The sequence below is a fragment of the Stenotrophomonas sp. LMG 10879 genome (genome assembly GCF_002750935.1).
GTDB lineage: Bacteria > Pseudomonadota > Gammaproteobacteria > Xanthomonadales > Xanthomonadaceae > Stenotrophomonas > Stenotrophomonas lactitubi_B.
In genome coordinates this window covers 1-57213 of record NZ_PEJT01000014.1, presented here as the reverse complement: position 1 = coordinate 57213, position 57213 = coordinate 1, and the positions used below count along the sequence as shown (strand labels likewise).

Here is a 57213-nt window from a genome sequence, read left to right as displayed (position 1 = left end):
ACCATCGGCGCTGCCGGCAGCCGGCGCCATCCACGCGACAAGCGCCAGCAACGGCACGATCAGCAGGTCTTCGAACAACAGGATCGAGACGATCTTCTGCCCCGACGGCAGCGCGATGTCGCCACGCTCGGCGAGCAGCTGCATCACCACCGCGGTGGAGGTCAGCACGAAACCGGTGGCGCCAATGAAGGCGATCTGCCACGGCAGCCCGAACAGCTTGGCGATGCTGGTCAGCACCAGCGCGCAGGTGACGATCTGCAGCGTGCCCAGCCCGAAGATTTCCTTGCGCAGGCTCCACAGGTGCGAGGGCCGCATTTCCAGGCCGATGACGAACAGGAACATGACCACGCCGAGTTCGGCGGTATGCAGGATCGCCTGCGGGTCGGAGAACCAGCCCAGCCCGAACGGACCGATCGCCAGGCCGGCGGCGAAGTAGCCCAGCACCGAGCCCAGGCCGAGCCGACGGAACAGCGGCACCATCACCACCGCTGCGCCCAACAGGGCGACGACCTTGACCAGCTCGCTGGTCGCTGCTTCTACCGCCATGCGGTGGGTTCCCCGGAAATCGAAATCGGCCTCAACGATAGAGCAACACTGATGACGGCAATAGCACGTGTGTTGCGTTTTATTGTCTTGGAGATGGAACGATCACGGGATTGGCCCCGTACATCATCCTGAAACCGTGCGCGCGCTTCGGTAGGTGCCAACCTTGGTTGGCACAATCCCGAAGCCATGACCTGTAGAGCCGAGCCCACGCTCGGCTGATTCTGGCCTCAGCGCGAAGAGCAGCCGAGCGCAGGCTCGGCTCTACAGTAGATCCACGCCATGCGTGGATGCGCCCCAACCGGGTTCGCCCCAGTAGATCCACGCCATGCGTGGATGGCGCCCAACCGGGTTCGCCCACCCCAGTAGATCCACGCCATGCGTGGATGGCGCCCCGACGCGGCTCACCCCCCCCTACAAAACGCGGCGTAATCGATGTACCCGGAGAACGGCACACCCGGCGCACACACCGGGCACTGCGGGTCCGGTCCGATGCCGGTCTCACGGAAACGCATGCCCAGCGCATCAAAGCGCAACAGGCGCCCCACCAGTGGCTCGCCGATGCCCAGCAGCAGCTTCAGCACCTCGGTGGCCTGCAACACCCCGGCCAGGCCCGGCAACACGCCCAGCACGCCCGCCTCGGAGCAGTTGGGCGCGAACTCCGGCGGCGGCGGCTCCGGGAACAGGCAGCGGTAGCACGGCGCCACGCCACGCTGGCGGCCGGCATCGAACACGCTCACCTGGCCATCGAAGCGCTCGATGGCGGCATAAACCATGGGCTTTGCGTGCTTGATGCAGGCGTCGTTGAGCAGGTAGCGCAGCGGGAAGTTGTCCGAGCCGTCCAGCACCACGTCGACGTCCTGCAACAGGCGGTCCACGTTCTCCGAGGTCACCCGCTCGGGCACGGCCTCGACCTCAATGGACGGGTTCAATGCCAGCAGCCGCTCGCGTGCCGAATCGACCTTCAGCTGGCCGACGCTGGCCTCGGTATGCACGATCTGCCGATGCAGGTTGCTGCGCTCGACACGATCGTCGTCGGCGAAACGCAGGTGCCCTACCCCGGCCGCCGCCAGATAGAAGCCAGCCGGCGCGCCCAGGCCGCCCGCGCCCAGCACCAGCACCCGCGACTGCTGCAGCCGGCGCTGGCCGGCCTCGCCCACCTGCGGCAGCAACAGGTGGCGCGAGTAGCGGTCGTAGAAATCGCGGTCGGCGACGCTGGTCAACGGCTGCACCAACGGCAGCGACAACTCACGCCAGGCGACGGTGCCGCCAGCGACGGAGCTCACGTTCGTGTAGCCCGCATCCAGCAGCGCCTGCGCCGCATCGGCCGAGCGCTTGCCGCTCTGGCAGATCAGCAGGATTTCCTGGTCCGGCCGCGGCAGGTGCGCGGTCGCGTCAGCCAGCAGCTCGCCCTTGGCGACACCACGCGCGCCTTCGGCCATGCCGCCGGCCCGCTCATGCGCCTCGCGCACGTCGATCAGCACCGCGCCATGGGCCACGCGCACTCGCGCCTGTTCGGGGGAAAGCTCTGGAATGCTCATGGCCGCATTATCGCGCACGTGGCATCGGCCCGCCTTGACCAGGATCTGTAAAGCCGAGCCTATGCTCGGCTGGCGCGCGGCAATGCGCGAAAAGCAGCCGAGCATGGGCTCGGCTCTACAGGTGCACCACAAGCGTAGCCCGGCGCTATGCCGGCTGCCTGCTTCCAACCTGCTGCTGAAGAAGACCGATGAGCGCTTTCAGCCCGGGAGGAACATGCCGATGGCCCGGGTAGTACAGCGAAAGACCGGGGAACTCGGGACACCAGTCCTCAAGCAACCGAAGCAGGCGACCATCGGCCAACGGCTCCAGCGCCAGATGCTCGGGAACGAACGCGATACCGATGCCGTCAACGGCGGCGTCGACCATCAACGGCTGGTCCGTCAGCGTGATCGGCCCGGAGACGTTCACCCGCTCGGTGACGCCCTGGCGCTCGAACTCCCAACGATAGATCGCCCCGCTCTCGAACCGGAAGCGGATGCAGTCGTGCTGATGCAGATCCAGCGGCCGCAGTGGCCGTCCACGCGCGTGCAGGTACGCCGGTGAGGCAACCGCCGCGAACCGCATGGGTGGCGTCACCGCTACGGCCACCATGTCCCGCGGCACGGCTTCGGCAAGGCGGATACCTGCATCAAAACCATCCGAAACGATATCGCCCAACCTGCCGTCACTGACGATGTCCAGATGCACCTGCGGGTACTGGCGCAGGAACCGTGCAAGCACCGGTTTCAACACGAGCCGTATGGCGCCTTCGCTGGCATTGATGCGGACGGTGCCACGCGGCGTGCCCGCTTCGGTATCCACCGACTGCAGCGCCTCCTCGATGGACGCCATTGCCGGCCGCAGCTTTTCCGCCAGGCGCTCGCCGGCGTCGGTCAGCGAGACGCTGCGCGTGGTGCGATTGAACAGGCGTGCGCCCAACCGCTGCTCCAGCGTCTTGATGGCATGGCTGATCGCCGACGGCGTGATGTTCAACTCCGCGGCCGCACTGCGGAAGCTGCGATGCGCTGCCACTGCGAGGAACGTGGTGAAGGCGGCCAGATCACCCCCACCCGATTGCTGAATTAGATTCACCATTTCGTCAGATATTGAAGCGATTGTCTTGATAGTCAGCGGATTCTACGCTCAGCGCTGTCGCGGGCGCAGGCCCTCGGCGCTCATCCACCGAGACAGGATCAAGACGATGAAGATGATGAAGGCGGTTGTGATGACCGGGCCGAACAAGCCGTGGCAGGTACAGGACGTCCCGGTACCCGCGATCGAACCGGGCCAGGTACTGGTCAAGGTTCACGCGTCCGGCATGTGCTACACCGATGTATGGGCAACCCAGGGTTACGGTGGCGACATCTATCCCCAGACGCCCGGGCACGAAGTAGTCGGAGAAGTGGTGGAGGTGGGCGCCGGCGTGCACTCGCGCCGGGTGGGCGATCGCGTGGGCACCACGTGGGTCCAGTCCTCCTGCGGGCGTTGCCCCTACTGCCGCGAGAACCGTCCCTTGTCCGGACAGACGGCGATGAACTGCGATGCACCTCGCACCACCGGCTTCGCCGCGCAGGGCGGCCATGCACAGTACATCGCGATCTCCGCCGAAGGCACGGTGCTGCTGCCTGACGGACTCTCCTACGTGGACGCGGCGCCGATGATGTGTGCCGGCTACACGACCTGGAGCGGGTTGCGCGATGCGGCACCCCAGCCACGGGAAAAGATCGCGGTACTTGGCATCGGCGGGCTTGGCCACGTCGCCCTGCAGCTGTCCAGAGCCTGTGGCTTCGAGACCATCGCAATCACGCATTCCGCGGACAAGCATGCACTTGCCCTGCAGTTGGGCGCCGACCAGGTCGTTGCCAGTGGCAAGGAACTGAAGGCGATCGGCGGCGCCGACGTGCTGCTGGTGACCACCAACGAATTCAGCTCGGCCGAAGAAGCCATGACCGGCCTGCGTGTCGATGGACGCGTGGTGCTGTGCGGGCTGGACTTCAGCCAGCCCTTCTCGATCTCGTCCGACGGCGTACCGTTCCACATGATGCGCCAGCGCGTGATCGGCGCCACCCATGGCGGCCAGCACTACCTTGGCGAAGTGCTGGCGCTTGCCGCCACCGGCAAGGTCAAGCCGATGGTCGAGACCTTTGACCTGGACCACGCAACCGAGGCCTATGACCGTCTGGCATCGGGCAGGATGAGGTTCCGCGGGGTGCTGCTGCCGTGGGGCAGCGCCTGAGAAAGCGCGCCGTAACGCGCCACAACGAAAAAGGCGGCCCTGCGGCCGCCTTCTCGTGGATCACTTGCCCTTGACGTGCTTCATCAAGCGCCGCTTGGCCTTGACCTGCCGTTCGGTCAGCACGTTCTTCTTGCCTTCGTACGGGTTGGCACCCTCGCGGAAGATGAACTGCACCGGCGTACCGATCAGCTTGAAGCGCTTGCGGAAGAAGTTCTCCAGGTAGCGCTTGTACGACTCCTGCAGTTCCTTCAGGCGGGTGCCGTGCACGATGAAGGTCGGCGGGTTGGCGCCGGCCGGGTGCACGTAACGCAGCTTGGAGACGTGGCCGCGGATGGTCGGCGGCGGGTTGGTCTCGTAGGCCACTTCCAGCGCCTTGTTCACTTCGCTGGTGGTGAAGGTCTTGTTCGCCGATTCGTGCGCACGGTGCACCGCCCGGAACAGCTCGCGCAGGCCCGAACCATGCTTGGCCGAGATGCGCACCGATTCGGCCCACGGCACGAAGCCCAGGCGCAGCGACAGCATCGTTTCCGCCTGCTCACGCTGGTAGTCGGTCAGGCCGTCCCACTTGTTGATCGCGATCACCAGCGCGCGGCCGGCATCCAGCACGGCACCGAGCACGGTGGCGTCCTGGTCGGTCACGCCTTCGGTGGCGTCGAGCATCAGCACGGCCACCTGGCACTGCTCGATCGACTGCATGGTCTTGACCACCGAGAACTTCTCGACGACCTCGTCCACGCGCGAACGGCGACGCAGGCCGGCGGTGTCGATCAGGCGGTACTCGCGGCCGTCACGCTCCAGGTCCACCGAAATCGAATCGCGGGTGGTGCCCGGCACGTCCGAGGCGATCATCCGCTCTTCGCCGAGGATGCGGTTGACCAGGGTCGACTTGCCCACGTTCGGGCGGCCGACGAAGGCGATGCGCACGCGGTTCGGATCGTTGTCCAGCTCTTCGCCGCTGCCCTCTTCCGGCAGGCGCTGGATGACTTCGTCCAGCAGGTCGTCCAGGCCCTGGCGGTGGGCGGCCGACACGGTCAGCATCTCGCTGAAACCGTAGCGGGCGAACTCCGAACGCACGGTGTCCTCGTCGGTGCCGTCGATCTTGTTGATCAGCAGCAGCGTCGGCCGCGACAGCTTGCGCAGCCAGGCCAGGATCTCATCGTCCATCGCCGAGGTGCCCTCGCGGGCATCCACGACAAACAGGATCAGGTCAGCTTCGCCAGCGGCAGCGCGGGCCTGGCGCGTGGTAGCGCCAGCCAGGCCTTCTTCTTCCTCTGCGATGCCGCCGGTATCGACGACGAGGAAATGGTTGTCCTCGTCAAGCCGGCAGACGCCATAGTTGCGGTCCCGGGTGACGCCGGGCTGGTCATGGACCAGGGCGTCACGTGTACGGGTCAGTGCATTGAATATGGTCGACTTGCCGACATTCGGCCGTCCAACCAGGGCGACCAAAGGCAGCATCGCGATTACTCCGTATTAATTTGCCAACCGGAATGCGGTCAGCTTGCCATCAACGTTCTGCACCAGCAGCACTCCATCGACGACGATTGGTTGGGCCAGAAGCGCATCACCGCCGCTTTTCGCCCGCGCCGCCATCGCGCCATCGGAGGCCTGCAGCCAATGCAGGTATCCCTTGTAGTCACCGACCACCACGTAGTCGCCGTGCAGCGCCGGACCGGTCAGCGAGCGCCGGGCCAGTGCGGTCTGCGACCACATCGCCGCGCCGCTGGCCTTGTCCAGGCCGAACACGCCGCCCTTGTTGTCGGTAACGAAAACATTGCCCGAAGACACCGCCACACCGCCGGCACCGCCGTGGTCACGCGCCCACATCGGGCGACCGGTCGGGCCTTCGATGGCCATGGTCTGGTTCTTGAAGCTGCTCACGAACAGCGTATTGCCGTCGAGCACCGGGGCGCCATCGACGTCGGCCATGCGGTCCAGCTCGGTACGGCCTTCGCCGGTGCCGACATTCTGGTCCCACAGCGTGCGGCCGTCCTGCATGGCCAGCGCAGCAACGCTGCCCTCGTCCTTGCCGATGAACAGCACGCCCGGACCGGCCACCACCGCCGCGTTGCCACGCACGGTCAGCGCCGGCAGCTCGCTCGGGTTGAACCACTTCTGGGTGCCGTTGCCGGCATCGAACGCGGTGACGCGGCCATCATTGCTGCGCACGAAGACCATGCCCTGGGCAATGGCCGGCGCGGCGATGACTTCGTTCGGCACGCGTGCGCGCCACTTCTCGCTGCCATCGTTGATGTCCAGCGCGATCACCTGGCCATCGAGGGTGCCGATGACCACCAGGTTCTCGCCGACGCCCGGACCACCGGACAGCCGCAGCTTGGCCTTCTTCTTTTCCTTCTTCGGCTCCCAGGTCCAGACCTTCTTGCCGGTCTGCAGGTCGATGGCGTGCACGCCACCGGTGATCGCCGCGGCGAACACGTGGCCATTGGCCACTGCCGGGCCCTGGCGTACGCCGATGCGGCGCTCGCCCTTGCCCAGGTTGACCGACCAGGCCTTGTTGACCTTCAGGGTCGGCTCGAACTTCACCAGTTCCGCCGGCTCCTGTGCCTTTTTCGCTGCTGCGTCCTTGCCGGCGAACCAGCCCTTCATGGTGCTGCAACCGGACAGCGCCATACCGAGCAGGAGTACGGTGGCGACGCGCGTGATCATGACCTTCTGACTCATCAAACCGACTCCGCAGGGGCGGCGACGGTGCCGCCGGCGTCCATAACCTTGGTTTCCAGCAGTCGCCGCTGCGGCGCTGCCACGTCCAGCGTCTTCAGCGCCTTCTCATACTGTTCGCGGGCCGCGTCACGCTTGCCCTGCGCCATCAGCGCATCGCCATGGATTTCCAGGCTGCTGCTGTCGGTGGCGCTGCCCAGCAGCTTGATCGCTTCATCGCCCTTGCCGGTAGCCACCAGCAGGCGTGCCACGCGCTGGTCGACCACGCGCTGCAGGTCGCCTTCGACCTTCACCGCGCGCAGGGTAGCCAGCGCTTCTTCATTCTTGCCCGCATCGACCTGGGCCTTGGCCAGCTGCAGCGCCGCCAGGTCGCCGTAGATGCTGGACGGGCCAGCCTCCAGCGCCTTGACCGCCTTTGCCGCGTCGTCGAGCTTGTTCTGCTGCAGGCCCACCAGGGCCTTCTGGTACTCGACATTGGCCGAGGCCAGCTTGCCGCCCTGATCCTTCTGGTACCACTGCCAGCCGGCAATGGCACCGATGGCGATGACTACGCCACCGAGGATGCTGGCGCCATTCTTCCGCAGCCAGCTGCGGACGCGTTCACTTTGTTCGTGCTCGTCGAGCAGGTCGTCGATCGCCATGCGTACTCTCGCCCCGCCCATCGGGAGGGACCATTGGGATTAATCGAAGGTGGTGAAACCGCGCCTCAGTGCGAAACCGGGACTACGGAGCCTTCAGAGGATACCTGAAAGCGTGCCACGTTGGCTCGCTGGTAGGGGGTCAGATCGACGATAGCGCCGTTCTGCTGAACCTGGACCGCCGAAGCATTGCCCAAGGTGACGCGGGCAACCTGGCCCGGCGTGAAGCTGCGGCTCTCACCGGACTTGATGAGCGCCTTCTCCACGGTGGCGCCATCGGGGCCACCGATATCGACCCAGCTGTCGCCGCTGAACTGCATGTCCAGGTTGGCGGCAGGCGCCGGCGCGGCGCGCGGCACCGGGGCCAGCGAGGCAACGTAAGGGGTAGCGGTCGGCTTGGCGACGGGCGCGGCGGCCACTTCGGCGGGCGCTGCAGCGGCGGACCCGGGACCGGCCGGGGTAACCGGTACGGCGGCCGGGATCACGTCCAGCGAGGCAGTGCTCGGCGAGGGCGCGGTGCCATCGAAGTGGCCACGCGTGGCGAACCAGACCGGCACCGCCAGCACCGCGGTAATACCGACATACAGCACGCGACGGCCGAGATTCTCGGCGATGCGGCGCGCACGCGGGGTATGGGTGTGGCTGACCAGGGTCGGCGGAACCACCGGGCCGACCTGGGCCTGCTCCAGCAGTTCGCTGACATCGACCCCGAGCAGGCGGGCATAGCTGCGCAGCTGGCCGCGCACGAACACCGGCGCCCCCAGCTTCTGCCACTGCTCCTGCTCGAGCGACTTCACCACTTGAACCGGCATGCGCAGGCGCTGGCCGACGTCTTCGAGGGTCAGTCCGGCGGCCTCGCGGGCCTGGCGCAGGCGGGTGCCGCAGCCGGCCACAGTCTCGAGATCGCTCACAGTCTGGTCATCAATCACAATGCATCAACCCTGGAGTTAGGAGCCCGCGTCCTGCGGAAATTCCTGTCGAATCCGCTGAAGATAGCGATCAGATGCTGCCTGATCACCCAGCCGCGCCTCGATTTCAGACGCAAGTTGTAACACGGAACGCGTGGCCGGTGCAGCCGCAATCCTACGTTCGGCGAAGGCGCGGGCCTCCATGAACTGGCCGCGACGGAAGCTCAGCTGGGCCATTGCCTCCAGCGCGACCGGGTTGCCAGGCACCTGGGACAGGGCGGCACGCAGGTTGCGTTCGGCGCGATCAAGCTGGCCAGCATCCAATGCACAGCTGCCGCCGTTGGCCTGCGCCTGGGCCGGCGTGGTGTAGCTGGGCGCCTGCAGCGCACGGTCGAACCAGGCCAGCGACTCGGCAGCCTGCCCGTTCTGGCACAGCCAGGCACCATAATTGTTGAGTACGTCACCCCGCTGCGGCGCCAGCTCGGCGGCCCTGCGGAAGCCTTCCCCGGCCTGCCGGGTGCGGCCGCGCTGATCATCGATGCCGGCCAGCAGCACCAGTGCATCGGGGTCGGCAGGCGACAGCTTGATCGCGTCGCGCGCCTTGCGCTCGGCGGCATCGAGGTTGCCGCTCTGCATGTCGCGGACGGCCAGAGCGAGCAGATCCGCGGCGCGGACCTGGCGGCGAACGCCTTCGGGATCGCGGACCGAATAGACCGTCGCCTGGCTGGGGCCCAGCTTGGCTTTGGGTTGCGATTTGCACGCGGTGACCGAGAGGGCCAGCACGCCTGCAAGCAGCGCCAGCCAGAAGCGGTCAGGCAGCAGCATCGCTCCCCTTCCCTGCCTGCAGTGTCTTGTTGAACTCGGCCTGGCGGCGGGTACGATCCATCACCTGGCCCTTGAGCTGGCCACAGGCGGCATCGATATCGTCGCCACGGGTGCGGCGCACCATGGTCAGCACGTTGCTGTCGAGCAGGATCTTCTGGAAGGCGCGGATATGCGCTTCTTCGGAACGCTCGTAGCGGGTGCCCGGGAACGGGTTGAACGGGATCAGGTTGACCTTGCCCGAGTCCCTGGCCTGCACCGCGTTGTCGAACTGGTGCATCAGCCGCGCCAGCTGGCGGGCGTGCTCGGGCTGGTCGTTGATGCCCTTCATCAGGGTGTATTCGAAGGTGACCGATTCGCGGCGCTTGTTGGCGCGCAGGTAGCGTGCGCAGGAGGCCATCAGCTCGGCGATCGGGTACTTCTTGTTGAGCGGCACGAGGGTCTCGCGCAGTTCGTCGTTCGGCGCATGCAGCGACACCGCCAGCGACACGTCGCTTTCGGTGGACAGGCGGTCGATCTGCGGCACCAGGCCGGAGGTCGACAGGGTCACGCGCTTGTTGGCCAGGCCGTAGCCCAGGTCGTCGCGCATCACGCTCATGGCGCGCACGACGTTGTCGAAATTCATCAACGGCTCGCCCATGCCCATCATCACCACGTTGGTGAGGCGGCGCATCTGGTGCGGCACGTTGCCCAGGTGGCGCGCCGCGATCCACACCTGGCCGATGATCTCGGCGGTGGTCAGGTTGCGGTTGAAGCCCTGGGTGGCAGTGGAGCAGAACGTGCAGTTCAGGCCGCAACCGACCTGCGAGGACACGCACAGCGTGCCGCGGGTCTTGTCGGGGATGTACACGGTCTCGATGGCGTTCTTGCCATCCACGCCCATCGCCAGCAGCCACTTGTGGGTGCCGTCGGCGGAAGGCTTGTCGAAGATGATGTTCGGGACGAGGACCTCGGCATGCTCCTGCAGCTTGGCGCGCAGGACCTTGCCGAGGTCGGTCATCTCATCGAACTCGGTGACGTAGCGATGGTGGATCCACTTCATCACCTGATGGGCGCGGAATTTCTTCTCGCCGAGAACCTCGACGAAAAACTTCTCCAGGCCCGCGCGATCGAGGTCGAGCAGGTTCTGCTTGCCAGCCGTGGGTGCCGACTTCGGCAGCGGCTGGATGGCGATTTTCTGTACGACCTCGTTCACGGCATTACTCTCAGCGCGAGACGACTTCGGTGGCGGCGAAGAAGTAGGCGATTTCAATCGCTGCATTCTCGACCGAGTCCGAGCCGTGGGCGGCATTGGCATCGATGGATTCGGCGAAGTCGGCGCGGATGGTGCCCGCAGCGGCTTCCTTCGGGTTGGTGGCGCCCAGCAGGTCGCGGTGGGCCAGGACGGCGTTCTCGCCTTCCAGGGCCTGGATCATCACCGGACCGGAGATCATGAACTCGACCAGTGCGTTGAAGAACGGACGCTCGCGGTGCACGGCGTAGAAGCCTTCGGCTTCACGGCGCGACAGCTGCTTGTACTTGGCGGCCACGACCTTCAGGCCAGCCTTTTCAAAGCGGGCGTAGATTTCGCCGATGACGTTCTTGGCAACGGCGTCCGGCTTGATGATCGAAAGGGTGCGCTCCAGCGCCATGGGATGTCTCCAATGGAATCGGGCCGCTGATGGCCCGAAGGGTAACAAAAAAAAAGCCGCGTCGAAACGCGGGCTTAGCCTGATAAACGTGCGCGGATTGTAAAAGATAAAGTCCGTGCGTGGTAGAGGGCCGTGCGGCCCTCCTGTAGAGCCGAGCCCATGCTCGGCTGGCCTTTGGGCCGAAGAGCAGCCGAGCATCGGCTCGGCTCTACAGGTTCAGGTCCGCCCATTCACCCACCTGAGCGGATTCTGACCGGCCCGGCCGTTTTTGCTGCACTGCAAAATGCCATACGCTACCGTCTGGTTCTAGTATCAAACAATCGTTTGATTAAGGTCCGCCCGCCCGATGGCCAAGCCCGCCCACTTCTCGACCAAGGACCGGATTCTCGGCGCCGCCGAGGAGCTGTTCGCCCAGCACGGCTTTGCCGGCACCTCGCTGCGCCAGGTCACCAGCCAGGCCGACGTCAACATCGCTGCGGTGAACTACCACTTCGGCTCCAAGGAAAACCTGGTCAACGAGGTGTTCCGTCGCCGCATGGACGAGATGACCGGCGCCCGCCTGACCCAGCTCGAGCGCGCCCGCAACGAACACCCCGGTGAACTGCGACCGGTGCTGGCCGCCTTCGTCGAGCCGGCCCTGGCGCTGGCCCAGGACCGCCAGAACGGCGGCGCCTTCGTCCGCGTGATCGCCCGCGCCTACGCCGAAAAGAACGACAACCTGCGCAAGTTCCTGTCCGACCACTACGGCCACGTGCTGCGTGAGTTCGGCAAGGCGATCGCCACCTGCGTGCCGGGCCTGAGCAAGGAGGAGCTCTATTGGCGCCTGGATTTCCTGGCCGGCTCGCTGACCTATGCCATGGCCGATTTCGGGCTGATCAAGCGACCCGCCGGTGTCACCGAAACGGCGCATCGTGCCCATGCCGCGCATGAACTGATCCATTTCGCCGAGGCCGGATTCCGCGCCGCCGCCCGCAGCGGCAGCGCCCTGCCCGCCTCCATTGATTCCACCCAGTAACTGCTGACCAACAAAGGCCCTACACCATGTCCAATTCCCTGCTAGTCCGCCGCGCCGCCGTGCTGGGTGCCGGCGTCATGGGTGCCCAGATCGCCGCCCACCTCACCAATGCCGGCGTCGACACCGTGCTGTTCGACCTGCCTGCCAAGGAAGGTCCGGCCGATGGCATCGTGCTGAAGTCGATCGCCAACCTCGGCAAGCTGAGCCCGGCGCCGCTGGCCAGCAAGTCGCTGGCCGACGCCATCACCCCGGCCAACTACGAGACCGGGCTTGAGCAGCTGAAGGACTGTGACCTGATCATCGAGGCCATCGCCGAGCGCATGGACTGGAAGCAGGACCTGTACAAGAAGATCGCCCCGTTCGTGGCTGACCACGCGGTGCTGGCCTCCAACACCTCGGGCCTGGGCATCAACAAGCTGGCCGACGTGCTGCCGGAACAGCTGCGCCACCGCTTCTGCGGCGTGCACTTCTTCAACCCGCCGCGCTACATGCACCTGGCCGAGCTGATTCCGGCCACCACCACCGACGCCAGCGTGCTGGAAGGCCTGGAAGCATTCCTGGTCACCACCCTGGGCAAGGGCGTGGTGTATGCAAAGGACACCCCGAACTTCATCGGCAACCGCATCGGCGTGTTCTCGATCCTGTCCACCATCCACCACACCCAGCAGTTCGGCCTGGGCTTCGATGAAGTGGACGGCCTGACCGGCCCGCTGGTCGGCCGCCCGAAGTCGGCCACCTACCGCACCTCCGACGTGGTCGGCCTGGACACCATGGCCCACGTCATCAAGACCATGGGCGATACCCTGCCGAACGACCCGTGGCATGAGTTCTTCAAGTCGCCGAAGTGGCTGGATGCGCTGATTTCCAAGGGCGCCCTGGGCCAGAAGACCGGCGCCGGCATCTTCCGCAAGGTCGGCAAGGACATCGTCGTGCTGGACCTGGAAAAGCAGGACTACCGTCCGGCTGACCGCGCCGCTGCACCGGAAGTGGTCGAGATCCTGAAGATCAAGAACCCGGCCGAGAAGTTCGCCAAGCTGCGCGAGAGCCAGCACCCGCAGGCGCAGTTCCTGTGGGCGACCTTCCGCGACCTGTTCCACTACAGCGCCTACCACCTGGCCGACATTGCCGAGACCGCGCGCGACGTCGACCTGGCCATCCGCTGGGGCTACGGCTGGTCGCTGGGCCCGTTCGAAACCTGGCAGGCCGCCGGCTGGAAGCAGGTCGCGCAGTGGATCGCCGATGACATCGTCGCCGGCAAGAGCATGAGCAACGCCCCGCTGCCGGATTGGGTATTCGATGGCCGCGACGGCGTGCACGCCGCCGAGGGCAGCTACAGCCCGTCGCGCAACGCCAAGCTGCCGCGTTCGTCGCTGCCGGTGTACCAGCGCCAGCGCTTCCCCGATCCGCTGCTGGGCGAAAAGTTCGCCCCGGGCGAGACCGTGTTCGAGAACGACGGCCTGCGCATGTGGCACGACGGTGATGGCATCGCCGTGGTCAGCTTCAAGACCAAGATGAACACCGTGTCCGACCACGTGCTGGACGGCCTGCAGGAGTGCGTCACGCGCGCCGAGAAGGACTTCCAGGGCCTGGTGATCTGGCAGCAGAAGGAGCCCTTCTCCGCCGGTGCCGACCTGGCCGGCGCGCTCGGCCTGCTGCAGGCCGGCAAGGTCGACCAGTTCGAGGAAATGGTGCACAACTTCCAGCGCACCAGCCAGCGCATCAAGTACTCGCTGGTGCCGGTGGTTGCTGCGGTGCGTGGCCTGGCCCTGGGTGGCGGTTGCGAGTTCCAGATGCACAGCGCCAAGACGGTGGCCTTCCTGGAAAGCTACATCGGCCTGGTCGAGGCCGGCGTCGGCCTGCTGCCGGCCGGTGGTGGCCTGAAGGAACTGGCCGTGCGCGCCTCGCAGGCCGCAGGCCCGGGCGGTGACGTGTTCGCCGAGCTGAAGAAGACCTTCGAGACCGTGGCAATGGCCAAGGTGTCCAACTCGGCGGTCAACGCCCAGGAACTGGGCCTGCTGCGCAGCACCGACAAGGTGGTGTTCAACAGCTACGAGGCGCTGTACATCGCCAAGGCCGAAGCGCGTGCGCTGGCCGAAGCGGGCTACCGTCCGCCGCTGCCGGCACGCCGCATCCAGGTGGCCGGTGACGTCGGCATCGCCACCTTCAAGATGATGCTGGTCAACATGCTGGAAGGCCGCTTCATCAGCCCGTACGACTACGAGATCGCCGAGCGCATCGCCACCGTGCTGTGCGGCGGCAAGGTCGACCGCGGCACCCTGGTCGACGAAGAGTGGCTGCTGACCCTGGAGCGCAAGCACTTCGTCGAACTGGCCCAGCAGGAAAAGACCCAGGCCCGCATCGCGCACATGCTCAAGACCGGCAAGCCGCTGCGTAATTGATTGCCCCTCCCTGCTTTTGGTGGGTGCCGACCGTTGGTCGGCACTCCGGCTAAAAAATTCAAGAGATCACAGCAATGACCAAGCAAATCCAGGACGCCTACATCGTCGCCGCCACCCGCACCCCGGTTGGCAAGGCGCCCAAGGGCATGTTCCGCAACACCCGTCCCGACGACATGCTCGCCCACGTGCTGCGCAGCGTCGTGGCGCAGGCGCCGGGCGTGGACGTCAACCGCATCGATGACGCGATCATCGGCTGCGCGATGCCGGAAGCCGAGCAGGGCATGAACGTCGCCCGCATCGGCGTGCTGCTGGCCGGCCTGCCGAACACCATCGCCGCACAGACCGTGAACCGCTTCTGCTCCTCCGGCCTGCAGGCTGTGGCGCAGGCGGCCGACGCGATCCGCCTTGGCAACGCCGACCTGATGCTGGCCGGCGGCACCGAATCGATGTCGATGGTGCCGATGATGGGCAACAAGATCGCGATGGCCCCGAGCGTGTTCGACAACGACCACGTCGCCATCGCCTACGGCATGGGCATCACCGCCGAGAAGGTCGCTGAAGAGTGGAAGGTCTCGCGCGAAGAACAGGACGCCTTCGCCCTCGCCTCGCACCAGAAGGCCATGGCCGCCATCCAGAACGGCGACTTCAAGGACGAGATCAGCCCGTACGAGATCGTCTCGCACCAGCCCGACCTGGCCGACGGCAAGCGCATCATCACCCGCAACAAGATCCCCGACACCGACGAAGGCCCGCGCCCGGACTCCTCCGCTGAAGGCCTGGCCAAGCTGCGCCCGGTGTTCCGCAACGGCCAGTTCGGCGGCACCGTCACCGCCGGCAACTCTTCGCAGATGAGCGATGGCGCCGGTGCGGTGCTGCTGGCCTCCGAACAGGCGATCAAGGACTACGGCCTGACCCCGCTGGCCCGCTTCGTCAGCTTCTCCGTCGCCGGTGTGCGCCCGGAAGTGATGGGCATCGGCCCGATCGCGGCGATTCCGAAAGCACTGAAGCAGGCCGGCCTGACCCAGGACCAGCTGGACTGGATCGAACTCAACGAAGCCTTCGCCGCGCAGTCGCTGGCGGTGATCCGCGATTGCGGCCTGGACCCGAGCAAGGTCAACCCGCTGGGCGGCGCGATCGCCCTGGGCCACCCGCTGGGTGCCACCGGCGCGATCCGTACCGCGACCCTGCTGCACGGCCTGCGTCGTCGCCAGCAGAAGTACGGCATGGTGACGATGTGCATCGGCACCGGCATGGGCGCGGCGGGCATTTTCGAGGCGCTGTAAGGTTCAGAGCGTTGCCTCGTTGGGCTTCATGGCGTGGGCCGGGTTGGCAGGGCTGCCCGGAACACGCCGTGAACCCATCCATGGGGGCTCGATGGCGCCATCCATGGCGCCAACGGTCCCGGGCAGCCCTGCCAACCCGTCCCTTCCAACCTCCCCGCGGCGGAAGGATGAGCAAAGTAGATCCACGCCATGCGTGGATGCTTTCGGCCTTGGGGTCAGAGCCCTTTGCTGCGCAAAGGGATCTGACCCCAACTCACGAAAAAGGCAGCCAATGGCTGCCTTTTTTTGCTTTTGCCCTTGCCCTTGATTCCGCCCTTCCCGTCCGCGCCCGCAGGAAACCTGACAGGCGGGACGGGTGGGCCTTTGCAGGACCGTTGGCGCCATGGATGGCGCCATCGAGCCCCCATGGACGGGTTTGCGGCGTGTCCTGCAAAGGCCCACCCGTCCCGCCCATCACGTATCAATCAAAGCGCAAACGGAACGCTCGAAAAACCTTATTCCGCCAGCATCGCCGCCAGCTTCTCCCGCGCCGGGCCAGCCAGCTTCGGGTTGTCCAGCGCAAAGCGGATCGTCGCCTCGACCAGCCCCAGATGGGTGCCGCAGTCGAAACGGGTGCCCTCGAAACGATAGGCATCGACCTCGTCGGTCTTCAGCAGCTCGGCGATCGCATCGGTCAGCTGGATCTCGCCACCGGCACCGGTCCGGGTCTGCTCAAGCAGCTCGAAGATCTTCGGGCTCAGCACGTAGCGCCCCACCACCGCCAGGTCACTCGGCGCGTCCTCCGGCTTCGGCTTCTCCACGATCTGCGAAATGCGCCCCTTGCGGCCATCGAACGCCTCGGTAGCGACGATGCCGTAGCTGGCCGTCTTGTCGTGTGGCACGTCTTCCACGGCAATGACGCTGGCGCCGCTGGCCTCGTTGAGGTCGGCCATCTGCTTCAGCGCACCCGCGCCGCGGTTCCAGATCAGATCATCCGGCAGCAGCACAGCGAACGGCTCGTCACCGATGACCGCCTTGGCGCACAGCACCGCGTGGCCCAGGCCCAGAGCCTCGGTCTGGGTAACGAAGATCGCGCGCACACCTTCCGGCAGCACATGGCGGATCAATTCGAGCTGTTCGTGCTTGCCCGCGCGCTCCAGCTTCTGCTCCAACTCGTAGGCCTTGTCGAAATAGTCGGCGACCGCGTGCTTGTAACGGTTGGTGATGAACACCAGGGTGTCACAGCCCGCCTCGATCGCCTCATCCACGGCGTACTGGATCAGCGGCCGATCGATGATCGGCAGCATTTCCTTCGGCACCGTCTTGGTTGCCGGAAGAAAACGCGTGCCCAGGCCTGCTACTGGAAATACCGCCTTGCGAATGCGCTTGCTCATTGGTGCCTGCTGGCCTCACGTGCCGGAAAGGGCACAACCTTAGCGGATGAAATGTAAGCATCCTGTTCGATTGGCGAGAATTCCGGCATGGTCGCGAACAGGATTTCCTGGATCGTATCGATGTCGTACCGGGCAATCGCCTCGCGCAGCTTCGGCACGTTGCCCAGCACGATGTCACGCGAGAACGCACGTACGCCGGCTTCCAGGATCTTCGGGTGCGCGGTCGGCCGGTAGTCCTCGTCGGAATAGAACAGCGTCTCGTGCAGCTTCTCGCCCGGGCGCATGCCGGTGTAGATGATCGGGATGTCCTTGTACGGCTGCTTGCCGGCCAGGCGGATCATCTGTTCGGCCAGCACCCGGATCGGCACGGGCTCGCCCATGTCCAAGGTGTAGATCGCGCCGTGCGACGCCGACGCGGCCGCCTGCAGGATCAGCTGGCACGCCTCGGGAATGGTCATGAAATAGCGGCTGACCTCCGGGTCGGTCACCGTGACCGGCCCACCCTTGAGGATCTGCTCGCGGAACAACGGCACCACGCTGCCGGCCGATGCCAGCACGTTGCCGAAGCGGACGGTCACGAAACGGGTGTGCGTGGACTTCTGGTCCAGGCTCTGGCAGATCATCTCCGCATAGCGCTTGCTGGCGCCCAGCGCATTGACCGGGTCCACCGCCTTGTCGGTCGAAATGAACACAAAGTGCTCGACACGGGCTTCCAGGCAGGCGCGGGCCACGTTTTCGGTGGCCAGGATGTTGTTGCGCACGGCTTCGCGCAACTGACGCTCCAGCACCGGCACATGCTTGTACGCCGCCGCATGGAAGGCGGTGTCGACCGGGTGCAGCGACAGCGCATGACGGATCACTGCGGGGTCGCCACAGTCACCGAGCACGGCTTCGATCTCGACATCGGGGAAGCTGCGGCGCAGCTCGCCCTCGATGGTCAACAGCAGCAGCTCACTGATCTCCAGCAGCACGATACGACCGGCACCATGGCGCGCACACTGGCGACACAGCTCGGAGCCGATCGAGCCACCGGCACCGGTGACCATCACCGTGCGCCCGCCCAACCAGCCGCGGATGAGGTTCCAGTCCGGCATGATCGGCTTGCGCCCGAGCAGGTCTTCGATCGCCACTTCCTTCAACTGGCCCGGCAGCGACTGTCCCTGCAGGATGTCGCTGAGCTTGGGCACGGTGCGGAACGGAATGCCGGTGCTCTCGCAGATGGCCACCACGCGCTGCATGCCGACGGCATCCAGCGAGGGCATGGCGATCACCAGCAGCTTGGCCGCGGTCTCACGGGCCACCGCCGGTGCGTCGTCCAGCGTGCCCAGGATCGGCAGGCTCTGCAGCTTTGCGCCACGCAGGTGCGGTGCATCATCGAGCAGGCCGACCGGCTCGAAATTGCCGGATCGGCGCAGGTCGCGCACCAGCGTTTCAGCGGCCTGGCCGGCGCCGAGAATCAGCACGCGGCGCGCGGTCGAATCGGACTGCAGCGACTGGTAGTCCTTCCACGCCCGGTACAGCAGGCGCGGTGCGCCCAGCAGTGCCGACAACGCGAACGGATAGATCACCAGCACCGACATCGGCACGCCGTTGAAGCGCTTCCAGGCCAGCACCAGAACGATGGCGATCAGGCCGATGAAGCTGGCCTTGAAGATGTTCAGCAGGTCGCTGACGCTGGCGAAGCGCCACAGCCCGCGATAGAGGCCGATACGCCAGAACACCAGGCCCTGCAGCGCCAGCACCAGCGTGGTGTCCACGTTCCACAGCGGCAGTGCGGGAGCGTCGGCGAGGATCGAGTAACGACCCGCATGCAGCAGCTGCCAACAGGCCCACACCATGAACAAGTCGTGGCAGACGATGGCCGTACGCGGCATCAGGCCGAGGATTCTGTCCCGCCAGGGTGAAGACATAGATCGAGTAATTCCTTATCGGTGGCGCAATCCATTGCGCAGGAGGAGCCACAGCAGGGTCAGCGCGGCAAACCACGCGACCGCTACGGCAGCCTCCCACCTCGGCTGCAAATTGGTGCAGATATTGAACACTGTAATACTGAACAGGCCCAAAACAAAGTACATCCCTGTCACCTGCGCATGGCTGGCTCCTGCCTGCACCGCGCGCTGGTAGACATGCTGGGTGTGGGGTTCCATCCAGCGTTGCCCGGAAAGCATGCGCGCCAACAGCGTGAAGCCCGCGTCCACAAGGAATGCAGACAACGGCAGCAGCAGCAGGATCCAGTTGATGTCGGTGTGCACTGCAGCGACGGCCAGCACCACGGCCACGGCATAGCCCAGCGCGCCACTACCGACATCGCCCATGAAGATCCGCGCCTGCGGGAAATTGAATGGCAGAAAACCCAGGCAGGCCAGGCCAAGAACAACGGCCACCAGCGAATAGGGCCAGGGCAGCACGGTGGCAAAGCCGAGCGCAACGATGACTGCCTGGCTGCTGGCAATCCCGTTGATGCCATCCATGAAGTTCCAGATGTTGATCAGCGAGGCGGTGAAGAACAGCACCAGCAGGCTCAACAGCCAGCTGCCGCCATGCATCTTGACCAGCCCCGCCAGCAAGGCGGCGGCGAGGAAGTGCACCAGCAACCGGCGCATGGCCGGCAGCGGCCGATGGTCATCCCACCAGCCAATGCCGGCGACCAGCAGCAGCCCCAGGCTGGCGACGGCCAGACTTGGGGCGGCAACCGGCCAGACGCAGGCGGCCACGGCCGCAGCAATCAACAGAGTGATCACGATGGCGATGCCACCGCCACGCGGGGTGGCCACACTGTGGCTGCGGCGCTCGCCGGGCTGGTCCAGCAACTGCCTGCGCAGGGCATACACGCGCGCCGCCCAGGTCAACGCTGCGCTGAGCAGGGCCAGGCCCAGCAGCGCGGCCATCACAAGCCACGGCATGGTTCAGAGCACCGCGTAATTCAACAGCGGCTTGACCGTACCCCACTCCTTGCAGCTGGGGCATTGCCAGTGGTGGGTACGCGCGCCGAATCCGCAGCGGGTGCAGCGGTAGGCGGGATTGCGCACCAGCAACTGGTCGGTGATGTGCTTGAGGTCGTGCAGGGTCGCGGTGGAATCCGCGCCCTCGGCCAGGGTGAGGTCGATCAGCGCCGATTCGCCACGCACCGACGGGCGATCCTTGAGCTGGCGGCCCAGATAGGCGCGGGCAGGTGCGACACCCTCCTGCTCCTCCATCAGGCGGGTCAGCGCCAGCACCGGGGCGATGCCGCGGTAATGCTCGGTCATCTCGGACAGGAAGGCGCGCGCGCCGCCCAGGTCGCCAACCTTGCGGTAATTCTCCATCAGCGCCGGCAGCACTTCCGGCAGGTACTCCGGATCGTTGCGGGCTGCACGCTCGAAGGCACGCACGGCGGCCTCGGCGTTGCCTGCGTCGGTTTCCAGGCGGCCCTCGATGATGCCGGCACGGACCGACATGGCATCGGCCTGGTAGGCGCGGGCAATGGCCGCCCTCGCCTCTTCCAGCTTGCCAGCGCCACGGAAGCGCTCGGCGAGCTCGCATTCGAACTGCCCGATCAGCTTGCCCATCGGCTCGCCGGTGACATCTTCGAAGCGGGTGGCGTTGTCGATCGCCTTTTCCCAGTCACGCTCGGCCTGGTAGATGCCGATAAGGTGCTTGAGCGCCTGCGGTGCGCGCTGGTCCAGCTGCGCCAGCTCGGTGAACACCGTTTCGGCACGGTCCAGCAGGCCAGACTTCATGTAGTCCTCGCCCAGCGCCAGCAGGGCCTGCACGCGCTGCGCGTCGCTCAGGTCCTGGCGGTTGACCAGGCCCTGGTGCAGACGGATCGCGCGGTCCACTTCGCCACGGCGGCGGAACAGATGGCCCAACGCGACCTGGGTCTCGAAGGTTTCCTTGTCCAGCTCGGCGATGTGCAGGAACAGTTCGATGGCCTTGTCCGGCTGCTCGTTGAGCAGATAGTTCAGGCCACGGAAGTAGGTGCTGGACAGGTGGCTGACCTGGTTGTCACCGTGGCGTTGACCGCCGCGGCGTCCGATCACCCAGCCGGCCAGCGCCGCCAACGGAAGACAGAGGAAGAACCAGAACCACTCGGAAACGAATTCCATCTTCGATCAACGTCCATCAAACGATTGGGAGGGGGCCACCGGCGCCGACGGTGCAACCGCCGACTTGTTGGCACGGCGCAGCTGGCTGTAGAGCGGAATGACCACGCTTACCAGCACCAGGCCAGCACCGACCACGACACCGATCAGCAGGGCGGCAATCAGCGCCACGCCGACGGACGTGTTCAATTGGGTAAACAGCAGGTTGATCGACATGGCCGTCATGTTGACCGCACCGATGATCAGACCAAGGATCAGAACCGCCAGCAGGACCAGCAGACGAAAAACTTTCATGCGACAGCTCCATTGGCAGGAGGCCGTAGCTTATCCGACTCGTGGTGGGATTCGCACGAAGTCGCGCGACGGACGGCTCAGGCCGGATCTGCGTCCAGCGGCAGCACACTGCTGACCCGCTCGCGCAATTCCTTGCCTGGCTTGAAATGAGGGACATGCTTGCCCGGCAGGGCAACCGATTCGCCGGTCTTCGGGTTGCGACCCAGGCGCGGCGGACGGTAGTGCAGCGAAAAGCTGCCAAAGCCGCGGATCTCGATGCGATCGCCGGCCGACAGTGAGCCCCCCATCATTTCCAGCAATGACTTGACCGCCAGATCGACATCATCGGCCTTCAGGTGCGCCTGACGGCGCGCGAGGATTTCGATCAGTTCGGATTTGGTCATTACCGGCTCACATCAGGGGCATCTCAGCCTGAAACGGCCCGGGCAGTGCCCGGGCCGTCCAGGAAACAACGAACAGCGTAAGGCCGATATTACTCGGACTTGTTGCCGTTCAGCTGTGCACGCAGCAGCGCGCCCAGCTGGGTGGTGCCGCTGGAAGCCGAAGAGGACTGGTATTCCTCCAGCACTTCGCGCATTTCAGCGTCGTCCTTGGCCTTGATCGACAGCTGCAGGGTACGACCCTTGCGATCCATGCCCACGAACTTGGCTTCAACCTTGTCGCCGACCTTCAGGTGCTGGGTCGCGTCGTCCACACGCTCGTTGGCGATGTCGCGAGCTGCAACATAACCTTCGATGCCGTCGGACAGCTCGATGATCGCGCCCTTGGCGTCGACTTCCTTCACCACGCCTTCGACCTTGGAGCCCTTCGGATTGGTCGCCATGTACTGGCCGAACGGATCCTGCTCCAGCTGCTTGACGCCCAGCGAGATGCGCTCGCGCTCCGGATCGACGGCCAGGACCACTGCGTCCAGGTTGTCGCCCTTCTTGAAGTTGCGAACGATGTCTTCGCCAGTGGTCGCCCAGCTGATGTCGGACAGGTGAACCAGGCCGTCGATGCCGCCGTCCAGGCCGATGAAGATGCCGAAGTCGGTGATCGACTTGATCTGGCCCGACACCTTGTCACCCTTCTTGTGGGTGGCAGCGAAGGTTTCCCACGGATTGGCGGCAACCTGCTTCATGCCCAGCGAGATGCGGCGACGCTCCTCGTCGACGTCCAGGACCATGACTTCAACTTCGTCACCGACCTGCACAACCTTGGACGGGTTGACGTTCTTGTTGGTCCAATCCATCTCGGAAACGTGCACCAGACCTTCGACGCCCGGCTCGATTTCGACGAATGCGCCGTAATCGGTGACGTTGGAGACCTTGCCGAACACGCGGCTGTTGGCCGGGTAACGACGGGCGATGTTATCCCACGGATCTTCGCCCAGCTGCTTCAGGCCCAGCGAAACGCGGTTGCGCTCGCGGTCGAACTTCAGCACGCGCACGTCCAGCTCGTCGCCGACGTTCACGACTTCGGACGGATGGCGCACGCGCTTCCATGCCATGTCGGTGATGTGCAGCAGGCCGTCGATACCGCCCAGGTCCACGAATGCGCCGTAATCGGTCAGGTTCTTGACGACACCCTTCAGGATCGCGCCTTCCTGCAGCTTGTCCATCAGCTGCTCGCGCTCTTCCGAGTGCTCGCTTTCGACGACAGCGCGGCGCGAGACCACGACGTTGTTGCGCTTGCGGTCAAGCTTGATGAGCTTGAATTCCAGCTCCTTGCCTTCCAGGTAGGCCGGATCGCGCACGGGGCGCACATCGACCAGGGAACCCGGCAGGAAGGCGCGGACATCCTTGATGTCCACGGTGAAACCACCCTTGACCTTGCCGCTGATGCGGCCGGTGATGGTTTCGTTCTTTTCCAACGCTTCTTCCAGCTCGTCCCACACCATCGCGCGCTTGGCCTTCTCGCGCGACAGGACGGTTTCACCGAAGCCGTTCTCGATCGAGTCGAGGGCGACCTTGACGATGTCGCCTTCGGCAACATCGATTTCGCCAGCGTCGTTACGGAACTGTTCGATCGGCACGATGCCTTCCGACTTCAGCCCGGCGTTGATCACCACGACGTCGCCGCGGACTTCAACAACGGTACCGCTGACGATGGCGCCCGGCTTCAGCTTGGCCAGGTTGGCCTGGCTGGCTTCAAACAGTTCGGCAAATGATTCGGTCATTAGATTTACTCTGTTGGACACATGGGTCGGCTGGCTTCCCTTCAGGGAATGGCTGCCGCCCGCCTGTTGGTCGACCCCGGAAATGCAGGTCGTGTGTGGAAGTAGGAAAACCGCCACGCATCATTGCGCGACGGAGCTTTTACAGCACTGCAGATGCGCGACCTCCACCGATGCTGCTGGCAGAGCTCCCGCGCGAACGGATCAGGCAGCCGGAACCGGAAGCAGATCCATCACTCTGGCAACGACATCTTCGATGCCGATGCCTGTGGTGTCGATGAGGACAGCATCGTCTGCCGGCTTCAGGGGCGCCACGGTACGCTGAGCATCACGGGCGTCGCGGGCCATGATCTCGCGCAGGAGGTCTTCAAAGTTAACAGAAACCCCCTTGTCTTTCAACTGCTTATGCCGGCGCTCGGCGCGCTCCTCGGCACTGGCGGTCAGGAAGACCTTATAGGGGGCGTCCGGGAAGATCACCGTGCCCATGTCGCGGCCGTCGGCGACCAGCCCCGGCTCCATCCTGAATGCGCGCTGGCGCTCCTTCAGGGCGGCCCGGACCTCGGGAATGGCGGCAATGGCCGACGCCAGCGCTCCGGTGGTCTCCAGCCGCAGCTCGTCGGTGGCATCGGTGCCATTGACCAGGACCCGCATGGCATCGCCCTGCTCAACGAACTGGACATGGGTATCAAAGGTGCAGCGCACCAGCGCGGAGGCATCGGAGGTGTCGATGTCGGCCCAGCTGGCCGCCACGCCGACGGCGCGGTACAGCGCACCCGAATCCAGGTAGTGCCAGCCCAACCGGCGCGCCACGATGCGGCTGATGGTACCCTTGCCGGCCCCTGACGGGCCGTCGATGGTCAGGACGGGAACGAGTGGATTCATGGGGGTCCTTGCGCGTGTGAAGGGGGCATTCTAGCCCCTGCCAGACACCCCGCAACGGGCCTTTTGTGCAACCACTTGAAACCATGGGGAAAAGCCCGGTAGAATGGCGGGCTTGAACGAGCGTCCACTGCCGATTGTCTTTCGCATATCGCGGCCACGCTCCACCCGAACAACTACTGTTTACGCCGAGGTATGCCATGAAAGTTCTGTCCTCCCTGAAGTCGGCGAAGGCCCGTCACCGTGACTGCAAGGTCGTGCGTCGTCGTGGCAAGATCTTCGTCATCTGCAAGTCGAACCCGCGTTTCAAGGCGCGTCAGCGCTAAGCCCAACGGTCCTTGTGACCGCGGCTGGCCCCACGCGGGGCCGACCCGATGCAAAAAGCCGCCTTCGGGCGGTTTTTTGTTTATGCGGTTTTTTCCTGCCGTTTTTGCTGTAATCGCTGTTCTTGACCACTGGGGAGTAGATCGAGATGACGCGTTACCTGTGCACCTTGGCCGTACTGGCCACCCTGGCTGCCGCCACCCCGGCGCTGGCCGATACCCTGCTTGTCGACCGCGCCCGCGAAAAGCCGGCCGGCGCCCTGCCCGTCCGCGGCCAGAGCATGCAACAGGTGCAGTCCCAGTTCGGCGCGCCGGCAGAGCAGCTGCAGCCGCGCGGCGGACAGAAACGGCAATGGCCGACCATCCACCGCTGGGTGTACCCGCAGTTCACCGTCTACTTCGAGAAGCAGAAGGTGATCGACGTGGTGGCAAACCAGGCGGATCCGAACGAAATCGGCCCCAAGCCGCCGATCCGTTGACCCCCATGCCCGCCACCTGCGGGCGCGTGTAGCGAGACCATGAACCAGACCCTTCGTTTTCCTGCCGAATGGGAAGCCCAGAGCGGCGTCCTGATTGCCTGGCCCACCGCCGACACCGACTGGGCCGAGCGCCTGGGCCAGGTGGAAGAGACCTACATCGCCCTGGTTGCGGCGATCACCCGCTTCCAGCCGGTGCTGATCTGCGTGGCCGACGATGACGTGGAGACCTATGCCGAGATGCGGCTGCGCTCCAACCGCATCGACATGGACAAGGTCCACTTCACCACCGCCGCGTACGACGATACCTGGCTGCGTGATTCGGGCCCGATCACCCTGCGCCGCGCCGATGGCAGCTTCCAGCTGCTGGACTTCCGCTTCACCGGCTGGGGCGGCAAGTTCGATGCCACCCTCGATGACCAGCTGGTCGGCGTGCTCGACCAGGCCGGCGTGTTCAACGACGCGGCGGTGCGCAGCATTCCGTTCGCACTGGAAGGCGGCGGCATCGAAACCGATGGCGAAGGCACCCTGCTGACCACCTGGAAGTGCCTGCACGAGCGCCATCCCGACCGTGACCGCGACAGCCTGAGCGCCGACCTGGCCAACTGGCTGCAGCAGGAACGCGTGCTGTGGCTGGATCACGGCTATCTGGAAGGCGACGACACCGACGCCCATATCGACACCCTCGCCCGCTTCGCCTCGGCCGACAGCATCGTCTACCAGGCCTGCGACGACGCCAGCGACTCGCACTACGCCGAGCTGCAGGCGATGGGCGCCGAGCTGGCCGCGCTGCGCACGCGTGATGGCCAGCCGTACCGGCTGTTCCCGTTGCCGTGGGCAAAGCCGGTGATCGATGAAGGCCGCCGCCTGGCTGCGTCCTACGCCAATTACCTGATCGTCAACGGCGCGGTGCTGATGCCGGCCTATGGCGACCCGGCCGACGACCTGGCCCGCGATGTGCTGGCACAGGCCCATCCGGGCCGCGAGATCGTGCAGGTGCCCTGCCGCTCGCTGATCTGGCAGAACGGCAGCCTGCACTGCATCACCATGCAGCTGCCGGCCGGGCTGTTGAAGGCGTAATCCACGCGGGAGCGCCGGGCCATGCCCGGCGAGCGCAGCGGCATCCGCAGAATCCGCCGGGCATGGCCCGGCGCTACCGGTTGCGTGCACCATTCAGCAGCCAACACGCTGTCGTGCCGCATCCGCGTTAACATGCCGGTTTTCCCCCGCAGGATCGCCCCGCATGAACTCGCGCAGCCCTCTTACCGTCGCCCTGATCCAGGAGCGCAACCACGGTGATGCCGCCGCCAACCTGGCGGTGATCGAAGCGCGTGTTGCCGACGCTGCGGCACAGGGCGCGAAGCTGGTGCTGCTGCAGGAACTGCACAACGGTCCCTACTTCTGCCAGCACGAATCGGTCGATGAATTCGACCTGGCCGAGCCGATTCCCGGCCCGAGCACCGAGCGTCTGGGCGCGCTGGCCAAGAAGCACGGCGTGGTGCTGGTCGGCTCGCTGTTCGAGCGCCGCGCTGCCGGCCTGTACCACAACACCGCCGTGGTCTTCGAGAAGGACGGCACGTTGCTGGGCAAGTACCGCAAGATGCACATTCCGGACGACCCGGGTTTCTACGAGAAGTTCTACTTCACCCCGGGCGACATCGGCTTCAAGCCGATCGACACCTCGGTCGGCCGCCTTGGCGTGCTGGTGTGCTGGGACCAGTGGTACCCGGAAGCGGCGCGCCTGATGGCGCTGGCCGGTGCGGAACTGCTGCTCTACCCCACCGCGATCGGCTGGGACCCGGATGACGTGCAGGACGAGAAGACGCGCCAGCGTGACGCCTGGGTGCTGAGCCACCGTGGCCATGCCGTGGCCAACGGCGTGCCGGTGCTCAGCTGCAACCGCGTGGGCCATGAAGCGTCGCCGCTGGGCGCCTCGGGCATCCAGTTCTGGGGCAACAGCCACGTGCTGGGCCCGCAGGGCGAATTCCTGGCCGAAGCCGGCACCGAAGCGACGATCCTGATGTGTGAGGTCGACCTGCAGCGCAGCGAGCATGTGCGCCGCATCTGGCCGTTCCTGCGCGATCGTCGCATCGACGCCTACGGCGATCTGCTCAAGCGCTACATCGACTGACCCGGAGCCCGCGCATGGCCGTACTCATCCGTGATGCCGGCCCTGCCGACATCGCTGCGATCACCGCGATCTACGCGGTGGAAGTGACCGACTTCGTCAACACCTACGAGTACGACATTCCCGACCAGGCCGAGATGCTGCGCCGCATGCGCGACATCATCGACCGCGGCTTCCCCTACCTGGTGGCCGAGGTCGACGGCCAGGTTGCCGGCTACGCGTATGCCAACACCTACCGCACGCGCATCGCCTACCAGTGGACCGTTGAGAACTCGGTCTATGTCGATGCGCGCTTCCAGGGCCGTGGCGTTGGCACCAGCCTGCTGCAGGCACTGATCGATGCCTGCACCGCGCGCGGCCATCGGCAGATGGTGGCGGTGATCGGCGAGCCGACCAACACCGCCTCCATCAAGCTGCACGAACGCTTCGGTTTCCAGCTGGTGGGCGTGTTCCGTGGCCTCGGCCGCAAGCACGGCCGCTGGCTGGACACCGTGCAGATGCAGCGCGCGCTCGGCGATGGCGCCGATTCCGCTCCTTCCAATGAATGATTCCATGACCGAAACCCTTCCCGAAACCGGCGACGAACTGTTCGCCGGCCAGCCCGTGCGCGTCGTCGAACGCGATGGCGTGCGCTACACCCTGCTGGGCACTGCCCACGTTTCCCATGCCAGCGTCGAGGCGGTGGAAAAAGCCATCGACAGCGGCCGTTTCGATGCCGTCGCCGTCGAGCTGGACCCGCAGCGCCTGCAGGCACTGAGCGACCCGGACACGCTGGCCAAACTGGACCTGGTGGAAGTGATCCGCAAGGGCCGCGTCGCGTTGTTCGCGGCCAACCTTGCGCTGTCGGCCTACCAGCGCCGACTGGCCGAACAGCTCGGCATCGAACCGGGCGCGGAACTGAAGCGTGCAGTGGAACTGGCGCGCGAGCGCAACCTGCCGGTGCACCTGATCGACCGCGAAGTCGGCCTGACGTTCCGCCGCGCTTCGCAGCGACTGGGCTTCTTCGGCAAGCTGAAGCTGGTGGCCGGGCTCGGCGCCGGCCTGTTCTCGTCCGAGGATGTCGGCGAAGACGAGATCGAGAAGCTGAAGCAGGGCGACATGCTGGAATCGAGCTTCGGCGAATTCGCCAGCGAGAACCCGGCCTTGTACGAAACGATCATCGGAGAGCGTGACCGCTACATGGCCACGCGCCTGCGCGAAGCGCATGATCCGCAGCAGCGTGAAGTGCTGGCGGTGGTCGGTGCCGGCCACCTGGCCGGCCTGGCGCGTTACCTGGAAACCGATACCGAGGCGCCCGCGCCGTTGCGCGAGCAGCTGGAAGCGGTGCCGAAGAAGCGCAACATCCCGTGGTTCACCCTGGCGATCCTCGCCATCGTGGCCACCGGCATCGGGGTCGGCTTCTATCGTGGTGGACTGGGCGTGGGCACCGACCTGCTGGCGACCTGGGCGATGTATACCGGCGGCCTGGCTGGCCTGGGCTGCCTGGTGGCCGGCAGCCATCCGCTGAGCATCCTCACCGCGATCGTGGTGGCGCCGTTCAAGCCGTTCCGCCTGAGCATCCCCACCGGTGCGTTCGCGGCCCTGGTGGAAGCGCGCCTGCGCAAGCCGACCTACGAGGATTTCCTCAAGCTGCGTGACGACGCGCAGTCGTTGAAGGGCTGGTACCGCAACCGCGTCACCCGCGTGGTGCTGACCTTCATGCTGACCAACCTGGGCAGCATGCTGGGCCTGTGGCTGACTGCCGGCAAGGTGTGGAGCAAGGTGGCGGGGTAACCGCCTAGCATCGCTATACTCGACGTTTAAGGAGGGAACACAGCGATGGATGCATACGATGCGCTGATGCGCGAAGGTTTCGTGGTAGTCCGCCGGGCCATCGCGCCCGCACTGGTGGAAGACATCAACGAGCGCATCGCGCGCTTCAAACAGCGTAATCCCAAGTCGGTGTCGCGCAACCTGGACGATCACAAGCGCTTGTATCGGGTTGTCAATCTGCACCTGGTGGTGGATGCGATGACCCGCCTGCTCACCGACAACCCGGCCATCGATGTCTGTGACCGCTTCTTGGGCGAACCCACCACGCTCTACACCAGCCTTTACTACGAGCGCGGATCGGAACAGTCGTTGCACCGCGATACACCGGTGTTCTGCACCTCCCCGGGAGAGCGCTACATGGGTGTATGGACGGCACTGGACGCGGTTGATGACAGCAATGGCCCGTTGCGCGTCGTTCCGCGCAGCCATCTGTTACCGCCCATCGATGTGCAGGCACTGCGCCGCAAGGTCTTCGGCGACGGGCCGGTCAGCGCGATGTCGCCGGAAGGCTGGACGGCTTATCAGGACGCGGTAGCACGCCAGTGCGAGGAGGCCGGCCTGCAACCGCAGGCAGTCCACGTGCAGCCGGGTGACGTGATCGTCTGGCACCCACAGCTGTTCCATGGTGGTGCCCCGCACCCGTCGGCCGGTACTCGCCGCAGCGTGGTCATGCACGTGACGCCGAAGTCGATGCCCGTGGGCCACATGGATGTCTTCTATGGCCAGACCCCTCCGGCAGAGAAGGCGCCTTGGCGCTACTACCGGCGTGGCCGGCGTGAGATCGCGCGATTCGGACAGGTCGATTTCGGCCACGAGTACACGCGCCGCACCTGGTTTCTGCGCAAGGCTTGACCCAGCCAGCAAACGAAAAAAGGGGGAGACCGCCCCACTACGACCGGTCTCCCCCCACCACAAACACGTTGTGTTGAGCATTACAGCCGGGCAGCGCCCGGCTCTGCCCTCTCCAGGCCACGGGCGCGCTGGATCAGGCGCACCACCGCATTGCGCAGGTCATCGAGCACCGCGTAGATCGTCGGCAGGAACAGCAGGCTGACCACGGTCGAGAATGCGAGGCCACCGGCAATGGCACGCGCCATCGGCGAATACTCCGGCCCGTTGCCGAACATCTGCGTATCGGTCAGCGAGATCGGCACCATCGCCAGGATCGCCGTACCCATGGTCATCATGATCGGCCGCAGACGCTCGCGTGAGCCCTCCACCAGCGCCTGGGTGCGGCCCATCCCGCCCCGGCGCAGGTTGTTGATGTGTTCGATCATCACGATGCCGTTGTTCACCACCACGCCCATCAGCACCAGGATGCCGATGAAGGACATGATCCCGAACGAGGTGCCGGTGATCCAGAACAGCCAGAACACGCCGAAGATCGAGAACAGCACGCCACTCATGATCGCCGCCGGGAACAGCAGCGATTCGAACACCGCAGCCATCACCACGTAGATCATCACCAGCGCGATCAGCAGGTTGAACACCATCTGCTGCATCGCCTCGTTGTCATCACCGTAGTCGCCACCGTCGAAGGTGAAGCCGTAGCCGGCCGGGAAGTTCATCGGCTTGAGCACCGCTTCCATGGCCTTGCGGCCGTCCGGCGCGGTGACCTTCTCGGCGAGGTTGGCCTTGATGGTCAGCGTGGTCTGGCGGTTGGTGCGACCGATCTGGGTCGCCGATGAACCCACATCGACGCTGACCAGGCTCAGCAGCGGCACGCTGCGGCCATCACCAGTGCGTACGCTGAAGCCCGCCAAGTCTTCGGGACTGCTCTGTTCGGCACCGGCAAAGCGCACCCACACCGGCACTTCGTTGTCGCCACGACGGAACTCGCGCATCGGCGCGCCACGCAGCGCCAGGCCGACGAAACTGGCCACCTGCTCGGCATTGAATCCGAACGCCGCTGCACGCTCGCGGTCGACATGCACTTTCAGCTCGCCGCCCTTCTCGCCATTGTCGATGCGCACATCGCGCAGCTCGGCACGCTGGGCCAGCAGCGGCAGCACTTCCTGGCCGATCTCCTGCAGCATCGCGCTGGAGTCGCCGACCAGCTGCACCTGCACGCCCTGGTTGCCGCCACCGCCGCCACCATCACCGCCCTGGTTGCCGACGAAGTAGTCGGTACGGGCAGACTTCGGCAGGCCCTTGCGCAGTTCCTCCTGCAGCGCCTTGATGTCCTTGGCGTACTTCTCGTCCAGAGTGACCACGGTCGAGCTGCCTTCCTGTTCGCTGTACCAGGAATAGACCTGCTGCACGTGCAGGCGCTCGCGGTTCTCCTCGACCCAGGCTTCGACGCGGGCCACTTCCTCGGACATCTGCCGGTAGGTGTAGGCGCCCTTCCACATGTAACCGATGAAGATGTCCTTGCCACCATCACCACCGAACATGTCGATCTTGGTCAGTTTCATCGGCACCAGGCTGACCAGCACCACCAGCAGGATGCCCAGCAGGCTCCAGCCACGATGGCGCAGCGACCAGTCCAGCAGTTGCGCGTATCTGCGCTGCAGGCGCGCGATCACGCCGGTCTGCGAATGCACCAGCTTCGGCGTGGCCATGCGTGCGGACAGCATCGGGATCAGGCTGACCGCCACCAGCCACGAGGCCAGCAGCGAGACCGAGATGGTGATCGCGATCTGCGCCATGAAGATGCTGATGTTGTTGGTTTCACCGAACAGGTTGGGCACGAACACGATGCAGTGGCACAAGGTGCCGGCACTGAGCGCGATGGCCACGTTGCGGGTGCCGATGATCGAGGCCAGGCGTGGCTGGTCCGGCAGCCGCTCACGTTCCTGGTAGATGCTCTCGACCACCACCACGGCATTGTCGACCAGCATGCCCACGGCCAGCAGCAGGCCCATCATGGTCAGGATGTTGAGGGTGACGCCGGCGAAGTACATGAAGCCGAGGGTGATGGTGAAGCAGATCGGAATGGCCAGGGTCACCATCAGCGTGGAGGGCCAGTGGCGCAGGAAGAAGAACAGCACCGTCACCGACAGGATCAGGCCGACGCCGCCGGCCTCGGCCAGTTCCAGCAGGGACGAGGTCACTGCCTTGCCCTGGTTGTCGATCACCTTGATCTGCACATCGCGCATCGAGTCCTGCGCGCGGATCGCTTCAACCTCGGCAAGCGCGCCGCGTGAGACGTCCACCAGGTTGGCGCTGCGTTCCTTGTAGATGTCCAGGCCGACGGCAGGATTGCCATCGAGGCGGCGGCCGTAGCTCATGCGCGCCGGCTTCAGCCGCACATCGGCAATATCACCCAGGCGCAGGCCCTTGGCATTGATGACCAGGTCACGCATTTCCTGCAGGTCGGTGATCTCGCCTACTGGCTGTACGCGCACGCGCTGGCCGTTGTCATCGATCTGCCCGGCCGAGATCGAGAAGTTCAGCGTGCGCAGGCGATCACTCAGCTCGTTGATGCTCAGGCCGTGGGCGTTCAGGCGGTTCGGATCGATCGCGATCTCCACCTCGTTCGGCGGCGCGCCGGTGATCTCGACCCGGGCCACGCCCGGGATCCGCTCGATACGCCGCTTGAACTCGCGGTCGAGCATGTCATAGGCAGTGGTCAGGTCGGTGGTACTGGCCAGGCGCACCTTCAGCACGGGCTGGTCGCTGCTGGACCACTTGAACACGTTGTAGCGCTGCAGGTCGTCGGGCAGATCGCTGCGGATCGCATCGATACGCTCGCGCGCGTCGGAAGCAGCGATGGCGATATCACGATCCCAGTCGCTGAACTCGATGAAGATCGACGCGGCTTCGGACGTCGCCGAGGAGCGCATGCGCTTGATCCCGGTCATCGTCGCCAGCGACTCTTCCACCGGACGGATGATGGTCCGCTCGACTTCTTCCGGGGTGGAGCCGGTATACGGAATCTGCACGAACAGGAACGGCGCGGAGATGTCCGGCAGCGCTTCCAGTGGCAGCCGGAACGAGGCGATCAGTCCGACCACCACCAGCGACACGAAACACATGATGGTGGTGACCGGCCGACGGATGGAGAACTCGGCAATGCTCATGCCGGTTCCTCCGCGCCCGCGCTGCTGCCCTGCGCGGCATACAGTCCCTCACCGGCATGCTTGCGGCCGCGTTCGCGGTAATAGGCATCGCCGCGGCGGTCCATCAGGTCGTACACCACCGGGATCACCAGCAGGGTCAACAGGGTCGACACCAGCAGGCCACCGATCACGGTGATCGCCATCGGTGCGCGCACTTCGGCGCCCTCGCCCATCGCCACCGCCAGCGGCAGGAAGCCGAACAGCGTGCACAGGGTGGTCATGATGATCGGCCGCAGGCGCGAGCGTGCACCTTCCACCAGTGCCTCGTGCTTGGCCACGCCGGCCTCGCGCAGCTGGTTGACCTTGTCGATCAGGATGATCGCGTTCTTGGTGACCAGACCGACCAGCAGGATCAGGCCGATGAACACCACCACCGAAATGGGTTTCCCGGTCAGCATCAGTGCCAGGATCGCGCCGACCAGCGCCAGCGGGATGGTGAACAGGATCACGAACGGATGCAGCAGCGATTCGAACTGCGAGGCCATCACCAGGTAGACCAGGAAGATCGCCAGGCCGAAGGCGAAGATCAGCGACTTCGCGGCCTGTGCCAGTTCCTCACCCTGGCCACCAATGTGCAGGCCCACGCCGGCGCCCAGCGGCTGTTCGGACACCATCTGCTGCACTTCGCGCATGGCCGCGCCAAGGTCGATGTCACGCAGGTTGGCCGAGACCACAGCAACCCGGGTCTGGTCAGCGCGATGGATCTCGCTCGGGCCGGTGGTGGCGACCACGTCAGCCACTGCGTCCAGGGTGACCGGACGGGTGCTGCCCGGATTGACGATCAAGCGGCGGATGCTCTCCACACTGGCACGGTCGGTTTCCTGTGCGCGCACCAGCACGTCGATCTTGCGGTCACGGAAGCTGTAGCGGGTGGCCACATCGCCGCGCACCTTCTTCACCACCACGTCGGCGATCTGCCGCGTGGTCAGGCCCAGTGCACCGGCACGCTCCTGGTCGAAGCGGATCTGGATTTCCGGGAAGCCCTCTTCCACAGTGGATTTGACGTCGGCGTAGTGCGCGTTGCCGCGCAGCAGCGCCGCCAGGCGCTGGCCCGCCACTTCCAGGGTCGCCATGTCCTGGCCGCGCAGTTCGATCTCCAGCGGCGTGGAGAAGCTGAACAATGCCGGCCGCGCGAAGTCCACCTGCGCACCCGGGTGCTGACCCATGGTGTCACGCAGGCGCTCGGTGATCTCCGCTTCGGTCTGCGGGTTACCACCGCCTTCCATCACGATGGTCAGCTTGCCGATGTTCTCACCACTCTCGGTCGGGCTGGCATCCAGGCGGGTGCCGCTGCCACTGACGCCGTACAGCGATGCAACGCCTTCGCCCTTGCCGTGTGCCAACTGCAGCTCGCGCACCAGCGCATCGGTCTGCTTCAGCGGCGTGCCCGCCGGCAGTTTGACCGTCATTTCGAAACGGTCCTGCGCCAACTGCGGGATCAGGTCGGCGCCGAGCATCGGCACCAGTGCCATCGTGCCGACGAACGCCAGTGCGGCCAGGCCCAGCACTTTGCCGGGGTGGGCCAGCGCGCCGGGCAGCAACCGCAGGTAGCCGCGCTCGGCACCGGCGTACGGCTTCATCGCGATGTCGCTGGCCTTGCGCATCACCGGGCCGACCACCGCAGCCACGCCGCGGCAGAGGCGCACCACCAGCCATGCCAGCGCGTAGAAGCTCCAGCGCATCGTCGCCACCACACCACGACGACCGAGTGCGACCGGCTTCTGCCAGCGGCTCTGCGGCTGCCACGGCTCGGCCGCGGCTTCTTCCGGGAACGCCAGCGGCGGCCGGCCCTTCAGCGAGCTCAGCATCGGAATCAGGGTCATCGACACCAGCAGCGAGATCGCGATGGCGATGGCCACGGTCAGCGCCTGGTCGCGGAACAGCTGGCCGGCGATGCCGTCGACGAACACCAGCGGCAGGAACACCGCGATGGTGGTCAGGGTCGAAGCGACCACGGCCATGCTCACTTCGCGGGTACCGGCGATGGCGGCCTGCAGGATGCCCAGGCCGCGTTCGCGCGCCTTGGCGATGCTCTCCAGCACCACGATCGAGTCATCCACCACCAGGCCCGTGGCCAGTGCCAGGCCGCCCAGCGACATCACGTTCAAGCTCAGCCCGAGCTGGCCCATGAAGAAGAACGTGGCGATGATCGAGACCGGCAACGACAGGCTGATCACGAACGTGCTCCAGCCATCGCGCAGGAACAGGAAGATGATCAGGATCGCCAGCAGGCCACCGATCACTGCGTCCTTCTTGACGTCGGCGATGGCGTGCTCGATGAAGCGCGACTGGTCTTCGATGGTGGTCAGTTCGGCGTCGGCCGGGAAGGTTGCCTTGATCTGCTCAAGGCGCTTGCGCAGCGCCTCGGCGGTGGCAACCGTATTGGCATCGCCTTCCTTGTAGATCGCCAGTTCGACCGATTCCTTGCCGCCCAGGCGGATGACCGCTTCGCGTTCCTTGTAGCCCTGGCGCACGGTGGCCACGTCCTTCAGGCGCACCGGAACACCGTTGGCGACCACGCTGGACGCACCGCCCGACGAAGCGCTCTGGGCGGCCGACGCAGCAGCGACCGCCGCAGCCGAGCCGGTCGAGGCCGCGATGTTGAACATCTGCTGCAACGCCGAGTCGGCCGCGCTGCCGTTGGCGGACTGGGTGGTGACCAGCAGGTTGCGGATCTCTTCCAGGTCGGCGAACTGGTTGACGGTACGTACCAGGAAGCGCTGCGAGCCCTCCTCCAGGCGGCCGCCGGAAATGTTGATGTTCTCTTCCTTCAACCGCTTGATGACGGTGTCGATCGGCAGGTTGAGCTGGGCCAGTTTCTGCTGGTCGATGTCCACCTGGATCTCGTCTTCCAGGCCACCGCCGACCTTGACCGCCGCCACGCCGGTGACCGGCTCCAGCTTCTTCTTCAGGTCTTCGTCGGCATAGCGGCGCAGGCCGGTCAGTTCACGGATCGCTTCTTCGTCGGTCGCAGGCACGGCCTTGGTCGACAGCACCAGGCGCATGATCGGCTCGGTGGAGGGATTGAAACGCAGCAGCACCGGCGCCTTGGCTTCCAGTGGCAGGTTCAGCGCCTCCATCTTGTCGCGTACTTCCAGGCTGGCCTGGTCCATGTTGGTGCCCCAGGCGAACTCGAGCACCACATCGCTCTGGCCGGTGCGCGAGACCGACTTCAGCTTGCGCAGGTTCTTGACCACGCCCACGGCTTCTTCAACCGGCTGGGTGATCAGGGTTTCGATTTCAGTCGGCGCCGCACCGGTGTACTCGGTGCGCACGGTCAGCGTCGGATAGCTCAGGTCGGGCAGCAGGTTGACCTTGAGGTTGCCCAGCGCGATCAGGCCGAACAGCAGCAGGGTGACCGTGCACATGGCGATGGTGACGCGGCGGCGGGTGGCGAACTCCACCAGGCCGCCACGCATGCCTGCGGCGGCGCCGTCGCTCCCTGGCGAGGCACCGGGGTCGTGGCCGGGCGCGGTCATTGCGTGCTCCCGGCCTTCTCTGCCGGCTTGGCCGAGGTGGCTACCGTCTTCGCCTTGGCCTTCGGATCGGCGATCACCTGCACCGCCGTGCCATCGCGCAGGGCGACCTTGCCGGCGGTGACGATCTGGTCGCCAGCGGCCAGGCCCTCACGGATTTCCACCCACGGTCCTTCGGCATAACCGAGCTTGACCGGCACCCGCGCGACCTTGCCCTCGCGCACCCGGAACACCGCCGGCTCGCCATCGTCCAGCAGTGCCAGGCGCGGCACCACCAGCGCATCGGCACGCTGGTCGTAGTCGATGCGGATGCGGCCGAACATGCCCGGCTGCAGCGACTGCGCGGCGCCATCGAAGGCACTGACCACACGGAAGGTGCCACTGCCCGAATCGACCACCGGCGCGATGCGGTCGACGACACCGGTGAAGGTCTGGCCCGGCAGCGCATCGGCCGACAACGTGACCGGCTGGCCTGCGCGCAACGTCGCCAGCTCACGTTCGGGCACGTTGAGGGTGGCTTCCAGCCGCGAGTTGTCGACGATGCGGAAGATCGGCGTGTTGATCTGCACGAAGTTGCCGGTCTTGATCGACCGCGAGGCGATCACGCCGGAAATCGGTGCGACCACGGTGGTGTACGACAGTTCCAGCGTGGCAAGGCGGTACTGGGCGCGCACGTTTTCCAGGTCGTAGCGCAACTGGTCGACGCTGGCCGCACTGACCAGCTGCTGGGCGACCAGCTTCTGCGCACGCTGATAGTCGTTTTCCAATTTGCGCATCTGCGCTTCGCTCTGCGCTACGGCCAGGCGCGCGCGGTCCGGATCCAGGCGAACCAGGGGCTGCCCGGCGCTGACCCGCTGCCCTTCCTCGACCAGCACTGCCAGGGCAACGCCCGAGGTCTTGGCAACCACCTGCGATTCGGCGCGCGGCTCCAGTGCGGCGGTTCCGGTGTAGCTGGCGGCCACCGCGCGATGGCTGGCCACGGCCACTTCCACCGGCACCGCCTCGACCTTCTTCTCGTCCTTGGTCTCGGCCGCCTTGGCCTCGTTGTTGGGCCCAGCGGCGCAGCCGCTCAGCAGCAGGGAGGTGGAGAGCAGCAGCGCGGCAGCGCAGAGTCCGCTGCGGGGGCCGGGCAGGAAGGTTTGGTGCGACATCGTCAGATCCCTGGAGGATGCGTGGGCAGGTGTGGTAGCAAAGTAATGCACCACTTCACGGCAACACCATATCCCAAAGGTCATGGTGTCTTCACGCCGCCGGTCGGGCCGACCCCATTTCAGCTAGATGAAACCTGAGGCTATACTCGGGTCGTTCCGTACCCCACGCCGGAACGACCAGACCCGAATCCCCGGAAAAGACACCATGCGCCCGCAGCCGCTCGCCGCTTGTCTCGCTCTGGCCGTCCTCCTGCCCCTCGGGGCCGCCGCACAGCCCGCTCCTGCTTCTGCTCCTGCAGCACCCGCCCCGGCACCGGCTACGGCCCCTGTGCCGGCGGCCGCCACGCCCACCGGCAGTTTCGACAATGGCCGTGTGCTGGCCTATACCTGCCAGGGGTGCCACGGCATCACCGGTTACAAGAACGCCTACCCCAGTTACCGGGTACCGAAGATCGGTGGCCAGACCCAGCAGTACCTGACCCAGGCCCTGACCGAGTACCGCCAGGGCAAGCGCCGGCATCCGACGATGCAGGCGCAGTCGATGAGTTTCAGCGAACAGGAGATCGCCGATCTCGCTGTTTACCTGTCCACCGTCAAGTAAGGCCCGCCCATGTCGAAAGCCGCGCATCCCCTGCGTCACGCCATCGCCCTGTCCGTCGCCCTGCTGCTGGCGGCCTGCTCGCAGTCACAGGTGGAGAACAGCGAGAAATCCGCCGGCGATCCCGGCCATGCCAGCGGCGAGCACGGATCGTCTTCATCCGCGGGCCTGCCTGCCGGGCGCGAAGCCGCCGGTGAGGCCCGCGCCAAGGTCAAGAGCAAGGCCACCAGCCAGAGCTGCATCGATTGCCACGGTGCCGACGGCAATGCGCCGATCGATCCGACCTATCCGAAGCTGGGTGGGCAATATGGCGACTACCTGGCGCATGCGCTGCAGGCCTACCGTGCCGGTGACCGCCAGCATGCGCTGATGACACCGCAGGCGAAGGACCTGAGCGATCAGGACATCGCCGATCTGGCGGCGTACTTCGGCAGCCGCACGAGCCAGCTGCGGGATCTGCACGGGGTTAAATAGGTCAAGGGCACGTTAGTGCCCTCGCACCTGTAGAGCCGAGCCTGCGCTCGGCTGCTCTCCGGCCGGATCGCGATGAGCCGAGCGTTGGCTCGGCCCTACAACAATCAGCCCACGGCGGCTCGACGATCAGCCTTCCAGCTCTTCCCAGCGCGCATACGCGGCATCCAGCTCGGCCTGCACCTTGGCCAGCTGCTGGGTGTGCGCGGTCACTTCGGCACTGCTGCGCGTGTAGAACGACGGATCGTTCATCGCCGCGGTCAGGCCTTCGACATCGCCTTCGAGCTTTTCGATCGTCTTCGGCAGCTGCTCCAGCTCGCGCGCTTCCTTGTAGGGGAGCTTGCGCTTGGGCGCTGCAGGTTCCGCTGCCGCCACCGGCGCAGCGGCAGCGGGCTTGGCCGCGGCAACCACCGCAGGCGCTGCGGCCACGCTGGCCGCGTAACGCTGCCAGTCGCTGTAGCCACCCACGTACTCGCCGATCACGCCATCGCCTTCCATCACCAGCGTGGAGGTCACCACGTTGTCGATGAAGTCACGATCATGGCTGACCAGCAGCAACGTGCCGTTGTATTCACCCAGCAGCTCTTCCAGCAGCTCCAGGGTTTCCACGTCCAGGTCGTTGGTCGGTTCGTCCATCACCAGCAGGTTGGACGGCTGCGCGAACAGCTTGGCCAGCAGCAGGCGGTTGCGCTCGCCACCGGACAGGCGGGTGATCGGCGCGCGCGCACGCTCGGGTGTGAACATGAAGTCCTGCAGGTAGGCATGCACGTGCTTGCGCTTGCCATTGAACTCGAGGAAATCGCGGCCTTCGGCCACGTTCTCGATCGCGCTCCAGTCTTCGCGCAGCACTGCACGGTACTGGTCGAAGTACGCAACCTGCAGGTTGGTGCCGGCGTTGACTTCACCCTTCTGCGGCTGCAGCTCGCCCAGCAGCAGCTTCAGCAGCGTGGTCTTGCCACTGCCGTTGGGACCGATCAGGCCGATGCGGTCGCCGCGCAGGATGGTGGTGGAGAAATCGCGGACCATCGTGCGATCGCCGAAGGCGAACGAGATGTCCTTGATGTCGATGACCTTCTTGCCCGAGCTCACGCCCTGGGCCGCTTCCATCTTGACGTTGCCACTGAGGTCGCGGCGCGCGGAACGCTCGTTGCGCATCGCCTTCAGGCGGCGCACGCGGCCTTCGTCACGGGTGCGGCGGGCCTTGATGCCCTGGCGGATCCACACTTCTTCCTGCGCCAGCAGCTTGTCGAACCGTGCGTTTTCCTGCGCCTGCGCATTGAGGCGTTCTTCGCGGCGGCGCTCGTAGTTGGCCCAGTCGCCCGGCCAGCTGGTGACCTGGCCGCGATCGATCTCGACGATGCGGGTGGCCAGCGCGCGCAGGAAGCGGCGGTCATGGGTGACGAACACCACGCTGCCGTTCCAGTTCTTGAGGAACATTTCGAGCCAGTCGATGGCTTCGATGTCCAGGTGGTTGGTCGGTTCGTCCAGCAACAGCAGGTCGGGGCTGGAGACCAGCGCACGGCCGAGCAGCACGCGGCGCTTCATGCCGCCGGACAGGCGCGCGAACTCCGCGTCGCCATCGAGATCGAGCTTGGTCAGCGTTTCGCTGACGCGCTGGTCCAGGCCCCAGCCGTTGGCGGCATCGATCTTGGCCTGGACGTTGCCCAGCGCTTCGCCATCGAATACTTCGGCGTGGCTGAGGTGATGGAATTCGGCGAGCCATTGGCCCAGTTCGCCCAGGCCATCGGCGACGACGTCGAACACGCTGCCGGCGGCGCCGTGCGGCACTTCCTGCTCCAGGCGGGTCACGCGCACGCCCTGCTGCACGCGCACTTCGCCGTCATCGGGCTTGTGGTCGCCAGACAGCAGCTTGAGCAGGGTCGATTTGCCGGCGCCGTTGCGGCCGATCAGGGCAATACGCTCGCCCGGTTCGATCGACAGTTCGGCTTTTTCCAGCAACAGCGGGCCGCCGACGCTGAAGTCGACGTTTTGCAGAGTAATCAGAGGCATCCGACCATTGTAGCGGGTTGCGGGGCATGGCCGGGCGGCGCCCGGCACCCGCAGAGGCAACGGCCGCAGCAACAGCAACAGCCAACACCGGTTTCCTGGGGATGGCGGGGTGGGTCCGGTTGCGGGGGACGCTGCAAGTACGTCCATGTAAGCTCGGTCGCGCCATCCATGGCGCTCACGCCCCCGCAACCGGACCCACCCCGCCTCAGACAGTTTCCCGCGATCTGTCGGGGTCGGATCCCGTTGCTGCGCAACGGGCTCTGACCCCTTCGTGGAATTCGCGTCTGGGGAAAATGAATCCCTGCTACTCCACGTCCCCCAACAGCGCCTGCAAACCCGGCAACCATCGCTTGCCGGGGTGGCGTACCAGCCACAGCGTGCGCTGCAGGGTGGGCAGCGGGGTCTCCAGAATGCGCAGGCGGCCCAGGGCCAGGGGCTCTTCCAGGGCGTGGCGGGACAGGCAGGCCAGGCCGAGGCCGGCGATGGCGGCCTGCTTGATCGCTTCGGTATTGCCCAGTTGCAGCGTCTGCGCGAAGCCGCGCAGATGTGGCAGCAATGCCTGTTCGACGGCTTCGCGGGTGCCGGATCCGGGCTCGCGCAGCAGCCAGCGTGCGGCGCGCAGTTCATCCAGCGACCAGCGTTGGGGCACATCCGCGGCTGCCACGATCACCAACGGGTCCTGCTGCCAGGCAGTCACCTGCAGCCCGCGCTCGTGGCACGGGCCTTCGATCAGACCGGCGTCGACGTCCAATCGTTGAACGGCCGCAACCACGCCAGCGCTGTTGTCGATGCGCAGATCGACCTCGGCCTGCGGTGCCTGCCGCAGCAGGTCGGCAATACGCGGCGGCAGCAGGTAGTTGCCGATGGTGGTGCTGGCCGCCAGTACCAGCCGCAGCGGTGCGCCTTGGGCCGGGTCACCGCCCGCCGCCAGTTGCCGCTCCAGATCGGAGGCATTGACCAGCAGCGCGCGCGCCGGTTCCAACAACGCCCGGCCGTGGCCGTTCAACGCCAGGCGACGGCCGATGCGGTCGAACAGCGGCGTGCCGAAATGTGCCTCCAGTTCCTGCAGCGCGGCACTGCTGGCCGATTGCGAGAGGGCGATTGCCTGGCCGGCGGCCGTGGTGCTGCCATGATCGGCAATGGCGACGAAGACCTGCAGCTGGCGGAGGGTCAGGCGCATATTCAACCTGCGAGATAGGTAATTTTCACCAATATTATTCGTTTTACAGGTCAACGGGGTGAGCGCACGCTGGCATGGCCTCTTCAGAGCCTTCAACCTCCATGAACGCCCCCGCTCTCTCATCCTGGTCCCTGCCCGCCCTGCGCCAGCGCTGGCAACCTCGGCTGCCCGGCCTGCTGCTGGTCGGCCTGGTCGCGGCCGCCTCGCTGTATCTGGCCGAGCTGCCGTGGCTGCAGGCGCACGGCCTGAGCGCGCTGACCGTGGCGATCATCGCTGGCATCGTGGTCGGCAATACGTTCTACCCGCGGCTGGCCCCTGCCAGCGCGGCGGGCGTCGGCTTCTCCAAGCATTGGCTGCTGCGCGCCGGCATCGTGCTGTACGGCCTGCGGCTGACCTTCCAGGACATCGGCCACGTCGGCGTGGCCGGCGTGCTGATGGACGTGCTGGTGGTGGCGAGCACCTTCGGCCTGGCCTGCTGGTTGGGCGTGCGGGTGTTCAAGATGGAGCGCGAAGCGGCCATGCTGATCGGTGCCGGCAGTGCGATCTGCGGTGCGGCCGCCGTCATGGCCGCCGAACCGGTGGTACGCGGGCGTGCCGCGCAGGTGACGGTGGCGGTATCGACGGTGGTGGTGTTCGGCACGGTAGCGATGTTCCTGTATCCCGCGCTCTACGCGCTGATGCAGTCACATGGCTGGCTGGCGATGGACGCGCAGCAGTACGGCCTGTTCACCGGCGCGACCGTGCACGAGGTCGCGCAGGTGGTCGCCGCCGGACGCGCGGTGAGCGAGCCGGCCGCCGATACCGCGGTCATCACCAAGATGGTGCGGGTGATGCTGCTGGCCCCGTTCCTGATCGCGCTGTCGCTGTGGCTGGCGCGTGGCGGCAAGGCAACGCTGGACGGCGGCAAGGCCAAGATCGTGGTGCCGTGGTTCGCGTTCGGTTTCGTGGCAGTCGCTGGCCTCAATTCGCTGCACCTGCTGCCGGCGGGTGTGCAGGCAGGACTGGTGCAGCTGGATACCGTGCTGCTGGCGATGGCGATGGCCGCACTGGGCCTGACCACCCACGTCTCGGCCCTGCGCCAAGCCGGTCTGAAGCCGCTGCTGCTGGCGCTGATCCTGTTCGGCTGGCTGCTGTTCGGCGGTCTGGCGATCCATCAGGGCGTGCTGGCGGTGCTGGGCTGAGCGACCCTCCCGGCTTGCCAGGACCATCCGCGGGTCGTACAAGAACGTCCCCTGCGCTGCACTGGATGGACACCATGAGCATCAATGACTTTCCAAACTTCCGCTACCACCCGGACCCGGTTGCGACGGGCAACGTGGGGCCGTCCACTACTGCATGCAGGGTCTGCCAGCAGGCGCGTGGATACGTGTACCTGCACAATGCCATCCACGCAGGGCGCGAAGACTATTCGGAGCAGATCTGCCCTTGGTGCATTGCCGATGGCCGTGCAGCGTCGGCGCTGGATATCGCATTTGCGTGGAGCCTGGACATCGACGAAAGCGTGCCCGAAACCGCTTTGGAAGAGCTGTCCCGGCGCACGCCAGGCTATGTCAGTTTTCAAGGGGAAAAATGGCTGGCACATTGCAATGATGTCTGCCGCTTCCTGGGCGACGCCACCATGGAACAGGTGAGCCAGGCCTCGGCAGCGACCATCGCGGCATGGTGCGCGGCCAATGACGCCGACGAAGCGCTTTGGTCGGAGCTGGCCAGCGACTACGCACCCGGTGCAGATATCGGCTTCTACACGTTCGAGTGCCTGCACTGCGGCCTGATCCAGTTCCATGTTGACGCGGCCTGAGTCTTCTTCTGCTCGTGTCCAATGTGGATCGTTAGACTTGAGGCATGCCCGCATCTCCCACCCTGCTGCCGATCCCGTTGCGCCTGCTGGATGATCGCTATGGGCAGGGCAATGTCGACGACGCCGAAGACACGCTGATCGGGATCGTGCAGGCGGTGATGGGCGAGCAGGCCAGCTGTGCGTTCCATTTCGACACGCAGCACGCCAACCCGTGGTTCCACCAGCTGCTGCTGGAACCCAGCGCCGCTGGAAAGCCGGCCACCCAGGAGCAGTTGCAGGCGATGGCTGCGCAGCTGGAGGCCCTCGGGCTGGGCTGAGGGGACGGCCAGAGCATCCACGCATGGCGTGGATCTACTGAATTCCAAAGGCGCCGCCTCCCCCGGTGGATCCACGCCATGCATGGATGAAGGCTCCGAGGCGGGACCGGGCGCGCGCGCAGGTACAATGCGCCATGACTGACTTTTCGACCCTGCCGCTGAGCCCGGCCCTGCAGCCCGGCCTGGATGCCCTCGGCTACACCACCCTCACGCCGATCCAGGCGCAGAGCCTGCCCGCCATCCTCGATGGCCGCGATGTCATTGCCCAAGCCCCGACCGGCAGCGGCAAGACCGCCGCCTTCGGCCTGGGCCTGCTGCAGTCCATCGACCCCAGCCTGATCCGCGTGCAGGGGCTGGTGCTGTGCCCCACCCGCGAGCTGGCCGACCAGGTGGCCAAGCAGATCCGCAAGCTGGCCACCGGCATCCCCAACCTGAAGCTGCTGCTGCTGACCGGCGGCACGCCGCTGGGCCCGCAGCTGGCCTCGCTGGAAAGCCACGATCCGCACGTGGTGGTCGGCACGCCCGGCCGCGTGCAGGAACTGGCGCGCAAGCGCGCACTGAATCTGGGCGCCGTGCGCACGCTGGTGCTGGACGAAGCGGACCGCATGCTCGACATGGGCTTCGAGGAACCGATCCGTGAGATCGCCGGCCGCACCCACCGCGATCGCCAGAGCCTGCTGTTCTCGGCCACCTTCCCCGAGACCATCCGCGCCATGGCCCGCGACCTGCTGCGCGATGCCGTGGAAGTGACCGTGGAAGGCGCCGACCAGGCGCCGGCCATCCGCCATCTGTTCTGCGAGGTCGAACCGGCACACCGGCAGAAGGCGCTGGCCGGCCTGCTGCTGAAGTACACGCCCGAATCGGCCGTGGTGTTCTGCAACACCCGCAAGGACGTGGACGAAGTGGCCAACTCGCTGCAGCAGTTCGGTTTTTCCGCGCTCGCCCTGCATGGCGACATGGAGCAGCGCGACCGCGAGGAAGTGCTGTTGCGCCTGGCCAACCGCAGCTGCAACGTGCTGGTTGCCAGCGACGTTGCCGCGCGCGGCCTGGATGTTGAAGAGCTGGCCGCAGTGATCAACTACGAGCTGCCGACCGACGTCGAGAGCTACCAGCACCGTGTCGGCCGTACCGGTCGTGCCGGCGCCAGTGGCTTGGCGATCAGCCTGGTGGCGGGCCGTGAAAAGAACCGCGCCGACGCCATCGAAGCGCAGCGCGGCGAGCCGCTGGACTGGCAGAAGACGCCGCTGGCGACGTCGCGCCCGGCCGAGCTGCCGCAGGCGGCGATGCGCACCCTGCGCATCGATGGCGGCAAGACCGACAAGCTGCGCGCGGGCGACATCCTCGGCGCACTCACCGGTGACGCCGGCCTGTCGGCCAAGTTCATCGGCAAGATCGCGATCTTCCCGACCCGTTCCTACGTGGCGATCGCCCGCGAGCAGGTCAACAAGGCGGTGGCGAAGCTGGAAGCCGGCAAGATCAAGGGCCGACGGTTCCGCGTGCGGATGATGTAACGGGCAGGACATCCGCCGGGCATGGCCCGGCGCTACCTGCTTGCCGTGGGTAGCGCCGGGCCATGCCCGGCGACGGAATCAGAACACCAGTTCGGTGTGCAGCGGCAGATCCGCTTGCCAGCGGCCACGACCACCCAGGCCGTCCAGCTCGACCAGCACGCCGGCGCCGACTACTTCCACGCCTAGACGACGCACCAGCGACAACGCAGCAACCAGCGTACCGCCCGTTGCCAGCACGTCGTCGATGATCGCCACGCGCGCACCTGCGGGCAGCGCGTCGGCATGCACTTCAATGCAGTCGCTGCGGTATTCCAGGGTGTATTCCTCGCGCAGCACCTTGCCCGGCAGTTTGCCCGGCTTGCGCACCGGCACGAAGCCGACGCCCAGTTCCAGCGCCATGGCCGCGCCCAGAATGAAGCCACGCGATTCGATGCCGACCACCGCGTCCAGCCTCTGATCGCGCCAGCGATCAGCCATCGCTGCAATCGCGCCACGGAAGTCCTCGCTGTGCGCGAGCAGCGGCATGATGTCCTTGAACAGGATGCCCGGCTTGGGGAAGTCGGCGATGTCGCGCAGGCGCGAGGCCCACTGCGGAGCGACGATGGCGTCGGTCATGGCGATTCGGTTGTCTGATGGCGGCATAGGGTACCTGTTCCGGGCGCCGGCTGCCTGTTGAGGGGTTCGGCCGGGCTGCGCCCGGCACCTGCAGAGGCCAGATCAAGAGTCAAAGCAAAAGCTGAATCACGTGGTTTGGCGGGGCGGTGTCGGATTGCGGGGACGCCGCAAGTACGTCCCTGTAGGCTTGGCAGCCGCATCCATGCGGCTGACACCCCGCAATCCGACACCGCCCCACCTTTCGACAGTTTCCTGCGATCTGTCATAGATCCACGCCGTGCGTGGATGAATCTCCATCGAAATCGAATATCTCGCGAATTGAACGAAAAGCATCCACGCATGGCGTGGATCTACTGGCCACCGGCCAACTGTCGAAGGCGGGGCACTGTGGGATTGCGGGGTGTGAGCCGCATGGATGCGGCGACCAAGCCTCCATGGACGGATTCACGGCGTCCCCGCAAACCCACAGTGCCCCGCCATCCCACGGAATGCGCGCCGTTGCTGTTGCTTCGGCTGTTGCTGTTGCTGTTGCTGTTGCTGCTGCAGGTGCAGGGCGCAGCCCTGCAGAAGAACCCCTACCTAGGAACTGCAGGACAGCATCGAGCAGCCGGCGCGGTTGTCGGCCCACGCCGGGCGCTTGCCGGCGTAGTGCTCCAGCCCCGGCCGTTCGGTGTATGGGTCACGCAACACGTCCTGCAGGGCATGCACACTGCCCAGGTCGCCCTGTTCGGCGCGATCGATCGCTTCCTGTGCCAGCCAGTTGCGCAGCACATACAGCGGATTGGCTGCGCCCATCTTCGCGACGCGCTCGACTGCCGACAGCGGATCGGCACGCATCCGTGCCGCATAGTCCTGCAGCCACTGCTGCAGGGGTTCCTGCACCGCGTGCTGCCGCTCGGGGTCGTAGAAGACCTCGGCCAGTACGCCTGCATCGGGTGCGTTGGCATCGACGCGCATCAACGCACGCCATGCCAGGGTCATGTCCATGCCGCCGTCCTGCATCAGCTGCTGCCAGCGCTGGTAGAGCTGCAGATCGGCATCGTCGGCCGCCGCCAGACCCAGCTTGGCCGCCACATCGCGACGGGTGCAGGCGACAAAGGTCGCCTGGTAGGCGGCCAACCCTGCCTGCAGCGGCTGCACGTCGGCGAACAACGGCGACAGCGCCTGCGCGAGACGGCTGAGGTTCCAGTACGCCACCTGCGGCTGGGTGCCGAAACGATAGCGACGCCCCTGCGCATCGGTGGTGTTCGGGGTCCAGTCCGGATCGAAGTCTTCGACCCAGCCATAGGGGCCGTAGTCCAGGGTCACGCCGAGCACCGAGAGGTTGTCGGTGTTCATCACCCCATGCACGAAACCGACCCGCATCCAGTGGGCGATCATCTCAGCGGTGCGCACGGCGATCTGTGCGAACCAGTCGCCATACAGCATCTCGCCCTGCCCCTTCAGTTCCGGGAAATCGCGGGCGATGCAGGCGTCGACCATCTGCTTCAACAATGCGGTTTCGCCACGTGAAGCAGGCAGTTCAAACGAACCAAAACGCAGGAACGAGGGCGATACCCGGCAGACGATCGCGCCGGGCTCCGCACGCGGATGACCGTCATAGAACATGTCGCGCACCACGTCTTCGCCGGTGCCGACCAGCGACAGGGCGCGGGTAGTCGGCACGCCGAGGTGATGCATCGCCTCGCTGCACAGGAATTCACGGATCGACGAGCGCAGCACTGCACGGCCGTCGGCGCCACGCGAGTACGGCGTTGGCCCGGCCCCCTTCAACTGCAGTTCCCAGTGCCTGCCATCGGCGCCGATCAATTCGCCCAGCGAGATGGCGCGACCATCACCCAGCTGCCCGGCCCAATGGCCGAACTGATGGCCCCCATAGTTGGCTGCCCACGGCTGCATGCCCGCATACAGCGCGTTGCCACCGAACACCTCGGCAAAGCCCTCATCCTCGACCTGCGCAGGACCGAATCCGAGCATCGCGGCAACCTCCGGCGACCACGCCAGCAGCATCGGCGCTGCAACAGGCGTCGGCATCACCGGCGACCAGGCCGCCCCCAGCACTTCGCGCCGGCGCGGGCCGGACTCGGGATCGCCCGGCAGCAGGTTCAGCAGGCGGTTGTCGAACTGGGGAGCTGTGGTATCCATGAACACAGCATGGGGGCGGCGACGACCGTCCTCAATCGCCGCGCAGGGCCTGCAATGCGCCACCGTGCGCCTCGGCACGCTGGTAGGCCGGACGCTCGCCGATGCGCTTGAGGAAGCCACGCAACGCCGGCTTGTCGTCCAGCCCGCCGCCGCGTGCGGCCGCTGCCTGGATCGGGAAGCTCATCTGGATGTCCGCGGCGGTGAAGCGCTCGCCGGCAAACCACGGGCTTTCGGCCAGGCGCCGTTCCATCCAGTCCAGATGCAGGCGTCGCTGCGGGCCGACGAAACCGCGCTCGGCCTTGTCGGCGATGCTGCGGGCGATCGGCCGCGCGAAGAACGGCATCGGCGCGCTGCGGATGCGGCTGATCACCAGCGTCAGCAGCATCGGCGGCATTGCCGAGCCTTCGGCATAGTGCAGCCAGTAGCGGTAATCGATGCGCTCTTTGCCGTCGGCCGGCACCGGCGACGGCGACAGCCGCCGCTGCACGTCGTAGCGGTCAACCAGGTAGTCGAGGATGGCACCGGATTCGGCGAGGATCAGCTCACCATCCTGCAGCACCGGCGCCTTGCCCAGCGGGTGCACCTGACGCAGTTCCGGCGGCGCCAGCATCGTCTTCGGGTCGCGCGGGTAGCGTCGCAGCTCGTAGTCCAGCCCCAGCTCCTCCAGCATCCACAGCACGCGCAGCGAACGGGAGTTTTCCAGATGATGGACGATGCGCATGGGGACGATCCTTGGGGAGACCTGCATCGTACCGTGCCGGGTGCATGCCCTTTGTAGAGCCGGGCCTGGCTCGACGCTACAGGAAGCCCATAACGAAAAACGCCGGGAGCTTTCGCTCCCGGCGTTCTGGCTACCAAACGGTAGCAGACGGATTAGACCGCCTGCACCTGGTCAGCCTGCATACCCTTCTGGCCCTGGACGGCGACGAAGGTAACCTTCTGGCCTTCCTGCAGGGTCTTGAAGCCGGTGCCCTGGATCGCGCGGAAATGCACGAACAGGTCCGGGCCGCTTTCCGGGGTGATGAAGCCGAAGCCCTTGGCGTCGTTGAACCACTTGACAGTGCCGGTCTGACGATCAGACATATTTACTAACTCCTGAAACACATGTTGAAAAAAATCGCAGCCACCGGGTATCGGGGCCGAGACTGAGTTGCAGGCGTTGGTAAAGCGGATCGATGAGCGGATCGTGAGATCAACTGCACCAGGCCACGATTCACGGTGACCCTAGCAAACACAGTGGGCCAGACGATACGCGTGTTTTGAGTAAAAAGCGATAGCCTTGATATTCAGCGACAAATGGCCGGTCCCCAGACAGGGCAAGGGGTTGCACCAGATCGAGGCTAAACCCGGGCCCCCATTCAGGTTTTTCCTACCCTACACTGGGTAAATGACTGAAGCTGAAACCCGAGCTGAACCCCTGCTCCCCCGCATCTGGGTGGACGCAGACGCCTGCCCTGTCGTCATTCGCGACATCCTGTTCCGCGCCGCTGAACGGGTGGGCGTCGAGCTGACCCTGGTCGCCAACCAGTGGATCCGCACCCCGCCGTCGCGCTGGCTGCGCTCGATCCAGGTGCCGCAGGGGCTGGACGTGGCTGACAGCGCCATTGTCGAGCGGGTGGCCGCCGGCGATCTGGTGGTCACCCAGGACATCCCCCTGGCCGCGCTGGTGCTGGAGAAGAAGGGCGTGGCGCTGAACCCGCGTGGCCAGCTGTACACCCCCAACAACATGGCCGAGCGGCTGTCGATGCGCAATTTCATGGAAGAACTGCGCGGCGCGGGCGTGCAGACCGGTGGACCGCCCCCTCTGGGTGCGCGTGACCGCCAGCTGTTCGCTGCCGAGCTGGACCGCTGGCTGGCGCGCCGCCCGAACAGGTGAATCCGGCCGCGCGTCAGCCGGGAACGCTCAAGGTGCGCGCACTGCGGAAGCTGCGCCGCTGGCCCGTCAGCGGATCATCGAAGGCCAGTGCCTGCGCCAGCAGCTGCAGCGGCGGCTCGCCCTCACCCTGCGACCGGTCCTGCAGCTGCGGGTAGAACCCGTCGCCCAGGATCGGCGCGCCGAGCGCGGCCATATGGACGCGCAGCTGATGCTTGCGTCCGGATTCCGGCACGAGCCGGTAGCGCCAGACCGGGCCGTGCGCTTCGATGAGCTCGATACGGGTCCGTGCATTCGGCTCGCCGGGAACTTCAGCCATCCGGAAGAACGGCTCCCCTGGCTGCAACCGGCTGTGCCGCTCCAGCGGAAACCACAGGTCCGGCAAGGCCGGCGCCAGCGCCTCGTAGGTCTTCTCGATGCGGCGCTCACGGAACAGACGCTGGTAGGCGTCGCGCGTTTCCGCTTGGGTGGAGAACAGCACAAGCCCAGCCGTCAACCGGTCCAGCCGGTGCAACGGCACCAAGTCTGTATTGCCGGTGCGTTCAACCAACCGCGCCAACAGGGTTTCGCGCACAAAGGCACCGGCAGGCGCGGTCGGCAGGAAGTGCGGCTTGTCAGCCACCAGCAGGTGCGCGTCGTGATGCAGGATGGTCTCCACGAAGGGAATCACCGCCTCGTCGGCCACTTCACGGAAGTAGCGGATCTCCAGCCCCACCTGCCACGGTAGGTCCGGCGCCAGCGCCCTGCCCTGCGCGTCCTGCACCCGCCCCCGCGCGAAGCGACTCTCCCATTGCAACCGATCAATGCGCGGGAAGCGCGCGCACAGCCCCTCCAGCAGGGAAACCCAGTTACCGGGCGGCAGCTGCAGCCGACTGGGCGTGGTCATGACGTGGTCGCGATGCCGAAGATCTGCACGCGGCGCGGACGTGAACGGGACATACGACAGAGCAAGCCGGAAGCATCAGGGCGGCCAGCGTGCCACCGATCACGGCCTGCCGACACCCCCATACCGGACACCCCCGGGGCAAACCTCTATCATTGACGGTCTTTACCCCTCTGGATCTTCATGGCCCTCACCGCCACCATCCGCAAGGCCGAACTGCAGATCAGCGACATGGATCGCGGCTACTACGCGACCCACAACCTGACCCTGGCCCAGCATCCGTCTGAAACCGACGAACGCCTGATGGTGCGCCTGCTCGCCTTCGCGCTGAACGCTGGCGACCGCCTGGAGTTCGGCCGCGGCCTGAGTACCGACGATGAGCCGGACCTGTGGGAACACGACTACACCGGCGACATCCTGCAGTGGATCGACCTCGGCCATCCGGACGAGTCGCGCATCCGCAAGGCCAGCAACCGCAGCCGCCAGGTGCAGGTGGTCAACTACGGCGGCAATGCGTCGGACATCTGGTGGCAGAAGCAGAGCAAGGGCCTGACCCGCTTCGACAATCTGTCGGTGGTAGACCTGGACGGCGGATTCGTCGATCTGTGGGGCCAGCAGATCCAGCGTGCGATGCGCTGGAGCGTGCTGATCCAGGACGCCGAAGTGCAGCTGCTCAACGATCAGATGCAGCTGGACGTGATCCCCAACTGGCGAAAGCGCGCCAAGGCATGAGCACGATCCGCTGCGACGTGCTGGTGATCGGTGCCGGCGCAGCCGGGCTGATGACCGCGATCACGGCGGGCCAGCGAGGCCGGCATGTGCACGTCATCGACCACGCCAACAAGATCGGCAAGAAGATCCTGATGTCCGGTGGTGGCCGCTGCAACTTCACCAACACCGGCACCACCCCGGCCAACTTCCTCTCGGCCAATCCGCATTTCTGCAAGTCGGCGCTGGCGCGCTACTCGCCCTACCACTTCATCGAGATGGTCGAGCGCCACGGTATCGCCTATCACGAAAAAGAGCTGGGCCAGCTGTTCTGCGATGTCTCGTCCAAGCAGATCGTGAAGATGCTGGTGGACGAATGCCAGCAGGCGGGCGTGCAGATCCGCACGCAGTGCAGCGTGGAACGCATCGAGCACGGCACCGACGGCTTCCGCGTGCAGACCACGCACGGCCTGTTCCATTGCGCCTCGCTGGTGGTCGCCACCGGCGGCCTGTCCATTCCAAGCCTCGGTGCAACCGGGTTCGGCTACGAGATCGCGCGCCAGTTCGGCCACCAGCTGCTGCCCACCCGCGCCGGCCTGGTGCCGTTGACGCTCAGCGGCACCCACCAGGAGCGCCTGGCCGAGCTCAGCGGCGTCGCCCTGCCGGTCGAGGCCAGCTGCAACGGCACCAGCTTCCGCAACTTCATGCTGCTGACCCATCGTGGCGTCAGTGGCCCGGCCATCCTGCAGATTTCCTCGTTCTGGCAACCCGGTGACGCGCTGTCGCTGGATCTTCTGCCCGGCCAGGATGCCGCCGAATGGCTGCGCCAGATGAAGCGCGAACGCCCCGCCGCGGAACTGCGTACGGTGCTGAGCGATGTGCTGCCCAAGCGGCTGGCGCAGCGCCTGTGCGAGCACTGGCTGCCCGACCGCCCGGTGCGCCAGCTGGACGAGCCGGACCTGCGCAAGGCAGCACAGGTGCTTTCAGCCTTCCCGCTGGTGGCCAGCGGCACCGAGGGCTACCGCACCGCCGAAGTCACCCTGGGCGGTGTCGATACCAACGAAGTCTCTTCGTCGACGCTGGAATCCAAGCGCGTACCCGGCCTGCATTTCGTCGGCGAGGTGCTGGACGTGACCGGCTGGCTGGGCGGCTACAACTTCCAGTGGGCCTGGGCCAGCGGGCACGCGGCCGGCTGCGTGGTGTGAACCGCATCGCCGTTCCAGGCACGCAAGCGTTGCGCGCATGGACGCGCCGCCACGCATCGTGTATCTAGATTTGCAGATTGGGGAGCAGTGCATGCAGAACGCGAACGACATCACCATCCGCCTGCTGATCGTCGATGACAGCGGCGAGAACGCCGAAGCCATCGTCAGTACCCTGCGCAACAGCGGCATCGCCGTGCGCCCATGGCGCCCGCAGGACTCCGCCGAGCTGTCGCAGGTACTGGCCAGCCAGGCGATCGACCTGGTGCTGGCTGCGCCCTCGCAGAGCATCCCGCTGCCCCTGGTGGCCCAGCACATCGCCGCCAGCGGCAAGGACATCCCGCTGGTGCTGCTGGCCGAGCGTATCGACGAGGACGAACTGGTACAGGCCAGCAGCAACGGCGTTCGCGCCCTCGCCCTGCGCCAGCGCGCCGAACACCTGCTGGCAGTGGTCCGCGACCAGTGGGTCGACCTGCAGGCCCGCCGCGGCCTGCGCCGGATCGAAGCGCAGATGCGCGAGACCGAGCGTCGCTGCGACGCGCTGATCGCCTCGTCGCGCGAACCGATTGCCTATGTCCACGAAGGCATGCACATCCGTGCCAATGATGCCTACCTGGAGATGTTCGGTTACGAGGATTTCGAGGAGGTCGAAGGCATCTCGCTGCTGGACATGGTCGCCGCCCAGCACGTGGATGATTTCAAGCAGTTGCTGAAGTCACTCAGCCGTGGCGAAGCACCGCCGCCGCAGTACCAGCTCGACGCCCGCCACCAGGACGGCAACGCCTTCCCGGCGACGATGGAGTTCACCGCAGCCACCTACGAGGGCGAATCGTGCCTGCAGGTGGTATTCCGCCGGCGCATGGAATTCGACCCGGAGCTGGCGCGCGAGGTCGAAGACCTGCGCCAGCGCGACCAGGTCACCGGCCTGCTCAACCGCCCGACCTTCATGCTGCAGGTCGAGGACGCGGTTGCACAGGCGGGGCGCAGCGAGGGTCAGTTCGGCCTGCTGATGGTTGAACCGGATCATTACGCACGTCTGATCCCGGATATCGGACTGGCCTCGGCCGACGCCCTGATCGGCGCCCTCGCCGCCCTGCTGGCCGAGGTGGTTGGCGAGGATGCGCAGCTGGCCCGTTTCGGCGAACACAGTTTCGCCGTGCTGCAGTCAGGCCCCTATGCGCAGACCGTGGCACTGGCCGAGCGCATCCGCGAAGCCTACGCCGCGCACGTCTTCAGCATCGGTGCGCGTTCGGCCACGGTGACCGTCAGCATTGGCGGGGTGCAGGTGGGCGAGAAGATCGCCAGCATCGGCCAGGTGCTGGCGCGCGCCAGTGAATGTACGCAGGCCGCTGCCGCGCTCGGCAATACCTGCCGCATCTTCGACCCGGCCGCTGTCGATCGCGTGGAGGAAGAGCGCGTGCAGCGCTGGGTCGCGCGTATCCGCGAAGCATTGGCAGGCGACGGCTTCCAGCTGCATTACCAGCCGGTGCTGAACCTGCAGGGCGAGTCGCTGGAACTGTATGAAGCCTACCTGCGGCTGGAACACAACGGAGAGCTGCTGAGCCCGACCGCCTTCCTCGGCATCGCCGAAGAACATGGCCTGCTGGCGGACATCAACCGCTGGGTCGTCTCGCAGGCGATCACGGTACTGGGCGCGCGTGCGCGCGAGGGTCATCCCACGCAGATGCTGGTGAAGGTCACGCCGGAATCGTTCGATGATCCGAAGATGATCGCCACCCTGCGCCAGCAGTTGCAGGCACACGGCGTGCCGGGCGAACGCCTGTGGCTGCATGCGCCGGAGTCGAAGGTGTTCACCCACCTGCGCAGCGCCCAGCAGTTCCTGGCCGAAGTGGCGCCGCTTGGCTGCCGGATCGGTCTGGAGCAGTTCGGCTCGGGCCTGGATTCGTTCCAGCTGCTGGCCCACTTCCAGCCGCAGTTCCTCAAGCTCGATCGTGGCTTCACCAGCGACCTGGCCGCCACCCGCGAAAACATCGACCGGGTCAGCCAGATCACCGCACGTGCGCAGGAAGCCGGCATCCGCACCATCGCCGAGTTCGTCAGCGACGCCAACTCGATGACCCTGCTGTTCAGTGCCGGCGTGGACTACGTGCAGGGTGATTTCGTCGGCCCGGCAGCGCCGGCGATGAACTTCGAGTTCGGTTGATACCTCGACGGTAGCGCCGGGCCATGCCCGGCGGATGGCCTGCAGACCGCTGCGCTCGCCGGGCATGGCCCGGCGCTACCAATAGAGAAGGCCGGCTTGCGCCGGCCTTTTCAATCAGGTCAGATCGACCAGGTTGTCGATCTTCACGTCCGGGTTGACGTCGGCTTCGTAGTCGACGCCGTCGACACCGAAACCGAACAGACGCAGGAAATCGGCCTTGTAGCCGGCCAGGTCGCTGATCTCGTACAGGTTCTCGTTGGTCACCTGCGGCCACAGCGCCAGCACCTTGCCCTGCACGTCGGCCGCCATTTCCTTGTAGTCGGCGCGCAGGCGACCTTCTTCATCGATCAGCGCGATGGTGTGGCCATCGCCGTCGACCAGATCATGGCGCAGGCGATCGACCGCCACGCCATCGGCCTTGGCGCCGTACAGGATGTCGTACAGCACGTCGAGCTGCTCGATGCAGCCTTCGTGGGTGCCCTTCTCTTTCATCACCTTGAACAGCAGCGACAGGTACAGCGGCATGGTCGGAATGGCCGAGCTGGCCTGGGTGACCACCGCCTTCAGCACCGACACGCGCGCATCGCCGCCGATCCTGGCCAGCTTCTCGCGCAGGCCGAGCACCTTGTCGTCCAGATCCTTCTTGGCGGCACCGATGGAACCATTCCAGTAGATCGCCTGGGTGATCTCTTCGCCCACGTAGGTGAAGGCCGTGGTGGTGCAGCCGTTGGCCAGCACGCCGGCATCGGCCAGCGCGTCGATCCACATCTGCCAGTCCTCACCGCCCATCACCGCGACGGTACCGGCGATTTCTTCCGGAGTGGCCGGCTGCAGGTGGGTTTCGGTCAGCACTTCCTTGTCGGTATCCAGACCACGCAGGGTGATCGGCTCACCGATCGGCTTGAGCGTGGAGCTGATGATTTCACCGGTCTTGGGATGCTTGCGGCGCGGCGCAGCCAGGCTGTAGACCACCTGATCGACCTGGCCGAGGTCGGCCTTGATCATCTCGATGGTCTTCGCCTTCACCTCGTCGGAGAACGCATCGCCGTTGATGCTCTTGGCATACAGACCCGCTTCGTCGGCGTACTTGTGGAAGGCCGCCGAGTTGTACCAGCCCGCCGTGCCCGGCTTGGTTTCACTGCCCGGGCGCTCGAAGAAGATACCCAAGGTTGCCGCGCCACTGCCGAAGGCGGCGGTGATGCGCGCGGCCAGGCCGTAACCGGTCGAGGCGCCGATCACCAGCACGCGCTTGGGACCGTTCTGGATCGGCGGGCGCGCACGGATGTAGTCGATCTGCTGCTTGACGGCGGCGTCGCAGCCGGTCGGGTGGGTGGTGACGCAGATGAAGCCGCGGACGCGCGGTTTGATGACCATGAAGACCTCGGGTTGGCAGATGCGGCGCACGGGGCGCTCAGCAGGAATACGGGCACGCGTGTGCGCGCGAACCGCAGGATCGTAGTGCGCAGGGGCCGATTGCACAACCGACGCTGGCGTAGGGTGGTGGTGTTTTGCAGGGTTGCACCCTGCACCTGCAGAGGCAACGGCAACGGCCGAAGCAACGTCAAAAGCTGGGCTACTGAGGGATGTCGGGGTGGGTCCGGTTGCGGGGGACGCCGTAAATACGTCCCTGTAGCAACTGTGTTTGCAGGAGGAGCTTCGGCCCTTCCTGCAGACGGGCACGGTAGTGCCGGCCGCTGGCCGGCAGCCTCTGGATGTACGCACCCATTGACGTCAGGCGGGGATCGGTCCGCTCTGGGCGTCACGCATGCGGGCGTTGAGGATCACCAGCATCTTCCGCATCACCGCCACGATGGCTACTTTGGCCTCCTTGCCGCGCGCCCGCAGGGAGCGGT

General features: G+C 65.9%; 49 protein-coding genes and 2 pseudogenes (1 of these 51 only partly in view). 21 read left to right on the top strand and 30 right to left on the bottom strand.

What is annotated here, in order from left to right; translation table 11 throughout:
- The 3 genes from CR919_RS18605 to CR919_RS18595 all read right to left on the bottom strand — a co-directional run.
- Positions 1-546 carry the 5' portion of a monovalent cation:proton antiporter-2 (CPA2) family protein gene (locus tag CR919_RS18605; protein ID WP_099821270.1) on the bottom strand. The gene continues 1284 nt to the left of window position 1, outside the view, so the window shows 546 of its 1830 coding nt (coding positions 1-546); it begins with the start codon at positions 544-546; its stop codon lies off the left edge, out of view.
- A gap of 401 nt (positions 547-947) precedes the next feature.
- Complete coding sequence (gene moeB, locus CR919_RS18600) at positions 948-2084, bottom strand: molybdopterin-synthase adenylyltransferase MoeB (RefSeq protein ID WP_099821269.1); 1137 nt, start codon at positions 2082-2084, stop codon at positions 948-950.
- A 145-nt stretch (positions 2085-2229) separates the two neighbouring features.
- Positions 2230-3159, bottom strand: coding sequence for a LysR family transcriptional regulator (locus tag CR919_RS18595; protein WP_099821268.1), 930 nt, complete (start codon positions 3157-3159; stop codon positions 2230-2232).
- 106 nt (positions 3160-3265) lie between these two features.
- Between CR919_RS18595 and CR919_RS18590 the strand changes: the two genes are divergently transcribed.
- Positions 3266-4300 carry an alcohol dehydrogenase catalytic domain-containing protein gene (locus tag CR919_RS18590; protein WP_207761051.1) on the top strand — a complete coding sequence of 345 codons (1035 nt, stop codon included), beginning with the start codon at positions 3266-3268 and terminating at the stop codon, positions 4298-4300.
- A 60-nt stretch (positions 4301-4360) separates the two neighbouring features.
- On the opposite strand, the gene der is transcribed toward CR919_RS18590, so the two are convergent.
- The 7 genes from der to ndk all read right to left on the bottom strand — a co-directional run bounded on the left by der (position 4361) and on the right by ndk (position 10978).
- The gene (gene der / locus CR919_RS18585; protein WP_025874993.1) at positions 4361-5758 is read right to left on the bottom strand and encodes a ribosome biogenesis GTPase Der; all 1398 of its coding nucleotides are present in this window, start codon (positions 5756-5758) and stop codon (positions 4361-4363) included.
- Between the two features lie 15 nt (positions 5759-5773).
- Complete coding sequence (gene bamB, locus CR919_RS18580) at positions 5774-6982, bottom strand: outer membrane protein assembly factor BamB (protein WP_088100629.1); 1209 nt, start codon at positions 6980-6982, stop codon at positions 5774-5776.
- Positions 6982-7620, bottom strand: coding sequence for a tetratricopeptide repeat protein (locus CR919_RS18575; protein ID WP_025874997.1), 639 nt, complete (start codon positions 7618-7620; stop codon positions 6982-6984). The genes bamB and CR919_RS18575 overlap by 1 nt, the downstream gene beginning before the upstream one ends.
- 65 nt (positions 7621-7685) lie before the next feature.
- On the bottom strand, positions 7686-8546 hold the full coding sequence (locus CR919_RS18570; protein WP_099821267.1) for a RodZ domain-containing protein: 861 nt from the start codon (positions 8544-8546) through the stop codon (positions 7686-7688).
- Positions 8547-8564: 18 nt separating this feature from the next.
- On the bottom strand, positions 8565-9350 hold the full coding sequence (gene pilW / locus CR919_RS18565; RefSeq protein WP_099821266.1) for a type IV pilus biogenesis/stability protein PilW: 786 nt from the start codon (positions 9348-9350) through the stop codon (positions 8565-8567).
- Positions 9337-10542 carry a 23S rRNA (adenine(2503)-C(2))-methyltransferase RlmN gene (gene rlmN / locus CR919_RS18560; protein WP_032977561.1) on the bottom strand — a complete coding sequence of 402 codons (1206 nt, stop codon included), beginning with the start codon at positions 10540-10542 and terminating at the stop codon, positions 9337-9339. Before rlmN ends, pilW begins: the two co-directional genes overlap by 14 nt.
- Before the next feature lie 10 nt (positions 10543-10552).
- Positions 10553-10978: a nucleoside-diphosphate kinase gene (ndk, locus tag CR919_RS18555; protein WP_008265389.1), complete on the bottom strand. Its 426-nt coding sequence runs from the start codon at positions 10976-10978 to the stop codon at positions 10553-10555.
- Positions 10979-11324: 346 nt separating this feature from the next.
- Here ndk and CR919_RS18550 point away from each other — a divergent pair, with 346 nt between their 5' ends.
- From CR919_RS18550 to CR919_RS18540, 3 genes are all read left to right on the top strand, one after another.
- The gene (locus tag CR919_RS18550; protein ID WP_099821265.1) at positions 11325-11993 is read left to right on the top strand and encodes a TetR family transcriptional regulator; all 669 of its coding nucleotides are present in this window, start codon (positions 11325-11327) and stop codon (positions 11991-11993) included.
- Positions 11994-12019: 26 nt separating this feature from the next.
- Entirely contained in the window at positions 12020-14392 is a 2373-nt protein-coding gene (locus tag CR919_RS18545; RefSeq protein WP_099821264.1) for a 3-hydroxyacyl-CoA dehydrogenase/enoyl-CoA hydratase family protein, read from the top strand.
- Between the two features lie 74 nt (positions 14393-14466).
- On the top strand, positions 14467-15675 hold the full coding sequence (locus CR919_RS18540; RefSeq protein WP_099821263.1) for an acetyl-CoA C-acyltransferase: 1209 nt from the start codon (positions 14467-14469) through the stop codon (positions 15673-15675).
- 494 nt (positions 15676-16169) lie between these two features.
- Here CR919_RS18540 and galU read toward each other — a convergent pair whose 3' ends face one another.
- From galU to cmk, 8 genes are all read right to left on the bottom strand, one after another.
- Complete coding sequence (galU, locus tag CR919_RS18535) at positions 16170-17048, bottom strand: UTP--glucose-1-phosphate uridylyltransferase GalU (RefSeq protein ID WP_099821262.1); 879 nt, start codon at positions 17046-17048, stop codon at positions 16170-16172.
- Entirely contained in the window at positions 17045-18958 is a 1914-nt protein-coding gene (locus CR919_RS18530; protein ID WP_165787289.1) for a nucleoside-diphosphate sugar epimerase/dehydratase, read from the bottom strand. The genes galU and CR919_RS18530 overlap by 4 nt, the downstream gene beginning before the upstream one ends.
- Positions 18959-18973: 15 nt before the next feature.
- Positions 18974-19951 carry a glycosyltransferase family 4 protein gene (locus tag CR919_RS18525; RefSeq protein ID WP_099821261.1) on the bottom strand — a complete coding sequence of 326 codons (978 nt, stop codon included), beginning with the start codon at positions 19949-19951 and terminating at the stop codon, positions 18974-18976.
- Between the two features lie 3 nt (positions 19952-19954).
- Positions 19955-21133 (bottom strand): lipopolysaccharide assembly protein LapB, encoded by a 1179-nt coding sequence (gene lapB / locus CR919_RS18520; protein ID WP_032977571.1) that lies wholly within the window; start codon positions 21131-21133, stop codon positions 19955-19957.
- 6 nt (positions 21134-21139) lie between these two features.
- Positions 21140-21424, bottom strand: coding sequence for a lipopolysaccharide assembly protein LapA domain-containing protein (locus CR919_RS18515; protein WP_099821260.1), 285 nt, complete (start codon positions 21422-21424; stop codon positions 21140-21142).
- Between the two features lie 77 nt (positions 21425-21501).
- Positions 21502-21807 carry an integration host factor subunit beta gene (locus CR919_RS18510; RefSeq protein ID WP_005409286.1) on the bottom strand — a complete coding sequence of 102 codons (306 nt, stop codon included), beginning with the start codon at positions 21805-21807 and terminating at the stop codon, positions 21502-21504.
- Positions 21808-21896: 89 nt separating this feature from the next.
- Positions 21897-23582 (bottom strand): 30S ribosomal protein S1, encoded by a 1686-nt coding sequence (gene rpsA, locus CR919_RS18505; RefSeq protein ID WP_025875032.1) that lies wholly within the window; start codon positions 23580-23582, stop codon positions 21897-21899.
- A 201-nt stretch (positions 23583-23783) separates the two neighbouring features.
- Positions 23784-24461 carry a (d)CMP kinase gene (cmk, locus tag CR919_RS18500; RefSeq protein WP_032977572.1) on the bottom strand — a complete coding sequence of 226 codons (678 nt, stop codon included), beginning with the start codon at positions 24459-24461 and terminating at the stop codon, positions 23784-23786.
- A gap of 197 nt (positions 24462-24658) precedes the next feature.
- Between cmk and ykgO the strand changes: the two genes are divergently transcribed.
- The 7 genes from ykgO (at position 24659) to CR919_RS18465 (ending at position 30049) form a co-directional block, all read left to right on the top strand.
- Positions 24659-24784 carry a type B 50S ribosomal protein L36 gene (gene ykgO, locus CR919_RS18495; protein WP_005409283.1) on the top strand — a complete coding sequence of 42 codons (126 nt, stop codon included), beginning with the start codon at positions 24659-24661 and terminating at the stop codon, positions 24782-24784.
- A 146-nt stretch (positions 24785-24930) separates the two neighbouring features.
- Complete coding sequence (locus tag CR919_RS18490) at positions 24931-25260, top strand: hypothetical protein (protein ID WP_089240526.1); 330 nt, start codon at positions 24931-24933, stop codon at positions 25258-25260.
- Positions 25261-25299: 39 nt separating this feature from the next.
- Positions 25300-26337, top strand: a complete 1038-nt coding sequence (locus CR919_RS18485) for an agmatine deiminase family protein (RefSeq protein WP_099821259.1) — start codon at positions 25300-25302, stop codon at positions 26335-26337.
- A gap of 163 nt (positions 26338-26500) precedes the next feature.
- The gene (locus CR919_RS18480) at positions 26501-27388 is read left to right on the top strand and encodes a carbon-nitrogen hydrolase (protein ID WP_099821258.1); all 888 of its coding nucleotides are present in this window, start codon (positions 26501-26503) and stop codon (positions 27386-27388) included.
- Between the two features lie 14 nt (positions 27389-27402).
- The gene (locus CR919_RS18475; RefSeq protein WP_099821257.1) at positions 27403-27933 is read left to right on the top strand and encodes a GNAT family N-acetyltransferase; all 531 of its coding nucleotides are present in this window, start codon (positions 27403-27405) and stop codon (positions 27931-27933) included.
- On the top strand, positions 27926-29158 hold the full coding sequence (locus tag CR919_RS18470; protein ID WP_165787288.1) for a TraB/GumN family protein: 1233 nt from the start codon (positions 27926-27928) through the stop codon (positions 29156-29158). The genes CR919_RS18475 and CR919_RS18470 overlap by 8 nt, the downstream gene beginning before the upstream one ends.
- Positions 29159-29203: 45 nt before the next feature.
- Positions 29204-30049: a phytanoyl-CoA dioxygenase family protein gene (locus CR919_RS18465; RefSeq protein ID WP_099821255.1), complete on the top strand. Its 846-nt coding sequence runs from the start codon at positions 29204-29206 to the stop codon at positions 30047-30049.
- A gap of 80 nt (positions 30050-30129) precedes the next feature.
- On the opposite strand, the gene CR919_RS18460 is transcribed toward CR919_RS18465, so the two are convergent.
- The 3 genes and pseudogenes from CR919_RS18460 to CR919_RS18450 all read right to left on the bottom strand — a co-directional run bounded on the left by CR919_RS18460 (position 30130) and on the right by CR919_RS18450 (position 37885).
- The gene (locus CR919_RS18460) at positions 30130-33219 is read right to left on the bottom strand and encodes an efflux RND transporter permease subunit (protein ID WP_099821254.1); all 3090 of its coding nucleotides are present in this window, start codon (positions 33217-33219) and stop codon (positions 30130-30132) included.
- A pseudogene (locus CR919_RS18455) lies at positions 33216-36671 on the bottom strand (efflux RND transporter permease subunit); the annotation flags it as partial. The gene CR919_RS18460 and the pseudogene CR919_RS18455, both read right to left, overlap by 4 nt.
- Before the next feature lie 62 nt (positions 36672-36733).
- Complete coding sequence (locus tag CR919_RS18450) at positions 36734-37885, bottom strand: efflux RND transporter periplasmic adaptor subunit (protein WP_099821252.1); 1152 nt, start codon at positions 37883-37885, stop codon at positions 36734-36736.
- A 205-nt stretch (positions 37886-38090) separates the two neighbouring features.
- Between CR919_RS18450 and CR919_RS18445 the strand changes: the two genes are divergently transcribed.
- On the top strand, positions 38091-38486 hold the full coding sequence (locus CR919_RS18445; RefSeq protein WP_089240512.1) for a c-type cytochrome: 396 nt from the start codon (positions 38091-38093) through the stop codon (positions 38484-38486).
- 9 nt (positions 38487-38495) lie between these two features.
- Positions 38496-38957 (top strand): cytochrome c, encoded by a 462-nt coding sequence (locus CR919_RS18440; protein ID WP_099821251.1) that lies wholly within the window; start codon positions 38496-38498, stop codon positions 38955-38957.
- Positions 38958-39083: 126 nt separating this feature from the next.
- Here CR919_RS18440 and CR919_RS18435 read toward each other — a convergent pair whose 3' ends face one another.
- Together CR919_RS18435 and CR919_RS18430 are read right to left on the bottom strand one after the other, a co-directional pair.
- Entirely contained in the window at positions 39084-40964 is a 1881-nt protein-coding gene (locus CR919_RS18435; RefSeq protein ID WP_099821250.1) for an ATP-binding cassette domain-containing protein, read from the bottom strand.
- Between the two features lie 304 nt (positions 40965-41268).
- On the bottom strand, positions 41269-42144 hold the full coding sequence (locus CR919_RS18430; RefSeq protein ID WP_099821249.1) for a LysR family transcriptional regulator: 876 nt from the start codon (positions 42142-42144) through the stop codon (positions 41269-41271).
- A 101-nt stretch (positions 42145-42245) separates the two neighbouring features.
- Between CR919_RS18430 and CR919_RS18425 the strand changes: the two genes are divergently transcribed.
- The 4 genes from CR919_RS18425 to dbpA all read left to right on the top strand — a co-directional run bounded on the left by CR919_RS18425 (position 42246) and on the right by dbpA (position 45770).
- Positions 42246-43325 carry a YeiH family protein gene (locus tag CR919_RS18425; protein ID WP_099821248.1) on the top strand — a complete coding sequence of 360 codons (1080 nt, stop codon included), beginning with the start codon at positions 42246-42248 and terminating at the stop codon, positions 43323-43325.
- Between the two features lie 74 nt (positions 43326-43399).
- Positions 43400-43942: a CbrC family protein gene (locus CR919_RS18420; RefSeq protein ID WP_165787287.1), complete on the top strand. Its 543-nt coding sequence runs from the start codon at positions 43400-43402 to the stop codon at positions 43940-43942.
- A gap of 44 nt (positions 43943-43986) precedes the next feature.
- Positions 43987-44259 (top strand): hypothetical protein, encoded by a 273-nt coding sequence (locus tag CR919_RS18415; protein WP_099821246.1) that lies wholly within the window; start codon positions 43987-43989, stop codon positions 44257-44259.
- Between the two features lie 134 nt (positions 44260-44393).
- On the top strand, positions 44394-45770 hold the full coding sequence (dbpA, locus tag CR919_RS18410) for an ATP-dependent RNA helicase DbpA (protein ID WP_099821245.1): 1377 nt from the start codon (positions 44394-44396) through the stop codon (positions 45768-45770).
- Positions 45771-45848: 78 nt separating this feature from the next.
- On the opposite strand, the gene CR919_RS18405 is transcribed toward dbpA, so the two are convergent.
- The 4 genes from CR919_RS18405 to CR919_RS18390 all read right to left on the bottom strand — a co-directional run bounded on the left by CR919_RS18405 (position 45849) and on the right by CR919_RS18390 (position 49613).
- Positions 45849-46385, bottom strand: coding sequence for an adenine phosphoribosyltransferase (locus CR919_RS18405; RefSeq protein WP_099821244.1), 537 nt, complete (start codon positions 46383-46385; stop codon positions 45849-45851).
- A gap of 579 nt (positions 46386-46964) precedes the next feature.
- Positions 46965-48530, bottom strand: coding sequence for a YdiU family protein (locus CR919_RS18400; RefSeq protein WP_099821243.1), 1566 nt, complete (start codon positions 48528-48530; stop codon positions 46965-46967).
- 31 nt (positions 48531-48561) lie between these two features.
- Positions 48562-49251 (bottom strand): glutathione S-transferase, encoded by a 690-nt coding sequence (locus CR919_RS18395; protein ID WP_099821242.1) that lies wholly within the window; start codon positions 49249-49251, stop codon positions 48562-48564.
- Between the two features lie 152 nt (positions 49252-49403).
- Positions 49404-49613, bottom strand: coding sequence for a cold-shock protein (locus CR919_RS18390; RefSeq protein WP_025875108.1), 210 nt, complete (start codon positions 49611-49613; stop codon positions 49404-49406).
- Positions 49614-49917: 304 nt separating this feature from the next.
- Between CR919_RS18390 and CR919_RS18385 the strand changes: the two genes are divergently transcribed.
- On the top strand, positions 49918-50406 hold the full coding sequence (locus tag CR919_RS18385) for a YaiI/YqxD family protein (RefSeq protein ID WP_099821241.1): 489 nt from the start codon (positions 49918-49920) through the stop codon (positions 50404-50406).
- Between the two features lie 13 nt (positions 50407-50419).
- Here the strand turns inward: CR919_RS18385 and CR919_RS18380 are convergent, their stop codons facing one another.
- Complete coding sequence (locus CR919_RS18380; RefSeq protein ID WP_099821240.1) at positions 50420-51289, bottom strand: pseudouridine synthase; 870 nt, start codon at positions 51287-51289, stop codon at positions 50420-50422.
- A 180-nt stretch (positions 51290-51469) separates the two neighbouring features.
- On the opposite strand from CR919_RS18380, the gene CR919_RS18375 reads away from it, so the two are divergent.
- The 3 genes from CR919_RS18375 (at position 51470) to CR919_RS18365 (ending at position 55360) form a co-directional block, all read left to right on the top strand.
- A complete protein-coding gene (locus CR919_RS18375; RefSeq protein WP_099821239.1) occupies positions 51470-52018 on the top strand; it encodes a YaeQ family protein in 549 nt (182 codons plus the stop codon).
- Positions 52015-53199, top strand: coding sequence for an NAD(P)/FAD-dependent oxidoreductase (locus CR919_RS18370; RefSeq protein WP_099821238.1), 1185 nt, complete (start codon positions 52015-52017; stop codon positions 53197-53199). The genes CR919_RS18375 and CR919_RS18370 overlap by 4 nt, the downstream gene beginning before the upstream one ends.
- Positions 53200-53290: 91 nt before the next feature.
- Entirely contained in the window at positions 53291-55360 is a 2070-nt protein-coding gene (locus CR919_RS18365; protein WP_099821315.1) for an EAL domain-containing protein, read from the top strand.
- 114 nt (positions 55361-55474) lie between these two features.
- Here the strand turns inward: CR919_RS18365 and fabV are convergent, their stop codons facing one another.
- Together fabV and CR919_RS18350 are read right to left on the bottom strand one after the other, a co-directional pair.
- A complete protein-coding gene (gene fabV, locus CR919_RS18360) occupies positions 55475-56734 on the bottom strand; it encodes an enoyl-ACP reductase FabV (protein ID WP_099821237.1) in 1260 nt (419 codons plus the stop codon).
- Between the two features lie 357 nt (positions 56735-57091).
- A pseudogene (locus CR919_RS18350) lies at positions 57092-57213 on the bottom strand (IS110 family transposase); the annotation flags it as partial.

Coding starts and splice junctions, on each gene's coding strand:
- ykgO (WP_005409283.1), top strand. CDS start 24,659: ATGAAAGTTCTGTCCTCCCTGAAGTCGGCGAAGGCCCGTCACCGTGAC.
- CR919_RS18380 (WP_099821240.1), bottom strand. CDS start 51,289: ATGACCACGCCCAGTCGGCTGCAGCTGCCGCCCGGTAACTGGGTTTCC.
- CR919_RS18545 (WP_099821264.1), top strand. CDS start 12,020: ATGTCCAATTCCCTGCTAGTCCGCCGCGCCGCCGTGCTGGGTGCCGGC.
- CR919_RS18365 (WP_099821315.1), top strand. CDS start 53,291: ATGCAGAACGCGAACGACATCACCATCCGCCTGCTGATCGTCGATGAC.
- CR919_RS18540 (WP_099821263.1), top strand. CDS start 14,467: ATGACCAAGCAAATCCAGGACGCCTACATCGTCGCCGCCACCCGCACC.
- CR919_RS18435 (WP_099821250.1), bottom strand. CDS start 40,964: ATGCCTCTGATTACTCTGCAAAACGTCGACTTCAGCGTCGGCGGCCCG.
- CR919_RS18510 (WP_005409286.1), bottom strand. CDS start 21,807: ATGACCAAATCCGAACTGATCGAAATCCTCGCGCGCCGTCAGGCGCAC.
- ndk (WP_008265389.1), bottom strand. CDS start 10,978: ATGGCGCTGGAGCGCACCCTTTCGATCATCAAGCCGGACGCCGTTGCC.
- CR919_RS18470 (WP_165787288.1), top strand. CDS start 27,926: ATGAATGATTCCATGACCGAAACCCTTCCCGAAACCGGCGACGAACTG.
- CR919_RS18590 (WP_207761051.1), top strand. CDS start 3,266: ATGAAGATGATGAAGGCGGTTGTGATGACCGGGCCGAACAAGCCGTGG.
- CR919_RS18515 (WP_099821260.1), bottom strand. CDS start 21,424: ATGAAAGTTTTTCGTCTGCTGGTCCTGCTGGCGGTTCTGATCCTTGGT.
- der (WP_025874993.1), bottom strand. CDS start 5,758: ATGCTGCCTTTGGTCGCCCTGGTTGGACGGCCGAATGTCGGCAAGTCG.
- CR919_RS18530 (WP_165787289.1), bottom strand. CDS start 18,958: ATGTCTTCACCCTGGCGGGACAGAATCCTCGGCCTGATGCCGCGTACG.
- CR919_RS18575 (WP_025874997.1), bottom strand. CDS start 7,620: ATGGCGATCGACGACCTGCTCGACGAGCACGAACAAAGTGAACGCGTC.
- CR919_RS18425 (WP_099821248.1), top strand. CDS start 42,246: ATGAACGCCCCCGCTCTCTCATCCTGGTCCCTGCCCGCCCTGCGCCAG.
- CR919_RS18420 (WP_165787287.1), top strand. CDS start 43,400: ATGAGCATCAATGACTTTCCAAACTTCCGCTACCACCCGGACCCGGTT.
- CR919_RS18430 (WP_099821249.1), bottom strand. CDS start 42,144: ATGCGCCTGACCCTCCGCCAGCTGCAGGTCTTCGTCGCCATTGCCGAT.
- CR919_RS18415 (WP_099821246.1), top strand. CDS start 43,987: ATGCCCGCATCTCCCACCCTGCTGCCGATCCCGTTGCGCCTGCTGGAT.
- CR919_RS18405 (WP_099821244.1), bottom strand. CDS start 46,385: ATGACCGACGCCATCGTCGCTCCGCAGTGGGCCTCGCGCCTGCGCGAC.
- cmk (WP_032977572.1), bottom strand. CDS start 24,461: ATGAATCCACTCGTTCCCGTCCTGACCATCGACGGCCCGTCAGGGGCC.
- CR919_RS18445 (WP_089240512.1), top strand. CDS start 38,091: ATGCGCCCGCAGCCGCTCGCCGCTTGTCTCGCTCTGGCCGTCCTCCTG.
- pilW (WP_099821266.1), bottom strand. CDS start 9,350: ATGCTGCTGCCTGACCGCTTCTGGCTGGCGCTGCTTGCAGGCGTGCTG.
- CR919_RS18550 (WP_099821265.1), top strand. CDS start 11,325: ATGGCCAAGCCCGCCCACTTCTCGACCAAGGACCGGATTCTCGGCGCC.
- CR919_RS18490 (WP_089240526.1), top strand. CDS start 24,931: ATGACGCGTTACCTGTGCACCTTGGCCGTACTGGCCACCCTGGCTGCC.
- CR919_RS18525 (WP_099821261.1), bottom strand. CDS start 19,951: ATGCCGTGGCTTGTGATGGCCGCGCTGCTGGGCCTGGCCCTGCTCAGC.
- CR919_RS18485 (WP_099821259.1), top strand. CDS start 25,300: ATGAACCAGACCCTTCGTTTTCCTGCCGAATGGGAAGCCCAGAGCGGC.
- CR919_RS18480 (WP_099821258.1), top strand. CDS start 26,501: ATGAACTCGCGCAGCCCTCTTACCGTCGCCCTGATCCAGGAGCGCAAC.
- rpsA (WP_025875032.1), bottom strand. CDS start 23,582: ATGACCGAATCATTTGCCGAACTGTTTGAAGCCAGCCAGGCCAACCTG.
- CR919_RS18595 (WP_099821268.1), bottom strand. CDS start 3,159: ATGGTGAATCTAATTCAGCAATCGGGTGGGGGTGATCTGGCCGCCTTC.
- CR919_RS18465 (WP_099821255.1), top strand. CDS start 29,204: ATGGATGCATACGATGCGCTGATGCGCGAAGGTTTCGTGGTAGTCCGC.
- fabV (WP_099821237.1), bottom strand. CDS start 56,734: ATGGTCATCAAACCGCGCGTCCGCGGCTTCATCTGCGTCACCACCCAC.
- bamB (WP_088100629.1), bottom strand. CDS start 6,982: ATGAGTCAGAAGGTCATGATCACGCGCGTCGCCACCGTACTCCTGCTC.
- CR919_RS18375 (WP_099821239.1), top strand. CDS start 51,470: ATGGCCCTCACCGCCACCATCCGCAAGGCCGAACTGCAGATCAGCGAC.
- CR919_RS18395 (WP_099821242.1), bottom strand. CDS start 49,251: ATGCGCATCGTCCATCATCTGGAAAACTCCCGTTCGCTGCGCGTGCTG.
- CR919_RS18370 (WP_099821238.1), top strand. CDS start 52,015: ATGAGCACGATCCGCTGCGACGTGCTGGTGATCGGTGCCGGCGCAGCC.
- lapB (WP_032977571.1), bottom strand. CDS start 21,133: ATGGAATTCGTTTCCGAGTGGTTCTGGTTCTTCCTCTGTCTTCCGTTG.
- CR919_RS18475 (WP_099821257.1), top strand. CDS start 27,403: ATGGCCGTACTCATCCGTGATGCCGGCCCTGCCGACATCGCTGCGATC.
- CR919_RS18400 (WP_099821243.1), bottom strand. CDS start 48,530: ATGGATACCACAGCTCCCCAGTTCGACAACCGCCTGCTGAACCTGCTG.
- CR919_RS18450 (WP_099821252.1), bottom strand. CDS start 37,885: ATGTCGCACCAAACCTTCCTGCCCGGCCCCCGCAGCGGACTCTGCGCT.
- CR919_RS18385 (WP_099821241.1), top strand. CDS start 49,918: ATGACTGAAGCTGAAACCCGAGCTGAACCCCTGCTCCCCCGCATCTGG.
- dbpA (WP_099821245.1), top strand. CDS start 44,394: ATGACTGACTTTTCGACCCTGCCGCTGAGCCCGGCCCTGCAGCCCGGC.
- galU (WP_099821262.1), bottom strand. CDS start 17,048: ATGAGCAAGCGCATTCGCAAGGCGGTATTTCCAGTAGCAGGCCTGGGC.
- CR919_RS18390 (WP_025875108.1), bottom strand. CDS start 49,613: ATGTCTGATCGTCAGACCGGCACTGTCAAGTGGTTCAACGACGCCAAG.
- moeB (WP_099821269.1), bottom strand. CDS start 2,084: ATGAGCATTCCAGAGCTTTCCCCCGAACAGGCGCGAGTGCGCGTGGCC.
- CR919_RS18440 (WP_099821251.1), top strand. CDS start 38,496: ATGTCGAAAGCCGCGCATCCCCTGCGTCACGCCATCGCCCTGTCCGTC.
- CR919_RS18460 (WP_099821254.1), bottom strand. CDS start 33,219: ATGAGCATTGCCGAGTTCTCCATCCGTCGGCCGGTCACCACCATCATG.